Here is a 56,888-nt window from a genome sequence, read left to right as displayed (position 1 = left end):
CGCGGCGGGCAGCCGGGGCGAGAGGCGGCGCAGCGCCAGCATCGCGGCCAGGCTCAGGACGCCGGTCAGGGCCGCCGCGGGCGCGACCTGATCCAGGCTCCGCACGATGAACGCCAGCTTCTGGAAGGCGTCGCCCTGGACGCCGTGCAGCCCAAGCAGCGGCGCGACCTGGCCGATGATCGTGACGCAGATCAGCCCCTCGATGAATCCGCGCATCACCGGCGTGGCGATGAAGGCGGCGATCCAGCCCTGCCGCAGGAGGCCGAACAGCAGGAAGAACGCGCCGATCAGCACGGCCAGCGTGCCGGTCAGGGCTCCGAAGTCCGCCGAGCCGCGCGCCGCCAACGCCCCCACCGTCAAGGCCGAGATCACGCCGGTGGCGGTGTCCGGACCGACCACGAGAACACGCGAAGTCCCGAACAGCGCATAGGCGATCAGGGGCGGCGCCAAGGTGTAGAGGCCCATGATCGCCGGCACCCCGACGATCCCGGCATAGGCCATGCCCTCGGGGACCATGACCGCCCAGAGCGCCAGCCCCGCCAGGATGTCCGTGGACAGCCAGCCGCGCCGATAGCCCGGAAGCCAGCGGCCGATCGGGACGAACCGCGTCCAGGATCCGGCGACGTCGAACATGCCCAGCCTCTCATCGCCGTCCGCGACGCTCGCGGACCTGGAGCCCTACAGCCCCTGAGCCCGCAAAACGTCCGGATCGATCGCCAGACCGTAGAGGTAGCGATGCCGCGAGGTCGAGCCGCGTTTCAACTGCCTCAACTGGGTGTTCTGCTCGTCGGTCAGCTTGAACGGCCGGTAGCCGCGTGACCGCAGGCAGCCTTCCAGCGCCGGCTCCAGCTGATCGGCGACGTTGTTGAAGGTCCGGTACTGGCTGCGCTTGGCGCTTTCGATCACCTCGAACACGTCCTGGCCGTCCATCGAGAAGACCTGATCGACCATGGGCACGGAGACCGGCGTGGCGCTGCCCGCCAGCCAGGCGCATTCGACGGCGTCGGTGCGGTACTGCAGGTACGAAATACCGGGCTTGCCCCAGCTCTGCCGGCCCGGCGCGGGCTGGGCCTGGACGGCCCCGGCCAGCAGGCCCCCAGCGGCCGTAACGGCGAGGGCCAGGATCGCGAGCCGCAACGGGAAAGGACGCATCTTCAGCCTCCTCGTCTCGCCCCGACTATCGCAGGGCCGCCCATCCAAGCAAAGCCCTAGCGCCGCACGCCTTCCACCGGTCCCAGATAGCTGTCGGGCAGGTCGCCGCGCGAGATCACCAGCCGCTCGAACACCACGCCCGGGTCCACGCGCCACAGTCGGATGCGGTGGGCGCCGGCCTTGGCGGCGGTCAGGCGGATCGTCTGGACGCGGGCGTTGTCGGCCACGGCCTTCTCCCAGCTCTTCTGGCCTTCGCCCGTCTTGGTCTCGCCCTCGTGCAGATTGACGATCACCGGCGGGGCGTCGTCCAGCGAGACGGCGTAGCGCAGGCCGCCGCCGCCCCGGAAGTCGAGGCTGGGCGCGGTGAAGACCCGCAGGTCGAAGTCGCCGGCCTGCGCCAGGTCGACGGCGTAGTCGAGGAAAGCCCCCTGCCCCGGCGCGCTGGACGGCGCGGTCGAGGGAGAACTGGTCACGCCCGACAGGGTGCGGCCCAGGCCGGGGATCGTCGTCCACGACACCCCGCCCGCGCTTGCGGCCGCCGCATGATGCTCGGCCTCGATGGCCAGCGGACCGCCGGCCTCGACGAAGGCGCCCTTGGCCGCCTTGCGCGGCGCGCCGTCGACCACGGCCGTGACCGTCACGGTCCTGCCGTCGGCGCCGGTCAGGACGATCGGCACGCGACGGGCCGAGGTCGGAGCGGCCTTCCAGTCGACCGAGACCTCCAGCCGCGTGTCGCCGTTGGCGGCGGCCGGGCCGGGCGCGACCTTCAGCCAGGGTTCGCCGGCCTTGGCGGTGAAGGCCAGGGGCGCGGCGCCCCGGTTGAACACGTCGATCCAGCGGCCGGATGCGCCGTCACGAGCCAGGGGCGGCAGGTCGGCGGCCTCGGCCACCGCATCCGCCCGGCCCTCCACCGCCACGCCCCAGCCGGCGGCGGGCTTCACCGCCACGGTCGCCGGGATCACGTTGCTCGGGGGCTGCTGCCAGTAGGTGTAGCCGATGTGGGTCTGACTCATCATCCTGCGCCACTTGCCGCCGGCCAGGTCCTCGTCCCACTGGCGCACCAGCTCGGCGTCGCGGGCGAACAGGGCCTGGACCTTGGCCGCCTCGGCGTTGGCCGCCGTCCGCCCCTGCTTGGCGTAGAGAGCGTTGCGGCCGGCGGCGATATAGAGCCGGGTGTGGTTGGCGCTGGCCTGGATCGGGAACCAGACCAGCTGGAAGAAGGCGTCGTCCTGGTCCTTCGGCAGCGCGCGGCGCAGGGCGTCGGCGCGGCGCTCCAGGTCGCCCCACTCGGCCTCGACCCGTTCGGCCTCGCGGAAATTGACCAGGCTGAAGGTCGAGCCGTCGATCAGCTCGGGTTTGCGCCGAGCGTTCAGCCGGGTGTAGCCGTCCAGCAGGGCGGCGATCTCGTCGGCGTGCTGCGGACCGAACTGGGCGGCGGCCCAGTCGCGGGTGAAGCCCGCCATCTTGCCCACCGTCATGGCGTCCGGATCCCAGGCCATGTCGAGGAAGAACTCGGTCGGCAGCTCCATGGGCTTCAGGTCGCCCACATTGACGATCCACAGCCGGTCGGCGCCGTGATCGCGGGCCAGCTTCATCTGCTCCCAGGTGCGCGAGACCTGGTTGGTGTTCAGCCACTTGTAGTTCCGAGGCCCGCCCACATAGTCGAAGTGATAGTAGACGCCGTAGCCGCCCGGCCGGGTCTTGCCCGGCTCGGGAAGGCGGCGGATGTCGCCCCAGTTGTCGTCCGAGAACAGCAGGGTCACGTCGTCGGGCACGCGCATGCCCGCGTCGTAATAGTCCTGCACCTCCTTGTAGAGCGCCCAGACCTGCGGGGTGTTTTCCGGAGGCTTTCCCGTCACTTCGCCGATGATCTTGCGCTGGTCGGCGACGATGGTCTCCAGCAGCTTGGTGGCCGTGCCCTGGGTCATCGGCTCGTCGCCGTCGCCGCGCATGCCCACGGTCAGCACGCTCTCGTTGGCGCCCATCCGCTTGACGCCCTCGCGCCAGAAGTCGCGCAGCTTGTCGGGGTTCTTGGCGTAGTCCCACGGGCCCTGGCCGTAGCGCTCCCACTCGACGTGGGCCCGGCCCAGCGGCTCGTGGTGCGACGTGCCCAGCACCACGCCGTACTCGTCGGCCAGCGGCGCGCTCAAGGGGTCGTCGTCATAGATCGACTTGCCCCACATGGCCGGCCACAGGAAGTTGCCCTTCAGGCGCAGGGTCAGTTCGAAGACCTTGGCGTAGAACGCGTGGTTCACCCCGCCGAACCGCTGCTGGGCCCAGCCCGACAGCGCCGGGTCCTCGTCGTTGAGGAAGATGCCGCGATACTTCACCGCCGGCTTCTGCACGCGCCGGCCGCCGGCGACATAGACCTGGTCCTTCACGGGGATCGGCGCGTCGGCCCACCAACTCCACGGCGAGACGCCCGCGCGTTCGATCAGGTCGTAGGCGCCGAAGATCGTGCCCCGCTTGTCGGCCCCGGCGATGACCAGGGCGCGCGCCACGCCCGGGCGCGGGTTCTCGACCACCTGCTGGACGAAGGCTTCCCACTGGCCGTTGACGCCGGTCACATCGAGCTTCCCCGAAGCGACCAGGGCGTCGATGGCCGCGCTCTTGCCGATCGTGCCGATGATGACGACGGGGGCGTCCTTTGCCGGCAGGGCCTCGGCCGACAGCTTGGAGAGGTCGCCGCGCACGTCGTTCACCGCCCGCAGCACGCCCGGCCAGTCGGTGACGTCGGTCTCGATCCGCGCCGAGCGGCCCTGGGCGATCAGCGGGAAGGCGTCCGCCGCCGGCGTTGCCGAGATCGCCGCCGGCTCGGCGGCGCGGGCGGGCGCGGCGACGGCGACGCCCACGGCGAGGGCCGCCGCCAAAGCCAGGGCGGACACGGCGGTGCGGATCATGGGCTTTTCCATCGCGGGAACGGGGACAGGCGCCTGCGCCCGTCCCCAAGAGACACGCTAGGCGACCGTCAACGTCGCCGGCTTCAGCTGGGCCGAGTTCGGGCCCGACAGCAGGGTGAACTTGCCCGGCTCGACCACGCGCTTCATCTCCAGGTTCCACAGCGACAGGTCCAGCGGCGAGACCTCGAAGGTCACCGTCTGCTTGGCGCCGGGGGCCAGGGTCACGCGCTTGAAGTGCTTCAGCTCCAGCAGCGGACGGGTCACCGAGGCGGCCTCGTCGTGGATGTAGAGCTGGACCACCTCGTCGCCGGCGACCTTGCCGGTGTTGGTCACGTCGACCTCGACCTTGACGCTCTCGTTGGTCCCGATCTGGTCCTTGGCCGGACGCGGGGCCGAGATGTCGAAGGTCGTGTAGGACAGGCCGAAGCCGAACGGATAGAGCGGCGTCGTCTCGTCGAACAGATAGCCCCGGCGCGAGGTGGGCTTGCGGTTGTAATAGATCGGCAGCTGGCCCACGTCGCGAGCGATGCTGACCGGCAGCTTGCCGCCCGGATTGGCGCGGCCGAACAGGATGTCGGCGGCGGCGTTGCCGGTCTCCTGGCCCAGGTACCAGCCCTCGACCAGGGCGTCGGCGCGCTGCGCCAGCAGGTTCACCGACAGCGGACGGCCGTTCAGCAGGAACACGACCGTGGGCTTGCCCAGGTCGAAGATCGCCTTGGCCAGGTCGTTCTGCTGGCCGACCAGGTCCAGGCTGTCGCGGTCGCCCAGGTGGTTGTCGCCCCAGCCTTCGCGGCTGGTCTGTTCGTTGTCGCCCAGCACCATGACGACGACGTCGGCCTTCTTGGCCACCTCGACGGCTTCGGCGATCAGCTTGGCGTTGACGGCCGGGTCGACCAGCTTGACCTCGTCGGCGGCCCACACGCGGCTTTCGGTGATCCGCACGGCCTCGGCGTAGTCCAGGGCGAAGCCGCTCTTCTTGGCCTCGGCCTGCAGGCCGTCCAGGATCGAGACGACGTGGCGCGGGATGTCGCTGTAGCCGCCGATCGGGGTATCCTTGGCGTGGGTGCCCAGCAGGGCCATGCGCTTGAACTTGGAGGGGTCCAGCGGCAGCAGGCCCTTGTCGTTCTTCAGCAGCACGACGGCCTTGCGGGCGGCCTCGCGGGCCAGGGCGATGGCGTCCGGCGCGGCCGTCTTGGCGTCGGCCGTCTTCTCGTMGGCGAAGGGGTTCTCGAACAGCCCGCCCTCGAACTTCATGGCCAGGACGCGCTCGACGGCCTGGTCGACGGCGGCCTGCGGGACGCGGCCCGCCTTCACCAGCTCGGGCAGCAGGGCGTAGGCCTCGCCGTCCGGCAGCTCGACGTCGACGCCGGCGTTCATGGCCATCACGGCCGTCTCGCCCAGGTCGTCGGTCAGCTTGTGGCGGGCGATCAGTTCCTTGATGGCGAAATAGTCGCTCTGGACCGAGCCCTTGTAGCCCCACTCCTTGCGCAGGATGTCGGTCAGCAGCCAGCGGTTGGCGTGCGAGGGCACGCCGTCGATCTCGTTGTACGACGGCATGACCGAGCGGACCGGCAGCTCCTTCACCGCCCGTTCGAACGGCGGGAAGAAGTTCTCGCGCAGGGTGCGCTCGGCGATCTGGGCCGGGCCGACATTGGTGCCGTTCTCGGGCTGGCCGTGGCCGGTCATGTGCTTGAGGGTGACGAACACCTTGTCGGGGGCCAGCGGCAGGGTCTTGCCCTGGAAGCCGCGGATCGCCGCCAGGCCGATCTCGGCGCACAGGTGCGGGTCCTCGCCGTAGGTCTCCTCGATGCGGCCCCAGCGCGGGTCGCGGGCCACGTCGACCACGGGGGCCAGGGCCAGGTTGGAGCCGCGGGCCCGCATCTCGCGGGCGGCGACGGCGAAGACCTTTTCCGTCAGCTCGGTGTCGAAGGTCGAGGCCAGGGCGATGGCCTGCGGGAAGCTGGTGGCGTCGCGCGCCACATAGCCGTGCAGGGCCTCGTCGTGCATCAGCATCGGGATGCCTAGGCGCGTCTTCTCCGTCGCCCACTTCTGGGCGGCGTTGATGTAACGGGCGGTTTCCTTGGCGTTGCGGTTGACCGAGCCGTCGTCGGCGCCGGCCGCGGCGTCGACCACCGTGGCGGGCTTGAGGCCCTTGCGGTCGGTCGGGCGCGAGATCTGGCCCAGGCCGTTGGGGAAGTTCTTGCTGGCCTCTTCCGGCGAAAACTCGCCTTCCGGGGTCTGGATCTTGGCCTTGGTCAGCCAGATGCCGACCAGCTGGGCGGCCTTCTCTTCCAGCGTCATGCGCGAGAGCAGGTCGCGGACGCGCAGTTCGACCGACTGGGTCGGGTCCTTGTAGAGGGGCTTGTCGCCCTTCCCGGCCTTGGGCGCGGCGGCGCGGGCGAGGGTCGAGGTCGCGGCGGCCAGGGCGGCCAGGCTGACGCCGAGCGTACGGCGGGTGACGGTCTGGCTCATGATCTCTTTCGTTTCCCCACGATGGAACGGACCGTCGAACGGACGGTGGCGGCGTTGCTCGCCGACGTTGGCCCACAGTATGGAAGGAGAGGTCTGACCACTCAAGTTTTTTATGGTACCGGTCTCATTTCCTCGCCTAGAGTCGGGGCGAGCAGACAAAGACCCTTCGTCGGATGGGCTTGGAGGAAGCATGGATATCGGTAAACGCGCCCTGGTCGGGCTGGCGATCGCGCTTTCGATCGGCGTCAGCCCCATCTCGATCGCTCACGGCGCGCCCAAGCCGAAAGAGGCCGAGCACTGGGTGGCCTCGTGGGCCACGGCCCAGATGATTCCCGCCGCCAAGGACGCCCTGCCCGCCGCCGACGTCACCGACGGGACCCTGCGCCAGACGCTGCGGCTCAGCACCGGCGGCGGCAAGATCCGCATCAAGCTGTCCAACGCCTTCGGGACCGAGCCGCTGAAGCTGGCGGGCGTCCACGTGGCCCTGGCGGCCGCCCCCGGCTCGGCCCGCATCGACCCGGCAAGCGACCGCGCCCTGACCTTTTCGGGCCACCCGGAAACGACGATCCCGCCCGGCGCCGAGTATCTGTCCGACCCGATCGACTTCCCGGCCGCGCCCCTGGCCAACCTGGCGATCACCATCCGCTTCGACGGCGCCCCGCCGGCCCAGCAGACCAGCCATCCGGGCTCGCGCACCACCTCGTGGTTCGGACCGGGCGACCAGCTGACCGCCGCCGAACTGACGAACGCCAAGTCGCTGGACCGCTGGTTCGTGATCGCGGCCGTCGACGTCCAGCGCCCGGCCGGCGCCAGCCTGGTGACCTTCGGCGACTCGATCACCGACGGCTACGGCGTCACCACCAACGGCAACAACCGCTGGCCCGACATCCTGGCCGCCCGCCTGCAGGCCGATCCGCGCACGAAGGGCGTGGGCGTGCTGAACGCCGGCATCGGCGGCAACCGCCTGCTGCTGGACGGCCTGGGCCCCAACGCCCTGGCCCGTTTCGACCGCGACGTCCTGAACCAAGCCGGCGTGAAGTACGTGATCMTGCTGGAGGGCGTGAACGACCTGGGCGTCCTGACCCGCGACCAGCCCGCCACCCCGGAGGCCCACGCCGCCCTGGTGGCGCGGATGATCGCGTCGTACGACCAGATGATCCGCCGAGCCCGCGAGCGCGGGATCAAGGTCTACGGCGCCACGGTCATGCCGTTCGCCGGCTCGGGCTATTACCATCCCGACGCGCTCAACGAGCAGGACCGCCAGGCGGTGAACGCCTGGATCCGCACGCCCGGCCGCTTCGACGCGGTGATCGACTTCGACAAGCTGACGGCCGACCCGGCCCATCCCAGCAAGCTGTCGCCGGCCTTCGATTCCGGCGACGGCCTGCATCCCTCGCTGGCCGGCTACAAGGCCATGGCCGACGCGGTGCCGCTGGCGCTGTTCGCGCACTGAGCCGCTGCTCGCGCCCGATCTCGCGCCATGTCGGTTCGGCATGGCGCGAGATCGGTTCGGCATTGGCCAACACCCCCTGCCCGTTCCACCTTCCGCGTCAAAGACCTGGGAGGCGGTGAAATGGCGAGCATTCGAGGCCGGCGCGGCTTGGCGATCGTGGCGGCGCTGGGCTTCGCCGTCACGAGCCCGGCCCTGGCCGCCGCCCCGTCCAAGGTCGCCCCCGCGGGCATCGCCGACGTCGGGACCTTCTTCGTCGGCGGCCATTACGCCGAGGGCGGCAAGGTCATGACCGGCCAGGCCCACGTGCTGTACCTGACGCCCGCCAAGCGACGCCACAGGACGGCCCTGGTGTTCATCCCTGGCGCCGGCCAGACGATCACCAACTTCCTGTCGACGCCCGACGGCCGCCCGGGCTGGGCCAAACAGTTCGTCGAGCAAGGCTGGGCGGTCTATCTGATGGACCAGCCGGGACGCGGCGCCTCGGGCTATGACGACAAAGCCTACGGCCCCGCCAACCGCCAGCCGCCGGACTTCGTCGCCAAGCGCTTCACCGCCCCGCAGGACTTCGCGCCCATGGACGGCCAGTCCCAGGGCTGGCCCCAGGCCAAACTGCACGACCAGTGGCCCGGAACCACCGGCAAGCCGGGCGATCCGGTGTTCGACCAGTTCTACGCCTCGCAGGTCTCCAGCGCGTCCGGCGCCGTCTCGGCCAAGCTGGTCGCCGATGCGGGCGCGGCGCTGCTGGACAGGATCGGCCCGGCCGTGATCGTCACCCACTCCCAGTCCGGCGCGTTCGGCTGGGCGATCGGCGAGGCGCGGCCGGACCTGGTCAAGGCCATCGTCGCGGTCGAGCCCAGCGGCCCGCCGTTCTTCGGCGCCCCGCCGCCCTGGGGCGACAGCGACCCCGACAAGCTGAGCCGCCCCTGGGGCCTGACGACCACGCCCCTGACCTACGATCCGCCCCTGGCCGATCCCGCCGACCTGGCCAGGGTGCAGGAGGCCGCGCCCGAGGGCCCCGACCTGGTCCGCTGCTGGCGGCAGGCCGAGCCGGCGCGGAAACTGGCGAACCTGTCGCGCTTCCCGGTGATGATCCTGATGTCGGAGGCCTCGTACCATTCGGGCTACGACCACTGCACCGCGCGCTACCTGACCCAGGCCGGGGTGAAGACCGATCTCGTCCGCATGGCCGACCACGGCCTGCATGGCGACGGCCACATGCTGATGCTGGAGAAGCACAGCGCCGAGGCGGCCGCCCTGATCGAGACCTGGCTGGAAGGCCGCAAACTGGATTGAAGCCGCCATGCCCGTTCGGCATGACCTCGACCGTCATCGGCATGGGCGCTGGACCGCGACGCGCCATAGACTGCGCCGCCGCCAGCGACGCGCAGCCGTCGCGACGAACCTTAGGGATGACCGACCGATGAAGACCTCGACCGCGCGCCGCCTGATGCTCGCCTCCGCCGCGCTCGCCGCCCTGGCTTCCGGGACCGCCGTCCACGCCCAGTCGGTCAACCGCTTCCCGGACAAGGTCTGCGACGTGCGCGAGCACGGGGCCGGCGGCACGCGCATCTGGTTCGACACCGAGGCCTTCCAGTCCGCCATCGACGACTGCGCCAAGGCCGGCGGCGGCACGGTGCGGGTGGTGCGCGGCGAATATCTGATCGGCCCGATCTGGCTGAAGTCGAACATCCGCCTGGACATCCAGAAGGGCGCCGAGGTGCTGGCCGCCACCGACCCGGCCCTGTTCCCGCAGGGCGAACGGGCCGGTCTGATCAATGTCGACCGCGCCGACAACGTCGCCGTGGTCGGCGAAGGCCTGATCGACGGCCAGGGCGCGGTCTGGTGGGAGCGCATCCGCGCGACCTGGCGCGCCAGCCCCGACTTCGCCACCAACGGCCAGGCCCGCCAGCAGCAGAAGGACGATCGTCCGCGCCTGATCCTGGTCAGCCACAGCACCAATGTCCGCTTCGAGGGCGTGCGGATCGAGAATTCGCCGTCCTTCCACCTGGTGCTGAACGACAGCGACCACGTGACGATCGACCGTGTACGGATCACCGCCCCGTCCAGCGCGCCGAACACCGACGCCATCGACCCGATCAACAGCCGCCACGTGGTGATCACCAACAAYGTCATCAGCGTCGGCGACGACATCGTGGCGGTGAAGTCGAGCGGGCCGGACCCGCGCTATCCGGACGCGGTGTCGTCCGACATCCTGATCTCGGGCAACACCATCCTGGCCGGTCGCGGCATCTGCATCGGCAGCGGCACCAGCGGCGGCGTCGCCCGCGTGCGGGTCGAGAACAACAGCTTCGACGGTTCGATGTACGGCCTGCGGATCAAGACCATGCGCGGCAAGGGCGGCAAGGTCCGCGACGTGGTGTTCAAGGACAACCGCATGACCGACGTCGAGACCCCGCTGGTCTTCACCAGCTACTACGAATACCGCCCGCTCGACATCAAGGCCGCCACCGCCCAGCTGAAGCCGGGCGGCTTCATCCTGGGCAACCAGATCTGGCCCGGCCCGGACGACGCGGCCCAGCCGGTGGTCGCCGACAAGACGCCGGACATGGACGGGATCGTGGTCGACGGCCTGACCGCCACCGGCGCCGACCTGGCCGGCATCGCTGTGGGCCTGCCCGAGCGGCCGATCGCGGGCCTGACCCTGCGCAACGTGAAGATCGAGGCCAAGCGCGGCCTGCTGATCCGCAACGCCGCCGTCACGACGGCCAGGACCGTGGTGGCCGCGGCGGACGGAACGCCGTTTAAGATCGAGGCCGGCGGATCGGTGAAGTAATCCCCCCAACCCCGCTCATCCCCGCGAATGCCGGGATGAGCGGTTGAAGCTATGCCGATCGGGCATGACGCTAGGCCGGATCGGCATTGGCCGTCACGGCCCATATAACCCTAAGTTGCACACGTCGCCGTCAGGGGCGACCCACGTCCATCACTGTGACACCAGGGCGCCGATAGTCCCCCCCATCGGCGCCCTTTCTTTTATCGCGCCGCCAGCTCGCTCCAGAACGCCTCGGCGGCCGGGCTCTGGCGGGTGATCGGGCGGAAGACGCGGATGTCGACCGGGATCTCCAGGTCCGCGCCGCCGGCCCGCACCAGCCGCCCCAGGGCGACCTCGGCCTCGACCAGGCTGACCGGCAGCCAGGCCACGCCCCTGCCCTCGCGCGCCATGGTCATCAGGCTGGCCGCCAACCGCGCCGAGAACACCGTGCGCAGCCCCTGGATGCGGTCGGCGAAACGCTGGGCCTCGACGATCCGCCCCAGGCCCGACTCGTCGCTATAGGCCAGGTACGGGACCTCCTCGGCGCCGTCAGTCAGGCTCCAGCGCGGCTTGCCGTCGGCGTCCGGCGCGGCGAACGGCGCCAGGGCGTCCTGGCCGACCACCGCCGAGCGGAACTGGGCCCCGAACCGGCTGGGGGCGGCGGCGTGGTGATGACACAGCAGGAACTGCGCCTCGCCGTGCATCATCAGCTCCTCGCAGGCCTGCATGCTGTCGGAGATCAGCCGGATCGGACCCATGTTGGTCCCGGCCTCCAGGTCGCGCATCCACTGCGGAAAGAAGGTGAAGGACAGGGCGTGGGTGGCGGCGAAGCGCAGGGTGGCCGCCTCCTGCCCGCCCGCCTCGCGGCTCTCGCGGCGCAGCTGGATGATCCGGCGGATCAGTTCGTCGGCGCCGGTGCGGAACTGCTGGCCGGCGGCGGTCAGGGTGACGCCCGGCGTGGCCCGATCGAACAGCGGCGCGCCCACCCAGTCCTCCAGGGCCCGCACCCGGCGGCTAAAGGCGGGCTGGGTCACGTGCCGGTTCTCGGCCGCCCGCGAGAAGTTTCCCGTCTCGGCCAGGGCGACGAAATCTTCGAGCCAGATCAATTCCATAGGTGATGCCTGTTGCGCATAGCGATCGCCGAGAACGGCATTGGCTCGCGGTTTTCCGCTTGCCTAGGGTCCAGTCACCAACTGGAGAACACCGTGCGTATCCTCGACATCCGCGAGAAGACCGTTTCCATCGCCTCGCCGATCGCCAATGCCTATATCGACTTCTCGAAGATGACTTGCTCGATCGTCGCCGTCATCACCGATGTGGTGCGCGATGGCAAGCCGGTGATCGGCTACGGCTTCAATTCCAACGGCCGGTATGGCCAGGGCGCCCTGATGCGCGAGCGCTTCCTGCCGCGCCTGGCCGAGGCGGCGCCCGAAAGCCTGATCGACCAGGACAACGACAACCTCGACCCGTTCGCCATCTGGAAGACCCTGATGACGAACGAGAAGCCCGGCGGGCACGGCGAGCGCTCGGTGGCCGTCGGCACGCTGGACATGGCCGTCTGGGACGCCGTGGCCAAGATCGCCGGCAAGCCGCTCTACCGCCTGCTAGCCGACCGCTATCGCGGCGGCGTGGCCGACGACAAGGTCTGGGTCTACGCCGCCGGCGGCTACTATTATCCGGGCAAGGACGACGCCCAGCTGCAGGCCGAGATGCGCAGCTATCGCGACCGGGGCTACAAGGTCGTGAAGATGAAGATCGGCGGCGCGTCGCTGGACGTCGACCTGCGCCGCATCGAGTCGGTGCTGGAGATCGTCGGCGACGGCCGGAACCTGGCGGTCGACGCCAATGGCCGCTTCGACCTGGAGACGGGCCTGGCCTACGCCGAGGCCCTGAAGCCCTACAACCTGTTCTGGTACGAGGAGGTCGGCGACCCGCTGGACTACGCCCTGCAGGCCGAGCTTTCCAAGCACTACGACCTGCCCATGGCCACCGGCGAGAACCTGTTCTCGCACCAGGACGCCCGCAACCTGCTGCGCCACGGCGGCATGCGGCCCGACCGCGACTACCTGCAGTTCGACTGCGCGCTGTCATACGGCCTTGTCGAATATCTGCGAACGCTCGAGGTCCTCGACCAGAACGGCTGGTCGTCGCGTCGGATCGTGCCGCACGGGGGGCACCAGATGTCGCTGAACATCGCCGCCGGTCTGCACCTGGGCGGCAACGAGTCGTATCCGGACGTCTTCAAGCCGTTCGGCGGCTTCGCGGACGGCATATCGGTCGAGAACGGCTATGTGGGCCTGCCCGACGTCCCGGGCGTGGGTTTCGAGGCCAAGTCGAACCTGATCGCCCTGATGAGGACCCTGACCGAGGACGTCACCCTGGCCAGCATCAGGGCCGCCTAGAACGACCGGACGACCAGAAGACCCGGCGGCCAACGCCGGGCTTCCTTCAAGGGGAAACGACCATTCCGACGCTCAAGAGACTGCTCTCACAGATCTACGTGCAGGTGCTGATCGCCATCGTGATCGGCGCCCTGGTCGGTCTGTGGTTCCCCCATGTCGGGACGGCGCTGAAGCCCCTGGCCGACGGCTTCATCAAGCTGATCAAGATGCTGCTGGCGCCGATCATCTTCGGCACCGTGGTGGTCGGCATGGCCAAGATGGGCGACCTCAAGGAGGTGGGCCGGATCGGCGTCAAGGCGCTGGTCTATTTCGAGGTGCTGTCGACCATCGCCCTGGTCATCGGCCTGATCGTGGTCAATGTGCTCAAGCCGGGCGCGGGCATGAACATCGACGCCTCGAACCTGGACGGCCACGCCCTGGCCGGCTTCACCGAGGCGGCCAAGGAACAAGGCGTCGTGCCGTTCCTGATGGACATCATCCCCACCACCCTGGTCGACGCCTTCGCCAAGGGTGCGATGCTGCAGGTCATCCTGCTGTCGGTCCTGATCGGGGCCGGCGTCAGCCAGATGGGAGCGCGCGCCAAGCCGCTGGTGGAGATGCTGGACCTGTTCCTGGAGGCGATCTTCAAGGTCGTGGGCATGGTCATGCGCTTGGCCCCGTTGGGCGCCGGCGCGGGCGTGGCCTTCACGATCGGCAAGTACGGGATCGGCACCCTGTGGTCGCTGGCCCATCTGCTGATCGCCCTCTACGTCACCAGCCTGTTCTTCGTGGTCGTGGTGCTGGGCGGGGTGATGCGGGCCGCGGGCCTGCCGTTCTGGGCCTTCCTGCGCTTCATCCGCGAGGAGATCTTCGTGGTGCTGGGCACCTGCTCGACCGAGGCCGTGCTGCCCCGGCTGATGCAGAAGCTGGAGGACCTGGGCTGCGCCAAGCCGGTGGTCGGGCTGGTCCTGCCGACCGGCTACACCTTCAACGCCGACGGCACCTGCATCTACCTGACCCTGGCCACGGTGTTCGTCGCCCAGGCCACCAACACCCACCTGGGCCTGATGGACCAGTTGGTGATCCTGGCCGTGCTGCTGCTGACCTCGAAGGGTTCGGCGGGCGTCGCCGGCGCCGGCTTCATCACCCTGGCCGCCACCTTGTCGACCCTGCACGCCGTGCCGGTCAGCGGCCTGGTCCTGCTGCTGGGCGTCGACCGCTTCCTGAACGAGGCGCGCGCCGTCACCAACCTGATCGGCAACAGCGTCGCCACCGTGGCGATCGCCAAGTGGGACGGCGCCCTGGACATGGACAAGGCCCGCGAAACCCTCGCCGGCCGAAACAAACCTGCAACGTCTTGAAATTAGCGTGGCCCTGAATGACACCGGTTTCCAAAACAAGACTCGATACGAGCGTTTCCAGGGAGGGGCGAGTGGCCCGCGTAAGACAGACCCTTCGGGCCGCCCTGTTGCTGTCGGCCGCGCTGACGGCCGTGCCGGCCTTCGCCCACGCCGCCCCTGAGTCGAAAGACGAGAGCGGCCTGCTGTTCCACCTGACCGGCGACAAGGGCCTGACCGCCGACGTCGCGGGCGGCGTGGCCGTCCCCAACTTCGCCGACAAGGTCAAGATCCAGAAGGACCCAGTCCACGGCCCCTATATCGAGGCGTCCGGCGACGAGACGCTCAGCTGGATGGCCCCGGGCAACATCTACGCCCAGCGCGGCACGCTCAGCTTCTGGTGGCGGGCCCGCGAGCCGGTCGGGACCACGCCCTTCCCGCTGTTCCGCGTCGGCTACGCCGACCACACCAGCTGGGACATGGCCTGGCTGCGCATCGATTGGAACGGCAAGGGCTTCGACGCCTTCGTCACCGACGACAACCTCTCGCGAGTGCGGGTCAGCACCACCGCGCAGGCGCCCAAGCCCGACCAGTGGATCCTGGTCACCTTCACCTGGGACGAGGCCAAGGGCATCGCCCTCTACGTCGACGGCAAGCCGGCGGCCTCCAAGGCCCAGGCCGCCGCCCTCGACGCGGGCCTGGACCAGTTCGGCCCGCACAGCCGGGTGATCTCGCCCCACCAGGTGCAGAGCGCCTACCAGTTCATCCGCGGCGGCGACGTCGACGATATCCGCGTCTACGACCGCGCCCTGGACGACGCGGCCGTCGCCGGCCTGGCCGCCGGCAAGGAGCCCGGCGCCTCGGCCTCGGTCGTCACCGACGCCAAGACCTGGGCCTATCGCTACGGCTGGAACCGCCCGGCCGATCCGCCGCCCTATCTGGCCGACGCCAGGACCACGATCCGCAAGGTCGAGTTCACCGACCAGTACGACATCAAGGAGCGCATGAGCCTGGGCTCGGACGGCATCCCCGAGACCACCTGGCCCGGCGTCTACAACCGCTCCAAGCTGCCCGGCCGCCACGACTATTTCGAGTTGCCGGACTGGAACGTCTATGTGGAGGGCGGCAAGGCCGTCACCTTCACCCTGCCCGACGAGCCCTACAACCGCCTGGAGTTCCAGGGCGCGGCCTACGGGTCGCTGACCACCATCGACGCGGCCGGCAATCAGACTCTTTTGGCCAAGCGGCCCAAGGGCGAGCTGCGCACCTTCAACCAGTTCGCGGCCCTGAAGGGCGGCAAGCTGCGGTTCGACAATGTGGTGCAGGAAACCCCGATCCAGGAGCTGGGGGCCTACAACGTCACCGCCGCCGCCGAGCCGGACGAGTTCACCCTGAGCTACGTCGTGCGCCCCGGCGCCGACCCGGCGACCTATCCGTCGCTGGACGACCTCTCGACCTTCGTGAAGGGCCGGTATCCGGCCGGCGAGCGGACCATCGTCGCCGCCCTGCCCGCCGCCGCGCCCAGCAAGCCGCGCGTGTCGGCCGCGCGCGAGGGTCAGCCCATCGTCCACATCCTGATCCCGGCCGACTTCCGCCTGGGCCGCCCCGGCGGTCCGGTGGGCAAGTTCGAATACGGCTGGCAAGGCGCCGACGTCGGCCTGGACGGCGTGGCGATCGACATCCCCGCCCTGAAGGTCAAGCCGACCCACGGCGAACTCTATCCGCTGAACATCAAGGTCAAGGACCCGCTGTGGCCGGGCCGCGACCTGCTGGACGTCAACGTCTCGGTCAAGCCGGGCGAGGCCCGCACGGTGTTCCTCGACACCCGCGACCGCATCCTGCCCGCCGGCAAGAGCCTCTACCTCAGCATCGCCGGCGCGGGTCCCGACTTCGACGCCGCGCAGCTGGACGGCATGGCCGTGCGCCTGAAGTTCAAGCCGGCCGACGACGCCAAGGCCGAGCACGTCGCCGACCGCCTGGCCCAGGCTCGCGACAACCTGGCCTTCCTGGTCGAGGAGCACGACGTCTCCAAGCGCCTGGCCCGCTACGCCCGCCTGGATCTGGAACTGTCGGACCTCTTGAAGGTCGATCCCAAGAACCAGCACGGCCGCGAGATGTGGTTCGAGCTCAATCCCGAGCAGCCCGGCCCGGCCGTCACCCTGCCGACCGCCCCGGMCGGCGTTCCGAAGTGGGCGTTCCTGCAGGTCGAGGACCTCAAGCGGGTCCGCAAGTTCATCGAGTGGTGGATCGACAATCGCCAGTCGGCCTACGGCGACTTCGGCGGCGGCATCTCGGACGACAACGACCTGACCCACCAGTGGCCGCCCCTGGCCCTGATGGGCGACATCCCGGACAAGGCCACCGCCTCGGTGAACGCCCTGCTCGACGCGGCCTACAAGAACGACATGATGCCCCTGGGCCTGGGCAAGATCAAAACCGACGAGCTGCACTCGTACGAGGAGGCGATCAACCTCAAGGCCGAGGCCATGTACACCAGCTTCGGCGATCCCAAGATCGTCGAGCGGCTGATGGAGACGGCCCGCGCCTATCCCACCGTGATGCACAAGGCCGAGGACGGCCACGTCCACGCCGTCAGCCGGTTCTTCTCGGCCACCGACGTTTCGCGCGACGGCCCATGGGGCTGGTCGCATCCGTACTCCTACCTGATCCTGCATCCCGGCATCGTGCTGGCCGACTTCAACGGCGACCCCACGATCAAGAAGCTGATCGTCGACCTGGCCGACGGCCACCTGGCGCACGGCAAGCAGGACCCGGACGGGACCTGGCGCTTCCCCGAGGACATCCACGCCGCCACCGGCCAGTCGCGCGGCGAGTTGGTCGGCAAGGGCCGCGGCAACGTCTCGGCCATGCAGCTGTTCTGGGCCGCCTGGCGCTGGACCGGCGACGACAAGTACCTGCGTCCGCTGCAGGGCGAGATGGCGCGCACCGGCCTGAAGGGCGTCGACGAGCTGAACAGCGACGTGATCGACATGCTGGGCCTGCGCGACGCCCAGACCCCGGGCCTGAAGGCCGCGATCGCCAAGGGCGCCGACGATCCGTTCCTGCTGTACGAGGCCTGGCGCTCGACCGGCGACGCCGCCTATCTCGAAAAGGCCTATGGCGACGAGATCGTCACCGCCGAACAGCGGATGTGGATGGTCACCGAGGCCCACTGGTGGTCGGACCGGGTGGAGCTGTCCAGCGCCATCCTGCAGCGCTCGCGCCTGGGGGCCATGGCCCTGGCCCGCAACCAGATGTTCCCCGGCGCCCTGGTCAGCTGGCGGTTCGACACCCCGACCGCGGCCGAGGACGTCGGCATCCTGGTCACCGGCGGACAGAAAACCTTCAAGGTAACGGGCTACAACCTCACCGGTCAGCCGATTCACGCGGTGATGACGGGGTGGGACGTCGCGGCCGGCCAGTGGTCGGTGACGCGGGCCGTGGAAGGCGCGAACGAGCCGGCCTCTTCGGCGGCCCTCGAACGCACTGTCGGCCTCGACATGACCTTCGCGCCCGGCAAGACCACGACCTGGGAGTTCACGCTGCAGACCCCCGCCGCCACGCCCGTCACCGACCGTCCCGACCTCGGGATCGGCCGCGACGACGTCAAGGCCGGCAAGTCGGGCCTGACCGTCACGGTCCACAGCCTGGGCGCCAAGCCGGCCCCGGCTTCGATGGTCGTGGTGGAGGACGCCTCGGGCAAGGAGCTGGCCCGGACGACCACCCCGGTCCTGCCCGCCCCGCTMGACCTGAAGCCCAAGACCGTCCAGGTCTCGCTCAAGGCCGKCTGGAAGGCCGGCTACCGGGTCCGCATCCTCACCCCGGCGGGCTCGCCGGAGATCACCCAGCTCAACAACACCGTCATCGCCAACTGACCTGAACCGGAGACCCCGGAGCGGACGCGCTCCGGGGGCGTTACCCTGCCCATGGCCGAAACCCTCACCGTACCCCGCGACCTCGTCCAGCGCCTGCGCGCGCGGCTGCCCGCCGTGACGCGCGAGCACCTGTTCGACTGCTATGCGATCAGCGAAACCACCTGGACCAAGCTGCGCGACGGCAAGCCGATCAAGCGCTCGACGCTAGAGCGTATCCTCCAGCGCTACGAACGGTTGATGTCGCTGGCGGCGTGATGCCGGACCGGCATCACGACGTTCCGGAACGGCATTGGCGGCGCGCCGCCGGGGGCTCCTAGTCTCCTGGCGGGATGAGGTTCCGCCGCCGCTCCGAATGACCGGACCGCGCCGCCGCCCCTTCCCGAAAACAGGACCGAACACGGTCCGGACAAGTCCCGTCGGGAGGGAAAATACATGTCTACAGTTCAACGCCGCGTGTGGTTGGCGAGCGCGTCCATGGCCGCCGTCTGCTTCGGCCTCGCCGCAACCCCCGCCGCCGCGCGGCAGACCGCGCCGGCAGCCGCCGACGAGCAGACGTCGGTGGAAGAAGTGGTCGTCACCGGCTTCCGCTCCAGCCTGGCCAAGGCGCTGAACGTCAAGCGCGAGGAGTCGGCCGCCGTCGACTCCATCCTGGCCGAGGACATCGGCAAGTTCCCCGACCTGAACCTCTCTGAATCCATCCAGCGCATCCCCGGCGTCGCCCTGGCGCGCGACGGCGGCGAGGGCCGCCAGATCTCGGTGCGGGGCCTGGGTCCCCAGTTCACCCGCGTGCGCATCAACGGCATGGAAGCCCTGACCACCGCCGGGGGTTCGGACGCCGGCGGCGGCACCAACCGCGGCCGCTCGTTCGACTTCAACGTCTTCGCCTCGGACCTCTTCAGCGCCATCACCGTGCGCAAGACCGCCGAAGCGGCCATCGAGGAAGGCTCGCTKGGGGCCACGGTCGACCTGCGCACCGCCCGCCCCTTCGACTACCACGGCTTCAAGATGGCCGGCTCGGTGCAGGGCAGCTACAACGACCTGGCCAAGTCGACCAATCCGCGCGGCGCCTTCATGATCTCCAACACGTGGAAGGACGACACCTTCGGCGCGTTGCTGTCGGTGGCCTACACCAAGCGCCAGCTGGACGATCAGGGCTCCTCGACCGTCCGCTGGGCTACCGGCAACGCCTTCGGGCCCGGCTTCGACGCCCTGCCCAACGGCACGGGCCTGCCAACCACGGTCAACCCGGCGGCCGCCACCAACAACGCCGCCTTCCACCCGCGCTTCCCGCGCTACGACAACTACACCGACGACCAGAAGCGCCTGGGCGGCACCCTGTCGCTGCAGTGGCGGCCCAGCGACAAGACCCTGCTGAGCTTCGACGCCCTCTACGCCGACTTCAAGGGCACGCGCGAGGAGCAGTACCTGGAGGCGCCGTCGTTCAGCGTCGGCGGGGCCTGCACGGCCGCCAACGTCGCCACCTCGTGCGGCATCGCCCAGACCCACGTCGTCTCGTCGACGATCGACAGCAGCAACACCATGATCGCCGGCAAGTTCGACAACGTCGACCTGCGGGTCGAGAACCGCTTCGACGAGCTGGACACCAAGTTCACCCAGTTCGGCGTGAACCTCGAACAGAACCTCACCGACGACATCAAGATCACCGGCCTGCTCGGCCATTCGAAGTCCGACCACCAGAACCCGATCCAGACCACGGTCCAGTTCGACCAGTTCAACGTCCAGGGCTATTCCTACGACTATCGCGACGGCAACCTGCCCAAGATCGACTACGGCAGCGCGGCCCTGACCGACCCCAGCAAGTGGGTGCTGACCCAGATCCGCGAGCGCCCGCAGTCGGCGGTCAACACCTATGACGTCGCCCAGCTGGACGGCGAATGGGCCAATCTCGGCATCTTCAAGCTGAGCGCCGGCGGCGCGTACAAGGAATACAAGTTCAACACCACCGAGGTGCGCCGCTCGAACGGCACCAGCACCAATATCGAGCCCACCGTGCCGGCCGCCCTAGCCGCCATCGACCGCGCGACGTACGGCAAGATCGCCAACTTCGCCGGCGTCGACGTGCTGATCCCCGACGTCCAGACGGCCGCCTCGGTGCTCAGCCTCTACGACCAGACCGCCTATGGCGGCACGTTCAAGCTGGGCAAGGAGCCGGCGCTGGGCAACAACCGCGGCGTCGAGGAGAAGGACCTGGGCGGCTACGTCCAGGCCGACTTCAACACCGAGGTCGCCGGCCATCCCCTGCGCGGCAATTTCGGCGTCCGCTACGTCAAGACCAAACAGAACTCGAACGGCTACACCTATGTCAGCGGCGCGCCGGTGGCGATCGAGGCGTCGCGCGAATACAGCGACACCCTGCCGTCGATGAACGTGGTCTACGAGCCGATGGACAACTTCCTGATCCGCTTCGGCGCGGCCAAGGTGATGTCGCGGCCGGACCTGGGCAGCCTGACGCCGGGCGCGACGATCAGCGTCTCGGGCGCGGGCCGCAGCGTCAGCGCCGGCAACCCCAACCTCGACCCGTTCCGGGCCAAGGCCTACGACCTGTCGTTCGAGTGGTACTTCCAGCAGTCGGGCCTGCTGTCGCTGGCGCTGTTCAAGAAGGAGATCGGCAGCTTCGTCCAGACGCTGCAGACCAACTCGACCTTCACCGGCAACCCGTTCGGTCTGCCCGACAGCGTGGCCATCGCCGCCTGCGGCACCACCAACGGCTGCAGCGTGGACGCCCAGTGGCAGTTCACCGCCCCCAGCAACACGCCCGGCGGCGACCTGACCGGCTACGAGATCAACTACCAGCAGCCGCTGACCTTCCTGCCGGGCTTCCTCAGCCACACCGGCGTGCTGCTGAACTACACGCACGTCAAATCGTCGATCAACTACCTGAACGGCGCCGGCGCGGTGGTGGCCACGGCCAACCTGACGGGCCTGTCGCCCAGCTCGTACAACGCCACGATCTACTACGAGGACAGCAAGTGGAGCGCCCGGGCCTCGGTCGCCTATCGTGACAGCTACCTGACCCGCGTCCCGGGTTCGGAAGCCGGCACCAACGCCGACGGCACCAACGAGACGCTGAACGTCGACGCCTCGCTGCAGTACACGATCAACGACCACTTCAAGCTCACCTTCGAGGGGGTGAACCTGACCGACGAGTACCAGGACCAGTTCAACGACTCCGTCGCCGACCGGTCCTCGTTCTACCACCACACGGGTCGCGAGTTCATTCTGGGCGTCCGCTACACGTACTAGCTCCGGATGAAGCGGTCGCGCGGCGGATTTGTCCCCGCCGCGCCGCCGACAGCAGAGGTGCGCGGACGTCCCTCCCGGCGTCCGCGCGCTTTGCGTTTCACGACACCCCCTGGCGCGTCGCGCGCCGCACGGTCAGGATCGCCGCATGCTCACCCGCCCCCTCCTCGCCGCCGCCTTCGCCCTGGGTCTGGCGGGCGTCGGCCACGCCCAGATCGCGGTCTCGGCCAATGACGGCAAGCAGGTGCTGGACGACGGCGCACAGGTGGTTCCGGCCCATCCGCGCCCGGACTCGGTGTCGCTGATCGACCTGTCGGCTTCGCCGCCCCGGATCGTCGGCGAGGTCGCCGCCCCCACCAGCGTCATCGGCCCGCCGTCCAGCGTCGCGGTGGCCCCGGACGGGTCGTTCGCCCTGGTCACCTCGGCCCGCAGGGTCGACCCGGCCGACCCGACCCGGATCGTCCCCGACGACGTGGTCAGCGTGATCGACCTGAAGACCCGCAAGGTCACCGCCACCCTGCACGCCGGGGCCGGGGCCTCGGGGGTGTCGATCAACCGCGCCGCGACCCTGGCCCTGGTCGCCAACCGGGCCGAGGGCACGGTCAGCGTCTTCACCCTGGCGGGCGGCGTCGCCACGCCGGCCGGCAAGATCAAGGTAGGCGACCCGGACTCCTCGCCGGCCATGGTCATCTTCTTCGACGGCGACCGCCGGGCGCTGGTCTCGCGCGACCACGACCACAGGATCGTCCAGCTGACCGTCGACGGCGCGACCGTCACCCTGACGCCCGTGAGCCTGGCGGCGGGTCTGCGCCCCTACCAGATCGACACCGACGGGCCGCGCCGCTTCGCCGTGTCGGGCAACATCGGCGGCGGCGGTCGCGACGTCGACACCGTCAGCCTGATCGACCTGGCCCCGCCCGTCCCCGTCGTCGTCGACACCGTCGCCGTCGGCCTCACCCCCGAAGGGCTGAAGATGTCGCCCGACGGCCGTTACGTGGCCGTCAACGTCAACGAGGGCTCGAACCTGTCGACCAAGGCGCCGGGCTATCACGCCCAGGGCCTGGTCCAGGTCTGGCGGATCGACGGCCGACGGCTGGTCAAGGTGACCGAGGCCCCGGTCGGCGCCTGGGGCCAGGGCATCGCCTGGTCGCGCGATTCCCGGCGGCTGCTGGTCCAGTGCATGGTCGGCCAGACGGTCGAATCCTTCGCCTTCGACGGCCGGAAACTGCGTCACGAAGCGACCCTGGCCCTGCCCGCCGGCCCCGCCGCGATCCGCACCGCCGAACCCTAGCCGACCGATCCAACGGGCGATTCTCGCGGATTCGCCCGTCGCCTTCGCAACCGCACAATCGGCTGATCCTCTCGCCGACCCACAGATTTCCACAGCGATCAGCGTCGCCGAGCGCCTTTAAGGGGTTGATAGGGCGAGGATTTTCCGCAAGCTGACGGCCGCCCGCCTCCGTCGGATCGGCGCGTTAACCCTTGTTCTCAACATGAGGTGACAAAGCGCGTTTGGCCCGGCAGGGTTGGGTCTCTTTTGATTCCCAGCAGATGAGCTGATTTATGAACGTTTCGGATCTGGTCGACGCCGCCGTGGCCGCCGACGACAAGCTGACCAAGGCTCAAGCCAAGGCCATCATCGACGGCGTCTTCAAGTCGCTGACGACCGCCGCCGTGAAGGGCGAAGAAGTCTCGATCCCGGGCTTCGGCAAGTTCAAGGTCCAGGCCAAGCCGGCCCGCACCGGCCGCAACCCGTCGACGGGCGCCGCGATCGAAATCGCCGCCAGCAAGAAGGTCGCCTTCACGCCGGCCAAGCAACTGAAGGACGCCGTCAACGGCTAATCCCTCGGCGAGCGGCCGGCCTCACCGCCGGCCGCTCATCCCGGCCTTCAAGCGATTGAGCTGAAGCGCCCCCCCGCCGGTTCGCCCCACCTGGTCGAACGACGCGGCTCTTCCGGACAGCCCCTGGCGTCCGACGCGGCGGCTCCGCCCCGCACACGCACTCTCTCCAAGACATCGAACCTAGGACGGCTCGGACATCCGCGTCCGGCCCGACGAACGCCGGAACAGCCGCCGCACCGCCGCCGCGTGGCTGCGGCCCACCGCCGGCCGGGCGCCGGTCGACAGCACCGCCGTCAGCCCGCCTCCGGGGCGCGGCGCCAGCTGGGCCACCCGGTCGCGCTGGACCACCGCCGAGCGGTGGATGCGCACGAAGGCCTCGGGGTCCAGCCGTTCGACCAGGTTGCGGATCGAGTCCCGGACCAGATAGCTGCGCGTCCCCACGTGCAGGCGGACATAGTCGCGCTCGGCCTCGATCCAGTCGAGGTCGCGCACCAGCACCCGCTGGGCCCCGCCCCGGCCGTCGATCCACAGCTCGGTCTCGAAGCGGCTGTCGGCGGCGCGCCCGCCTTCCCGGAGGTCCTGGACGATGGCCCGCAGCTCGCCGATCCGCTGCTCGGCCTCGCGCGCCCGGATCTGGGCCCGGGCTCGGCCCAGGGCCTCGGCCACCCGCGCCCCGTCGAAAGGCTTGAGCAGATAGTCCACCGCCGCCAGGTCGAAGGCCTGGATGGCGTAGCGGTCGAAGGCGGTGGCGAAGATCACCACGGGGCCTTCCGGACCCGCCAGGGCGCGGGCCACGCTGACGCCGTCGCGGCCGGGCATCTTGATGTCGATGATCACCACCTGGGCGGCGGTCTCGCGCGCCAGGGCCAGGGCCTGGTCGCCGTCGCTGGCGGTCGCCACGATCCGCACGCCCTCGACCTCGCCCGTCAGGCGGCGCAGGCGGCGCAGCGCCAGCGGCTCGTCGTCGGCCAACAGGACGGTCAGGGCCTCGTCGCTCATGCCCGCKGCCCCCTCACGCCCGTTCCAGAGGCAGGTCCAGGCGCACCTGGAAGCCCCTGGGCTCGCGCGAGCCGCAGGTCAGCGTGGCCTCGTCGCCATAGCGGGTCTCCAGGCGGCGGCGGACGTTCTCCAGGCCCACGCCCAGGCCCGGGGGCCCGCCGACCGCCCCGACCCCGTCGTCGGTGACGGTGATCGACATCCGGCCGTCCTGATGGGCCGCGACCACCTCGATGACCAGCGGTTCGCTGCTGCGCGCCAGGCCGTGCTTGACCGCGTTCTCGATGATCGGCTGCAGGATCAGGTTGGGGACCAGGGCGTCGGTCAGGGCCTTGGGCGCGCGTTCGACATAGCGCAGCCGGTCGCCGAAGCGGATCTGCTCGATGGCCACGTACTGCCGCTCGCCGTCCAGTTCCTCGGCCAGGGTGACCATCTCGCGCACGTCGCGCTCCAGCGAGCGGCGCAGGAAGCCCGACAGGCCCAGGATCATCTGCTCGGCCCGGTCGTTCTGGCGCTCCATCACCAAGGTCGCCAGGGCATTGAGGGTGTTGAACAGGAAGTGCGGGCTGATCTGGTAGCGCAGCATGCGGTTCTGGGTCTCGGTGGCCAGCACCCGCGCCGCCTCCAGCTTGAACCGCGCCTCGCGCGCCGCCAGGTCGGCGTGGACGGCCGTGAAGATCGCCGCCCAGGCCGCGAAGAACCAGAACACCGTCCGGCCGATCAGCATCACGCCCCAGAAGGTCGACTCCGGCCAGCGCGGCAGGATCTCGCAATAGATCACGTAGTCGACCACGCCGAACACCAGCGCGCCGATCAGCGACAGCCCCGCGATCAGCGCCAGGCGCAGGCTGAACGGCCAGGGCGTCGAGCGCAGAAGCAGCGGCCGCATGGCCAGGCACAGCAGGGCGCCGAACACGCAGATGATGGCCCGGCGCACCGAGCCGTCCCAGAAATGCGGGGCCTTGGCGGTGACCCAGCTGAGGGTCAGGGCGGCGTAGGCCAGCAGCCAGACCCCCGCCGTGGCGATCAGGATGGTCCGGGACTGCTGCTGCGCGGCCGGCGTCGACGTCATGGGCCATTGTCGCCGCTGGCGGCCCGCGCGCAAAGCGCCGTTCGCAGACGGAGCGGCGCCGTTGGCAGACGATCCCGCCGCTCGCAGCAGGACGCCGACCGTTGGTCTCCCGACGCCTGACACCGCGCCCTCGGCTGGCAAGATCGACGGGCAAGAGTCGATGCTCACGGAGAGGGCCCAGATGACCGCGCGCGCCAAGGACATCCCGATGCTGACCCTGCGGGCGCAGATCACCATCGAGGTCTCCGCCCTGGACTATGTCGAGGCGGCCGAGCACCAGAGGCGGGCGCAGGCCCTGCTCGAGGTCGTCCGCGCCGAATACGCCACCGCCGCCTTCACCTTCCACCACCTGCGGCCCCGGCTGAACGGCGAGGCGAAGGCGGGCGAAGCCGCCCCGCGCCGCTACAAGACCCGTCCCAGCCTGCTGGCGGTCTATCATGACGGCTGAGGTCGTCCGCATCCGCCGCCGCGACGCCGTGCTGGCGGCGCTGGAGACCTTCCGGCGGATCCATCCCGCCATCAGCCTGACCAGCGTACGGGCCTTCCTCTATGTCGCCGAGAACCCCGGCATCAACGTCACCGAGCTGGGCCTGGCCTGCGGCCTGACCGACGCCGGAGCCTCGCGCGTGGCGCGCGCCCTGGCGGGGCCCGGGATCGACCGGCCCCTGCCGCCGTCCCTGGACCTGCTGGACTGCGTGGTCGGCGTCGAGGACCCGCGCGAGCGCCGGCTGTGGCTGTCGCCGCGCGGCCAGGCCCTGGCCGCCCGCATCGAACAGCTGATCGCCGCCCAAACCCCGATCCAGACCCCGATCGCCGCCGCGCCGGACCCCGCTCCGGTCGACGCCCGCGCGACGCCCGACACCGCCCTTCATCGCGCCACGCGCCCCAACTGAGATCGACCATGGCCCTGCCCTTTTCCCCGTCCCGTTCCGCGCGCGAGATCAGCCCCGCCCTGGCCGTCGTGGCCGGTGGCGTGACAGCCGCGCTGCTGGACATCACCTACGCCTTCAGCTTCTTCGGCCTGACGCGCGGGACCAGCCCMGAAAAGATCCTGCACTCGATCGCCAGCGGCGTGCTGGGCAAGGCCGCCTATGMGGGCGGCGCGGCCGCCGCGGCCCTGGGCGGCGCCCTGCACGTCGGCATCGCCCTGGTCATGGCCCTGGTCTACGTCACCGCCAGCCGCGCCCTGCCCGCCCTTAACCGCCGCCCCTGGCTGTGGGGACCGCTGTACGGGATCGGCTGCTACGTCGTGATGAACTACGTGGTCCTGCTGCTGCGGTTCGGTCCCCGCCCCCCGCCGCACCTGGACGTCCTGATCGGCGGACTGGCCATCCACATGTTCGGCGTGGGCCTGCCCATCGCCCTGTTCGCGGCCCGCGCGGCCTGGCGCGGCCCCTCGATCTCGACCCCCGCCCAAGCCTCCGCCGGCTGAGCGACGACGGCTTCCCGGACCACACCCGCGTCGACGATATCGGCGCGGGCTTTCGCACGTGAGTAATAGATTTTACAAAATACAGAACACGATAAATACACTTACGACCCTGTACACAAATTTAACCGTGTCAGTATCGCGACAACATTTCAGTATTTTAATAATCAACCCGCGATCTATTGACCACGACGACCGTAATTCGCTGTCTGAGACAACGCGAAATCTCTTCGCGCTCACACACAGGGGGTTACATGTCCACCCATTCGAGTTCGCAACATCGACGATCCGCCTCGCGCCGCGGACGGCTGCTGGCCACGACCATGGCGGCCGGCCTGGCCTCGGCCGCGCCGCCCGCCTCCCTCCTGGGGCTGGCGCTCCTGGCCGGCCTGGCGCCGCACCAGGCCCAGGCCCAGGACTACAGCTCCGGCGCTCTGGCCGGCACGGTGACCGACGCTTCCGGGACGCCGGTGGCCGGCGCCGCGGTCAAGGTCAAGTCTCTGGCCCAGGGCTTCGAACGCGACCTGGTCACCGACGCCGACGGCCGGTTCCGCATCGCCCTGATCCCGTCGGGCGGCTATGCGGTGTCGATCAGCAAGGCCGGGTACCAGCCGGTCGACAACTCCAACGTCCGCGTCACCGTCGGCTCGACGGCCAATTTCGGCTTCACGATCAACGAGGAAGGCGCGAGCGTCTCCGAGGTGGTGGTCACGGGCACGGCCAATCCGCAGCTGGACTTCGCGGGCACCACGACCGGCCTCGTGGTCGACGTCGAGACCCTGAGCAAGCAGGTGCCCATCGCCCGCAACGTCACCGCGCTGGTGTTGCTGGCCCCGTCGGCCGTGCCCGCCGACTCCGCCACCAACTTCGTCGTCCAGGGCCAGTCCCAGCCGGCGGTGGGCGGCGCCTCGGTCGGTGAAAACGTCTTCTACATCAACGGCCTGAACATCACCAACTTCGTCAACGGCATCGGCGCGGCCGTGGTGCCGTTCGAGTTCTACAAGTCGGTCGAGGTCAAGACCGGCGGCTATCCCGCCGAGTTCGGCCGCGGCACCGGCGCGATGGTCAACGCCGTGACCAAGTCGGGCTCCAACGACTTCACCTTCGCCCTGCACGGCAGCTACGAGCCCGACAAGTGGCGCGAGCAGATGCCCAACACCACCATCTCGCGGAACTCGCTGGCCCGCCGCACCGACAACAGCCTGACGGTCGAGGCCGGCGGCCCGATCATCCGTGACCGGCTGTTCTTCTACGGCCTGGCCACGTTCCAGGACCTGAGGGTGGAGAACGGGACCAACAACCCCAACCCCGCGCCCGGCGTCACGCGCGCCAGCGTCACCAAGGATCGCACCGCCGATCCGTTCTACGCCTTCAAGCTGGACGCCTACGTCACCGACCGCCAGCACCTGGAGCTGACCTATTTCGACACCAGCCGGAAGCGCAAGCGCGACACCTACCAGTACCTGCTGGCCAATGATCAGATCCTGCCCGACCGCTCCAGCGCCGACAGCCTGTACCAAGGCGGCGAGAACTACGTGGCGCGCTACACCGGGACCTTCACCGACTGGCTGACCCTGTCGGCCGCCTACGGCCGCAGCGAGGTCGACAACAAGTCGATCAGCAACCTGCTGACCGAGCCGCTGATCCAGGACAACCGCTCGGGCACGGCCACCACCGTCAGCCGCCAGACCGCCAGCTCGTCGACCGTGCCGTCCCTGGCCAACCGCGAATTCTACCGGGCCGACGCCGACCTCTATTTCAAGTTCTTCGGCGACCACCACATCCGCGGCGGCTTCGACGAGGAGAAGACACTGCTGACCCAGTTCACCGTCCGCAACGGCACGCGCAACTGGATCTACCGCAAGGCCGGGGCCAGCGGGGCCCAGGGCGGCGCGATCGGGCCGAACCAGGAATATGTCGAGATGCGCCGCTTCGAGTCCGGTGGCGGCTACACCGGCAAGAACAAGGCCTACTACATCCAGGACGCCTGGGACGTGACCGGCGACCTGACCCTGAACCTCGGCGTCCGCAAGGACCAGTTCAAGGTGATGAACCCGCTGGGCCAGGCCTTCTCGCAGTTCGACGACGAGATCGCCCTGCGCCTGGGCTTCGCCTACGACCTGTTCGGGAACCGCACCGACAAGCTGTACGGCTCGTACGGACGCACCTACCTGCCGGTGGCCTCGAACACGGCGTTCCGCGCCGCCTCGCCGGCCATCGACGCCTCGGAGTTCTTCTTCCCGATCGGCGGGCCGGGCTCGACCTTCACCCTCGACCCCGCGACCGGCAAGCCGATCGGCGGGGTGGGCGTCCAGGCCACGGGCGGCAGCCTGGTGCCCTGCGTGGCCACGGTGAAGAGCATCGCGCCGGTCAACACCCAGGCCTGCGTGATCCGCAACAACGGCCTGGCGCCGGCGCCCGACACCGTCTCGGCCCTGAACCTGAAGTCGACCTACCAGGACGAGTACATCATCGGCTACGAGCACCGGATCGACGCCCTGTGGAAGGTCGGCGTGAACCTGACCTACCGCAACCTGGGCCGGGTCAGCGAGGACACGGTGATGGACCAGGCGATCCGGGTCTGGTGCTCGGCCAACGGCTACGCCCAGACCAACGCCGCCAAGACCGGCTGCACCGACGTCTGGAACGGCTCGCACCAGTTCCTGATCATCAATCCGGGCAGCGACGTGGTGGTCAAGCTGTCCAATCCCCTGCCCGGCGAGACCACCGCCAAGACGATCACCATCAGCGCCCAGCAGATGGCCTTCCCCAAGGCCAAGCGTGAATATCTGGGGCTGGAGCTGAACTTCGACCGCGAGTTCGACGGCAAGTGGGGCCTGCGCGGCTCTTACGTGCTGTCGGAGTCGAAGGGCAACTTCGAAGGGGCGGCCCGCTCCGACAACGGCCAGACCGACGCCGGCATCACCGTCGACTTCGACCGCCTGGCCTATGTCCCCGGCACCTACGGCCTGCTGCCCAACCACCGCGGGCACCAGATCAAGCTGTTCGGCTCGTACGCCGTGCTCGACGACCTGCTGCTGGGCGGCAACCTGTMGGTGCTGTCGCCGCGCAAGTACGGCTGCATCGGCCTGGCCCCGCCCAACTCGGCGCCGGACTGGCAGGAGGCCAACGGCGACGGGGCCAACGCCCGCTTCTGCGGCGGCAAGATCGTCAACCGCGGGACCTCGTTCGAGAGCGACTGGATCACCCGGTTCGACGTCTCGCTGCGCTACACGGTGCCCGCCCGGTTCGTGCCGGTCGTGCCGGTGGTGGGCAGCAAGACCGACAGCAACCTCGTGCTGCGGGCCGACATCTTCAACCTGTTCAACCTGCAGGGCGGCACCGACTACGACGAGTTCGGCGAGACCGCCGGGGGTCTGGCCAGCCTGACCTACGGCCAGGTCCGCGCCTACCAGACGCCCCGCTCGGTGCGCCTGGGCTTCGACTGGCAGTTCTAGCCCGGCGAAGACTTGACCCGAAATCGGGAGGCCGTTTCCGATCCGTMGGAAGCGGCCTCTTGATCTCGCCCATCGTTTGGCTGACACCGGTTTCCAGAACAGCTCCACACGAGCGATCCGGGAAGGAAACCATGGCTGTCGCCGCGTACAGGACCCTGACCCTCGCCACCGCCGCCCTGCTGCTGGCCGCCGGCCCGGCCCTGGCCGCCGAAGCCACGCGCGCGCCCTACGGCGTCACCGCCGCCGGCGCGCCGGTCGAGGTCTTCACGCTGAAGAACGACCACGGCATGAGCGTGAAGGTGCTGTCGTACGGCGGCGTCATCACCCAGGTGAACGTCCCCGACCGCCAGGGCCGGGTCCAGAACGTGGTCCTGGAGCTGGCCGACCTGAAGGCCTACGAGGCCCGGGCCAATTTCAGCTCGCTGCTGGGCCGCTACGCCAACCGCATCTCGAACGGCGGCTTCACGATCGACGGGACCCGATACGACCTGCCCAGCGGCGCCGAGGGCGTCTCCTCGCACGGCGGTCCCACCGGCTTCGCCACGCGGCTGTGGACGGGGACGACCTTCCAGCGCCACGGCGCGGCGGGCGTGACCCTGGCCTACACCGCCGTCGACGGCGAAGGCGGCTATCCCGGGACCCTGAAGGCGACCGTGACCTATACGGTCACCCGCAAGAACGCCCTGCGCATCGACTACCAGGCCGTCACCGACAAGCCGACGGTGATCAACCTCAGCCACCACGTCTATTTCAACCTGGCGGGCGGCGGGACCGTCTACGACCAGACCGCCCAGGTGCTGGCCCAGACCTTCACCCCGATCAACGCCCGCAAGCTGCCGACCGGCGAGATCGCCCCGGTGGCCGGCACGGCCCTGGACCTGCGCAAGCCCACGCGGCTGGGCGACCGGGTCACGGCCGACGATCCGCAGATCAAGTTCGCCAACGGCTTCGACCACAACTTCGTCGTCGACGGCGGCGGGCGCGGCCGGCTGGTCCCGGCCGTGCGGGTGGTCGACGCCGCCAGCGGCCGCACCCTGGAGGCGGCCACCACCCAGCCGGGCGTCCAGCTGTTCACCGCCAACAGCTTCAATGGAACGCTGAAGCGACCCGACGGGACCGGCCTCGAGAAGGGCGCGGGCCTGGCGATCGAGACCCAGCACTTCGCCGACAGCCCCAACCACCCGAACTTCCCGTCCACCATCCTGCGGCCGGGCCAGGTGTTCAAGCAGACGACCGAGTTCCGCTTCGGGATCGCGAAGTAGCGGCAACCCATCGCCGGGTCGGACGCTGACTCCTGCTCGACAGGAGATCGCCATGACCGACCGAAAGAGCGAAGAAGACCTGGAAGACGCGCTGAAAAAGCAGCCTCGGCCCGACCTCGAGGACCAGGGCGACATCGCCGCCGACGACGCCGGCGCGACGGCCCTGGCCGAACGGGTCAGCAAGGCCGCTGGGGTCCAGGGCGAGCCCGAGGACTAGGCCGCCACGCCCAGGCGGGCCAGGTCCTCCAGGTCGTTGGCGCCCAGGGTCGCCCGCACCGCGTGCTCGAACACCGCCGCGAAGGCCTCCGGCGGCGCGCCGGCCTTCATGCCGCCCAGCATGCCTGCCCGCTCGTCGCGGTTCATCGCCGGGATCATGATGCGCATGAAGGCGATCGTGTCCTCGGGCGTCAGGCTGGAGATGATGGCCATCTCCATCCCGATCAGCTCCTCATCGGTGAACAGGGCGCACAGGCGCGGCCAGGTCGTGGTCTCCTCCTCGTGCATGTGGGCCAGGTCCTCCGACACCAGCTGGGCGAACTCCAGATAGAGGGCGCGGCCGGCCTCGGGACCGCCGCCGGCCTCGACGGCGCGGAGGCGGTGCTCGACCTCGGCGAAGCGCGCGCGATGGTGGCCGTGCTGGTGATCCAGCCGCGCGGCGGCCTGGGGCGCGCGGGCGTCCAGCGCCGGATGGATGTGGGCCTCCTCGTGCGCCAGGTGCTTGGCGCCCAGGCGCAGGTGCTCGCGCAGGTCGGCCAGCAGCGGCGCCTGGTCCGCGCGCCAGTCGGCCCAGCCCAGCCGGCCCATCAGCTCGGCGTGGGCCCGGCGCAGGCCCTTGTGGATCGGCCCATAGATGTCGTGACGCGGCGTGGGCGCCGGTGCGGTTTGCATGTCGATCGTTCCCGGAATGGAGGCGCCCGCCGGCGGGGGCCGTGGGCGAAGGCCGGGACCTCTAGCGATCGTCGTTCTCCCACTCATCCTAAATGGTTCCTAAGCGCCGCCGCCCTTTCCTAAGATCGTCCTATCCGCCTAGACTTCCCGGACTTCTGCAGGGGCGAGGCGTGCTGAATCGCGAGCTGATCGGGTTCGTCCACGAGCCGGTGATGATGATCCTGGCGGTGCGGGACCTGGAGGGCCGCCCGGCGATCGCGCGCGGCCTGGGCGCCCGGGCCTCGGACGACGGGACGCGCCTGGACGTCTTCTTCTCGCGCGCCCAGTGGCCGGAGGTCGCGGGCGGCTGCACGAGCGGCGCCGGCCTGGCCGTCACCTTCTGCCGGCCGGCCACCTACCGGACCTACCAGGTCAAGGGATGCGTGCTGGACGCCGGCCCTCTCGACGCCGCCGACCTGGCCCTGGCGCGGCGGTACGTGGCGGACACGCGGGCCGTCCTGAACGGCCTGGGCGTCGCCGACGGCCTGATCGACCACTGGCTGGTCGACCGCGAGCTGGTCCGCGTGGGCATGAGCCCCCTGTCGGTCTACGACCAGACCCCCGGCCCCCAGGCGGGCCGGGCCCTGCAGGACGCCTGACCATGCGGCTGTCCGACCTGAGCGACTGTTTCGAAGGCGTGATCCCGTCGGTGATCGCCACGCTGGACGCCGACGGCCTGCCGAACGCCTCGTACCTGTCGCAAGTGTTCCTGGTCGACGACGCGCGCCTGGCCGTGTCGAACCAGTTCTTCTCCAAGACGGCGGCCAATGTCCGCCAGACCGGGCGGGCGGCCTTGCTGATGGTCGACGGCCGCAGTGGCCGGCAATACGTCGCGGACCTGGCCTTCGACCGCTCGGTCGAGGCGGGCGAACTGTTCGAGCGGATGGACGCCCATCTCAAGGCCCTGTCCATGCGCCACGGCGCCATGGCCGAGGTGATGCGGCTGCGCGGCGCGGACGTCTATCGCGTGGAGGGCCTGCGGCCGACGCCGAGCTTCGCGGAGACGCCCGCCGCCGCCGTCGCGCCGCCCGACCGGCGCCTGGCCGCCGTCGGCCGGGTGGCCGACGCCCTGGCGGCCCAGTCCGATCCCGACGCCGCCCTGGACGTGGCGCTGGAGCGGCTGGACGCCGAGCTCGGCTTCCCCCACGCCATGATCCTGGCCCTGGATGAGGCCGAGGCCAGCCTGGCGCTGCTGGCCAGCCGGGGCTATCCCGCCGGCKGCGTCGGGTCCGAGGTCCCKATGGGGGCCGGGGCGATCGGCATCGCCGCCCAGACCGGCCGGCCCGTCCGCATCGCCGACCTCAGCCGAGGCCAGCGCCTGGCCGGCGCGGCCCTGTCGCAGGCCGAGCTGGACGTCCTGCGGGTGATCCCCCTGCCCGGCCTGCCCGACCCGCTCAGCCAGCTGGCCGCGCCGATGATCGCCGGCGGCAAGGTCCGGGGCGTGATCTTCGTCGAGGCCGCGACCCGTTTCGCCTTCGCGCCGGAGGACGAACAGGCCCTGGCCCTGGTCGCCGCCTTACTCGCCGCGCAATTGGCCGCCGGCGCGGACCGCCAGCCGGAGCCGCCCCAGGTCATCGCGGCGCGCGGGGACCGCCCCTTCAGGGTGCGCTACTACCCGTTCGACGACAGCGTGTTCGTCGACGACGCCTATCTGATCAAGGGCGTGCCGGGGCGGCTGCTGCACCACTTCCTGCGCCTCTGGCTGGACGAAGGGCGCGGCGACTTCAGCAATCGCGAGCTGCGGCTGGACGCGCGCCTGCGCCTGCCCGACCTGAAGGACAATCTGGAAACCCGGCTGATCCTTCTCAAGCGCCGGCTGGACGAGAAGGCCGCGCCGATCCGCCTGTCCCGGCCGGGCCGCGGCCTGATCCGGCTGGAGGTGGCGGGAACGCCGACGATCGAGGTCGTGGAGTCCTAGCGGCTCGCCGTCCTGATCCACACCACGTCGCCGCGATCCTCGTCATGCGGCCAGGCCGCGTGGCGCAGGCTGCTCCAGGCGGCGGTCATGGCGGCGCAGGCGATCAGGCAGGCGAAGGCCATGCTGCGCAGGGCGGCGAAGGCGGTCATGGGGAAAGTCCTCTACGCTTACTGGCGCGAAGGATCGCCCGGCGGGGTTGCCGCTTGGTTGACTTGACCGCACGGACCGCCGCGACCGTCTGACGCGTCCGGCCTTTACACGGCTCGCGGCGGCTGGTTCACCGGGGCCATGAGCGACTTTCCCATCACCATCTTCCACAACCCGAACTGCGGGACCTCGCGCAACGTCCTCCAGATGATCCGCGACGCCGGCCACGAGCCGTCGATCATCGAGTACCTGAAGCGCCCCTGGACCCGCCAGCAGCTGGCCGAGCTGATGGCCCAGGCGGGCGTGCGTCCGCATGAGTGGCTGCGGGTGCGCGGCACGCCGGCCGAGGCCCTAGGCCTGACCGCGCCGGGCGTCACCGACGACCAGATTCTGGACGCCATGGTCGCCGAGCCGATCCTGGTCGAGCGTCCGATCGTCGTCACCCCCAAGGGCGTGGCCCTGTGCCGACCCAAGGAGCGGGTGCTGGACCTGCTGTAGGGCGGGAGGGATCGTCCGTGAACGGACGCTGTCGCAAATCTGTCGCCAAACTGTGACAAATGACGGCGGCACAGGACGTACAGTTTGTCCGTTCCCTCCTTCTCGCCCCCTCGAAAGTAGGAATGTCCCCTATGAAGACCCTGCTCGGAGCCACCGCCGCGCTCGGCCTGCTGGCCGGCGCCTCCAGCGCCCACGCCGCCCGCGACTATGTCTGGGCCGCCGGTTCGTCGACCGTGTTCCCCTTCGCCACCCGCACCGCCGAGAACTTCGCCAAGAAGACCGGCAAGAAGTCGCCCAAGGTCGAGAGCCTGGGCACCGGCGGCGGCATCAAGATGTTCTGCGGCGGCATGGGCGAGAAGTTCCCCGACATCGCCAACGCCTCGCGGCCGATGAAGAAGTCCGAGTTCGAGGCCTGCAAGGCCAAGGGCGTCAACAACATCGTCGAGCTGAAGATCGGCTTCGACGGCATCGTCGTGGCCATGGACAAGTCCTCGCCCGACTACAGCTTCAAGGTCGAGCACCTGTTCCTGGGCCTGGGCCAGAACGTGCTGCGCGGCGGCCAGTTCGTGGCCAACCCGTACAAGAGCTGGAAAGACGTCGGCGCCGGGCTGCCGGCCAACCGCATCCTGGTCTACGGCCCGCCGCCCACCTCGGGCACCCGCGACGCCTTCGTCGAGCTGGCCATCGAGAACGGCGCCAAGAAGTTCCCGACCGCCAAGTCGCTGGCCGAAAGCGACGAGAAGGCCTTCAAGGCCAAGGTCGATCCGCTGCGCACGGACGGCGCCTGGGTCGACGCCGGCGAGAACGACAACGCCATCGTCGGCACCATCGAGAAGACCCCGGGCGCCCTGGGCGTGTTCGGCTACAGCTTCCTCGAAGAGAACGCCAACCGCATCAAGGGCGCGGCCGTCAACGGCGTGAAGCCCTCGGCCCAGACGATCGCCAGCGGCCAGTACCCGCTGTCGCGCTCGCTCTACATCTACGTCAAGAAGGACCAGGTCGGGGTGACCCCGGGCCTGAAGGAATTCATCGCCGAGTTCGTGTCCGACTCCGCGACCGGTCGTGGCGGCTACCTGCAAGGCCGCGGCCTGATCCCCCTGCCCCCCGCCCAGCACGAGGCCATGAAGGCCGCCGCCGGCAAGCTGCCGCCGATGGTCGCGCCGAAGTCGTAAGGCTTCCGGCCCGCGCGAAAGGAAAGGCCCCGGAGCGATCCGGGGCCTTTTCTCTTCGTGTGCAAACGCACCGGTCTTGACCTCTCCTCGCGCCGGGCGCTCGATGGCCCCGGAACGCGGAGGACATCATGCGAGAGCCGATCATCCGAGACCCTATCGAGGAGCGCCTGCAGGACCTGGAGCGGCTGGTCCTGAAGCAGGCCGAGCGCATCGATGCGCTGGAGGACGCCCTGGCGGTGATGCACCGGACGGCGGCGCGGAATTTCCTGACGACCGTGAAGAAGCCCGAGAGCGACGCGGCCTAGTTCGTCGCCCGCTAGTTCGTGGGCTGGGCGGCGCGCGAGGTCATGCCCGCGGCGGCGGCGTCGTCGGCCATCTGGGCGTCGACCGACGGCTGTTCGGTCGGGGCCGGGGCGACGGCGACCGGGGCCGGCTGTTCGGGCTTAGGGGCGGTGGCCACCGGGGTCGGCCGGGCCGCGGCCGCGGCGGCCGCGTCGTCGGCGGCGGTGCGGATCTCGGTCGGGCCCTCTTCGTAGCCGCGATTGAGATTCATGGTGGAGGCCATCAGCAGCACGCCGGCGGTGGCGATGGCGCCGACCAGGGCTCCCAGGAGAATCCATCCGAACGGGTTGCTGTGACGTTCGGCCTTGGCCATCCGGGCTTTCCTCTGGTGTGCGGCCCTCTTAGGAGCCGACCCAACGCCGGACGGGTCCGACGTCGACGTGGACGAAATTGCTGACGGGGTAATAACCCACTCCACCGCGTCCGAGATCCAAGGCGGCGGCCCGCAGACGATCCAGAGCGACGTCCTCCAGATAGACATCCATGGCCTTGCCGTCCATGTGCAAGCTGCGCTTGGCGACCTGACCGCTGCGTTCATGCAACATGGCGTTGGTCCTGGGCGAGCGGTAACCCGAGATCACCTGGAAGTGCGACGAAGATCCGGTCTTCTGGTGCAGGTCCGCCAAGGTGTCGAACAGCTCCGGATGCATCGAATAGACGTCGCCGGTGCGGTAGTCGCGCAGCACCTTGTCGAGCGCCTGGACGGCGTCGGGCACGTATTCGCCCTTCTCGAAATAGACCGCCTCGATCTTTTCCTGGGTGTGGATGTTGTGCAGCTTCAGCCAGCGGGGCGCGCGCGAGGCGGCGCGGGACTGGATCGCCGGGGCCGCGACCGGCGCGGCGGCGGCGGCCGGAAGGGCGTCGTCGGCCATGCCCTCGGGCAGGTCCTGCTGACGCTGGAGAAGATCGGCGATCGGATCGGAGATCCCCAGTTTCGACTGGGCGAAGGCCGCCATCGGCCCCACCGCGCTCGCCCCGAGCACGCCGAGGCCGAGCCCCAACAGCTTGCGTCGTTCGATCATGGTACGCTTCCCCGGACTGACCTCGCGAGCGCCGGAAGGCCGGGCCGCCGCACTTGGCGACCCTCACGCGAGCACTAAAGCCGACTGAGTCTTTCCAAATTGAAAAGCCCAACGCCGGGGAAGAGGCCTCAGGAGAGCCCGGGGGTCAAGCTGAGCCGGGGCGTGATGCGGCAATACGCTGCACCAGCACGGTGTCCCAGCCGTACGGGTCGTCGCGGAAGTTCATCTGCCCGTCCGGGGTCATGTAGGCCGTCCAGTACAGCAGGAAGACCGCGATGGGTTGACCCAGCTGGGCGCGCACCGTCTTGCCCGAGGCGATGGTGGCGTCGACCACGTCCGGCTGCCAGTCGGGATTGGTGGCCAGCAGCTGCTTGGCCAGCGGGATCGGCTTTTCCAGGCGCACGCAGCCGTGGCTGGCCAGGCGGCTGAAGCTGGAGAACTTCGAACGGCTGGGCGTGTCGTGGAGATAGACGCCGTAGGGGTTGTCGAAGTCGAACTTCACCAGGCCCAGGGCGGCCTTGGGGCCGGCCTTCTGTTGCAGGCGCGAGGTCCCCTCGCCCGTCGAGATGACGATGAAGTCGTTGCGGGCCAGATAGCCGGGATTGGCCCGCTCCTTGGGCCACAGCTCCTTGCTGGCGATCGACGACGGCACGTTCCACGGCGGATTGAGCACGATCGAGTGGATCGTCGACTGCAGCATCGGCGTCTCGTCGCCCGGACGGCCGGTCACCGCCCGCATGGTCAGGTTGGGGGCGTCGTCATGGAAGACGCTCATCACCGCGGCGGCGATGTTGACCTGGATGCGGTCGGCCGGCAGCTGCTGGGGCAGCCAGCGCCAGCGCTCCATATTGGCCAGGATCTGGTCGATCCGGCGCTCGACGGGGACGTTCAGGGCCGCCAGGGTGGCCGGACCCAGCCCGCCGTCGGGATTGAGGCCGAAGCGCTTCTGGGCGCGCATCAGCGCTTGCTGCAGGGCCTCGTCGAACACCGGGGCCTTGTCGACGGCCACCGTCGCGTCCTCGACCGCCAGCCGGGCCTCCAGGGCGACGATGCGCGGATCGTCCTTGGCGCCCAGCTTCAGCGGCTCGCCCGACGCCAGCGGCTTCCAGCCGCCCTTGGCGGCGATGTCGCGATAGGTCGCCAGGCCCTTCCGCAGGGTCTGGTAGCCGGTATAGGGCGGCGGCAGGCTGTCCAGCCACGGGCCCAGGCGGTCCTGCTGGACGGCCAGCACGAAGTCGGGGCCCGGATCGTAGGGCATGGGACGCAGGCCCCAGTCCTCGAGGAAGGCCTCCGGCGCCAGGCGGCCGGTGCGCACGGCCCGGGCGTAGCGCAGGGTCAGGTCGATCAGCTGGGCCTGGGCGCCCTGGCGGGTCAGGGCGTCGCGGGCGCTCAGCAGCGGCAGCAGCGGATCGGGCGCGAAGGCGCTGGGCTCGAAGCCGTGGGTGTGGGCCTGGCCCAGGGTGCGGATCAGCAGGTCGATCTGGTCGGGCCGCAGCGCGACGCTGGTCGGCGGGGTCGGCGCGGGGACCGGCTGCTGCGGGGCCCGCTGCGGGGCCTTCACCAGGGGCGGGTTCTGGATCTGCGCGGCCGCCGACGACAGGGTGAAAAGGGAAAGCGCGCCGCCAAGCAGTGCGTCACGTTTGGTCCAGGACTTGATCACCGTCGAAAGGTCTCGCCGCACGCTCGTGCGCGGCCAGTCCGCGCACTCTCAGATGGCCGTCACGACCCCGGCGCGTCAACGCCCGTATCGTGTTAGGCGAACGGTTCAGACCGCTTATGGTTCTTTATTTTCCATGCGGAACCTTAACGCCACACCAGCGGTTTGATCCGACGTCGGGGCGCATCGGAGCGCCCTTCCCGCGTCAGGATTTCGTCGATGAGAATCGCCCAGGTTCCGCCCCTGTACGAAGCTGTGCCCCCGCGTTTCTATGGAGGTACCGAAAGGGTCGTGGCCCACCTCACCGACGCCCTCGTCGACCTGGGTCACGAGGTGACTCTGTTCGCCTCCGGCGACGCCCGCACCAAGGCCGAGCTGGTGGTCGTGCGCGACCAGGCCATCCGCCTGGACCCCGCGCCGCTGAAGTCGGACCTGGCCGCCCACATGGCCATGCTGGCCGAGGTCCGACGCCAGGCCCACCGCTTCGACGTGATCCACTTCCACACCGACATGATCCAGTTCCCGATGTTCGAGGACATGGCGGGCAAGACCCTGACCACCTTGCACGGGCGCCTGGACCTGAAGGACTTGCCGGGCGTCTATCGCCGCTGGCCGCAGTTCCCGCTGGTCTCGATCTCGGACGACCAGCGCCAGCCCCTGCCCTTCGCCAACTGGGCCGGCACCGTCCTGCACGGCATGGCCGAAGAGATCTATGATTTCCGCGAGAAATCCGAAGGTTACCTGGCTTTCCTCGGTCGCATCTCGCCCGAGAAGGGCCCCGACCGGGCAATCGCCATCGCCAAGCGCCTGGGCAAGAAGCTGAAGATCGCCGCCAAGATCGACGCGGCCGACCGCGCCTATTTCCACGACGAGATCGAGCATCTGATGGACCATCCGCTGATCGAGTTCGTCGGCGAGATCGGCGACCATCAGAAGTCCGACTTCCTGGGCGGCGCCGAGGCCCTGGTGTTCCCCATCGCCTGGCCCGAGCCGTTCGGCCTGGTGATGATCGAGGCCATGGCCTGCGGCACGCCGGTGATCGCCTACAACTGCGGTTCGGTGCCCGAGGTGATCGAGGACGGCCTGACCGGTTTCATCGTCAGCGACGAGGACGGCGCCGTCGCGGCGGCCCAACGCCTGGGCGAGATCAACCGCTTCGAGGTCCGTCGGCGGTTCGAGACCCGGTTCTCGGCCACGGCCATGGCCCGCCGGTACCTGGACCTCTATGATCGCCTGGAAGAAGCGTCCGCGCCGCCGCGCCTGACGCTGGCCCAAAGCGCCTGACCCTGCCCCGCGCGGTCGCCCCGTCCGAGACATGATCAGGTTTTAGGAATCTGGAACCCGCCCGCCGCGGAGACGCGGCGCGGCGGGCTTTCGAGGACCTCAGCGCAAGAGGCCAAAAGATATGGACGATCTGACACCAGGCCCCACGCCGGGCGGCGCCGTCGAGCAGGGCGAAACGGGCGAACCGCGCGTCCCCTACCGGCTGTTCGCGCTGAAGGACAAGGACACCTTCCTGGTGGCCGACGCCTTCGGCGACGTGTTGGGCGCGGCCGACGGCCTGTTCCACGACGACACCCGCCTGCTGTCGCGCCTGCGCCTGTTGCTGGGCGGCCGCTCGCCGGCCTTGCTGAGCGCGGMGGTGTCGCAGGACAACGTGTTCTTCACCTCGCACTCGACCAACGAGCCGCTGCCGGCCCTGGGCGGCGCGGCCGCGCCCCACGGCGCCATCCACGTCGAGCGCAAGCGGTTCCTGTGGGACCAGCGGCTGTACGAGCGCCTGCGCTTCGTGAACTACAGCCGCGACATGGTGATCCTGCCGGTCAGCCTGGAATACGACGCCGACTTCCACGACATGTTCGAGGTGCGCGGCTCCAAGCGCCAGGCCCGCGGCCGGGTCCTGCCCGCCCAGATGAACGGCCGCAGCGTTTCCTACGCCTATGACGGCCTGGACGGCGTGCGGCGCACCAGCGTCGTGTCGTTCTCCGAGCCGCCCGGGCGCCTGGGTCCCCAGCGCGCCGACTTCATGTTCATGCTGACGCCCGAAACCCATTTCGACCTCTATATCGAGGTCGGAGTCGAAAACGCCCATCCGCCCACGCGCGAGCGCTGGCGGGCCGCCGCGGCGCGGGCCCGCATCGACATGCGCAAGCGGCGGCGGCACGGCGCGCGGCTGCACAGCTCCGGCCGGCTTTTCAACGACTGGCTGGAGAAGTCGCGGGCGGACCTGGCCCTGCTGACCACCCAGTTCGCCACCGGCCCCTATCCCTATGCCGGCATCCCCTGGTTCTCGACCCCGTTCGGCCGCGACGCGATCATCACCGCCTGGCAGGTGCTGTGGATCGAGCCCGGCCTGGCCAAGGGCGTGCTGGGCTATCTGGCCGAGCACCAGGCCGAGGAGGTCAGCGCCTTCCGCGACAGCGCCCCCGGCAAGATCATGCACGAGACCCGCAAGGGCGAGATGACCGCCCTGGGCGAGCTGCCGTTCGGCCGCTACTACGGCGGGGTCGACACCACGCCGCTGTTCGTGGCCCTGGCCTGCGCCTACGCCGAACGCACCGGGGATCTGGATTTCATCGAGGGCCTGTGGGAGCCGCTGCTGGCGGCCATCGCCTGGATCGAGCATTTCGGCGACAGCGACGGCGACGGCCTGATCGACTATGCCCGGGGCCTGGACTCCGGCCTGTCGAACCAGAACTGGAAGGACAGCGAGGACAGCGTCTTCCACGAGGACGGCAAGTTCCCCGACGGCCCCATCGCCGTGGTCGAGGTCCAGGGCTACGCCTTCGCCGCCTTCAAGGGCATGGCCGACCTGGCCGAGCGGCGCGGCGACCCCKACAACGCCAGGCGCTGGCGGGCCAAGGCCGAACACCTGCGCCAGGAGGTGGAGACCCGGTTCTGGATGGAGGACAAGGGCTTCTACGCCATGGCCGTCGACGGCCACGGCAAGCCCTGCCGCGTGCGCGGCTCCAATCCCGGCCACCTGCTGTTCTGCGGCCTGCCCTCGCCGGACCGCGCCAAGAAGGTCGCCGACGCCCTGCTGTCGGCGGCGTTCCACAACGGCTTCGGCGTGCGGACCCTGGCCCAGGGCGAGCCGCGCTTCAATCCGATGAGCTATCACAACGGCTCGGTCTGGCCGCACGACACCGCCATCTGCGCCATGGGCCTGTCCCGTTACGGTCACCGCGACGGGGTGGTCGAGATGACCTCCGGCCTGTTCGAGACGGCCGCCCACTACGAGATGCGCCTGCCCGAGCTGTTCTGCGGCTTCCCGCGCCAGCCGGGCGAACCGCCGGTGGCCTATCCGGTGGCCTGCCTGCCCCAGGCCTGGGCCGCCGGCTCGGCCTTCATGATGCTGCAGGCCTGCCTGGGCATCACCATCGACGGCTGGCGGGGCGAGGTGCACCTGACCGATCCGCGCCTGCCGATCGGCATCGACAACCTGCAGATCGACGGCCTGAGGATCGGCGCGGCCTCGACCGACATCACCTTCGAACACATCGGCGCCCACGTCGCGGCCCACACCAGCAAGCAGTCGACCATCCCGATCCTGATCAGACGGTGACGTCGCCCGCCCCGCCCGGCAGTTCGAACTGAAATCCAAGATGAGCTGGACCCAACCATGCCCCAGACCCTCGACCTCTTCCCGATCGGCAATTGCGCGGTCAGCGCCCTGATCGACCGCTGCGGGCGCTTCGTCTGGGCCTGCGCCCCGCGCATCGATTCCGATCCGGTGTTCAGCTCGCTGCTGGGCGGGCTGGAGCCCGGCGATCCGGCCGCCAAGGGGACCTGGGAAGTGGCGGTGGACGGCGCCCAGACCGTCGAGCAGGAATACCTGCGCAACACCCCGATCCTGCGCACCGTGATCACCGACGCCGACGGGGCCAGCGTCGAGATCATCGACTTCGCGCCCCGCTACCAGCAGTACGGCCGCAGCTTCCGACCCACCGCCTTTATCCGCCTGGTCCGCCCGCTGACCAGCGTGGCGCGCATCACCATCCGCCTGCGTCCCACCGCCAGCTGGGGCGCGCGCCTGGCTGAGACCACCCACGGCTCCAACCACATCCGCTACCTGTGCTCGGACATGACGCTGCGCCTGTCCACCGACGGGCCGGTGTCGCACGTTCTGGAGGAGCGCACCTTCCGGCTGGAAAAGCCCATCGCCATGTTCCTGGGCGCCGACGAGGGCTTCAACGCCGACATCGGGGCCACCTGCAACCGCATGCTGCAGCAGACCCAGGAATACTGGATGGACTGGGTGCGCGGCCTGGCCGTGCCGCTGGACTACCAGAGCGCCGTGATCCGCGCGGCCATCACCCTGAAGCTCTGCATGCACGAGGAGACCGGGGCGATCGTGGCGGCCATGACCACCTCGATCCCCGAGCACGCCGACAGCGGCCGCAACTGGGACTACCGCTWCTGCTGGCTGCGCGACGCCTATTACGTGGTCCAGGCCCTGAACCGGCTGGGCGCGGTCGACATCCTGGAGAACTACCTCGGCTACCTGCGCAACATCGTCGACCGGGCGGCGGGCGGCCACATCCAGCCGCTGTTCGGCGTGGGGTTCGAGCCGCAGCTGACCGAGCGCTTCGCCCCCGACCTGCCCGGCTATCGCGGCATGGGGCCGGTGCGGATCGGCAACCAGGCCTTCGAGCACCAGCAGCACGACGTCTACGGCCAGGTCATCCTGTCCACCGTCCAGGCCTTCTTTGACGAGCGCCTGTTGCGCCCCGGCACGGTCGAGGATTTCCAGAACCTGGAGCCCGTCGGCGAGCGGGCCTTCCAGCTGCACGACCAGCCCGACGCCAGCCTGTGGGAGTTCCGCGGCCGGGCCAATGTCCACACCTATTCGGCGGTGATGTGCTGGGCGGCCTGCGACCGCCTGGGCAACGCCGCCGCCCAGCTGGGCCTCGACGACCGCGCCGCGTTCTGGAACGACCGCGCGGCCAAGGTGCGCGGGACCATCGACCAGCGCGCCTGGAACGCGGACCTGGGCCGCTTCGCCGCCACCTTCGAGGGCGACGAGCTGGACGCCAGCCTGCTGCAGCTGGTCGACCTGCGCTTCATCGAGGCCCGGGACCCGCGCAACGTCGCCACCGTCGCGGCCATCGAGGCGGGCCTGCGCAAGGGCTCGTACCTGCTGCGCTACGCCATCCCCGACGATTTCGGCGCCCCGCAGACGGCGTTCAACATCTGCACCTTCTGGCTGGTCGAGGCCCTGTACCTGGCCGGGCGCATCGACGAGGCGCGCGAGCTGTTCGAGGAGATGCTGGCCCGCCGCACCACCGCCGGCCTGCTGTCCGAGGACATCGGCTTCGCCGACGGCGAGCTGTGGGGCAACTATCCGCAGACCTATTCCCTGGTGGGCCTGATCAACTGCGCGGTGCTGCTCAGCCGGCCGTGGACGTCGGTCAGATAACCCTCTCCCAGAGGGAGAGGGCGGGGCCCGCGACGAAGTCCGTGGGAGGGTGAGGGGTTACACCTTTGCCGATGTCACGCGAACGCCCTGCCGGCACGCCGTMAACCGTCCCTAACCCCTCACCCTCCCACCGCTACGCGGCGGGTCCCTCCCTCTCCCTCTGGGAGAGGGGTTTTCCGTAGGCGTGGCCCCAGTCCTCCATCGCCTCCAGCAGCGGTCCTAGCGTCAGCCCCCGCTCGGTGAAGGCGTATTCGACCCACGGCGGCACCACCTCGTGGACGGTGCGCGAGACGATCCCGTCCTCCTCCAGCGACCTCAGCTGCAGGGTCAGCATCCGCTGGGTGATGTCGGGCATCAGCCGGCGCAGTTCGTTGAAGCGGCGCGGCTGGTCCTTCAGGTGGAACAGAATGGTCGGCTTCCACTTGCCGCCGATCACGTCGACCGTGGCCGCGACCGGGCACCAGGGGGCGAGCTGCTTGGACATCAAGGCGCTCCAAACGATCGTTCGAGGAAAGCGGACGGTATAAAAATAGTGCGTACTTATGCCCCGGAAACCACCGGTTTACGACGGCCCCATCCTTGAGATGGAGGCTGACATGTACGCGATCATGGGCGCCACCGGGCAGACCGGCGGCGCGGCTTTGCGGGAACTTCGGCGGCTGGGCGCGGGCGTGCGCGCCCTCACCCGCGACCCGGCCAAGGCCGCCGCGCTGACGGCCGAAGGGGTCGAGACGATGGTCGTCGATCCCGACGACGCCGACGCCCTGACCCGCGCCTTCACGGGCGTCGAGGGCGCCTATGTGATGCTGCCGCCGCACCTCCAGGCCGACGACGCTGTGAAAGCCGGCCTTCGCACTTCGCGAGCGATCGCCGAAGCGATCGACCGGGCCGGCCTGCAGCATGTGGTGGCCCTGTCGTCGGGCGGCGCGCACCTGGCCGAGGGCACGGGGGTGATCCGCACCCTGCACGATTTCGAGGCCGAGCTGCGCCGGACCCGGGCCGAGGTCACCTACATCCGCGCCTCGGACTTCATGGAGAACTGGGCCTTCGCCGTGCCCGCCGTGCTGGAGGCCGGCGTCCTGCCCAGCGGCAGGGTCCCGTTCGACAGGTCGATGCAGACCGTCTCGGCCCTCGACATCGGCCGGCTGGCCGCCCGCCGCCTGCTGGACCCCGGCGACGACTGGATCCTGAACCTGACCGGTCCGGCCGACTATTCGCCGATCGACCTGGCCGAGGCCTTCGCCACGGTGGCCGGCCGTCCGGTCCAGATCGTCCCCCTGCCCCGCGAGGCCCTGCTGCCGGCCTTCCTCGAGGCGGGGATCGGCCCCGACTACGCCCAGGGCCTGGTCGAGGTCTATGACGGGTTGAATTCCGGCCTGATCGACTTCGAGCCCGGCGCGGGCGTGCTGGTGCGCGGCGAGGTCACGCTGGTCGAGGCGGTCCGCGCGATGGTGGGCGGACAATGAGGGCCGTCCTCCTCGCCGCCGCGTTGCTGGCTGCCGCCGGACCCGCCCTCGCCGCGCCCTTGGCCGGCGACGTCGCCCGCGGCGAACGGCTCTACGGGAGCCGCTGCGGCTTCTGCCACAGCCTGGACGGCAACCGCTTCGGGCCGCGCCATCGCGGGGTCTATGGCCGCCACGTCGCCGCCGTGCCGGACTTTCGCTACAGCAAGGCCCTGGCGGCCCGGACCTTCACCTGGAACGACCAGACGCTGGACGCCTGGCTGGCCGATCCCAAGCGGTTCGTGCCGGGAACCTCGATGGGCGCCCGCACCGCCTCCCCCCAGGACCGGGCCGACCTGATCGCCTATCTGCGGGCCCATCCGTGACCCCGTCCTCAGGCTGGCGCACATGACGAGGCTTTAAGTCGCCGAACGCGGTTTTGCCGCTAAGCTGCGGATCATGACCGCCCTCCGCTCGCGCCTCGTCCCCGGCGAGACCATCGCCCGCCACATCCACGACGAGGCCTACGCCGCCGTCGTGCTGGACGGCGGGTACGAGGAAGCCGGCGAGCGGGGGCGCTGGCGGGTGCGGGCCGGCGACGTGCTGCTGCACGGCCGCTTCTCGGGCCACTGGAACCGCCGCCCCGGCAAGGCCCTGGTGCTGAACCTGCCACTGAGCTGCGACCTGACCGGTCCCGCCATGGCGCGGGCGCGCGATCCCGACCTGCTGGCCCGGCTGGCCGAGCGCGACCCGCTGGAGGCCGCCGCCGCCCTGCTGGAGGGCCTGACACAAGGTGCGCCGGCCCTGGCCGATCCCTCCGATCGGCTGGCCCAGGCGCTGTCGGGCGACGACGCCCCGTCCGTCGAGGCCTGGGCCCGCGACCAGGGCGTGGCCCGCGAGACCGCCTTCCGCTGGTTCCGCGACGCCTATGGTGTGGGGCCCGCCCGCTTCCGCGTCGAGGCCCGGGCCCGTCGCGCCTGGCGCGCGGTCGTGGAGGGCGACGCCTCGCTGGCCGACATCGCCGCCGAGGCCGGCTTCGCCGACCAGGCCCATATGAGCCGCGACGTGAAGGACCTGACCGGCCGCTCGCCGGGCGCCTGGCGAACCTTGAGCCTGCAACATAGCTTCAAGACCCGCGCGGCCTGAGGCTGGCATCAGGTCGGCATGACCGACCTCGCCCTGCCCCCGTCACCTCGTCCGTTCGTGGAAGTCACCGGCTTCCGGTTCCGCCTCTGGTCGACCCTGTGGCCGATCGTGCTGGCCGCCGTGCTGATGCAGACCCTGCTGGTCCCCGGCCGCGAGGCGGCCCGCTGGGTGTTCAAGCACAACCTGGATTTCTTCCATCGCGAGGTCTGGATCTTCGTGGCCCTGGCCACCCTGTTCCAGATCGTCACCGGCCTGGTCGCCCTGGCCGTGATGCGCAAGGTCCTGCCCCAGGCTGACAACAATCTGCGCTGGCCGCCGGGCAAGACCTACGCCGGCCTGGCGGTCGCCGTCGGCGTCGCCATGGGCCTGGTCATGCTGGTCGCCGACTACTGGCCCCAGCTTCTGGCCCACACCGCGCCGGACGGCGGCTACGACATCTCATCGCTCGGCGCGATCGCCGGCTGGCTGGGGGTGATGATGGCGGCGGGGCCGAACGAGGAGATCATCTTCCGCGGCCTGCTGGTGGGCATGCTGGCCGTGCTGGTTCCCGGACGCCTGCGGATCGGGCGGCTGGACCTGCCGGTGGCGGCCTATGTCGTGGCCGTGCTGTTCGGCCTGGCCCACTACGACAGCTTCCTGCACAACCCGCTGCACCTGGCCTTGGCCCAGCAGGTCTACGCCTTCGCCTGGGGGCTGACCTATGTCTGGCTGATGGAGCGCTCGCGCAGCCTGCTGGCCCCGATGATCGCCCACGGCTTCAGCGACGCGGTCGAGGTGGGCGCGGTGATGCTGCTGATGGCGACGTGGGGCTAGCCGCCGCCGACAGCGCGCCGACGGCGACCGGCCGGAACGGCGTCAGACGTATTGGTAGCCGACCTTGATCAGGTCGTTGGACGGATCGCCGAGCGTGTAGACGATGGCGTCCCATTCGTTGACCGCGATCGTGTTGGGACCCGGATTGATCGGCGTGGTCGAGCCGCCCTGGTGCCAGACATAGATGGCCGCGGCGGGAGCGTTCGACCACTCGTAGTAGATCCACAGATTGCCCGACTGCGGCAGGCTGATCCAGTTCGTGCCCGGATCGATGTTGGTCAGCGTGATCCAATAGTTCGGCGGGAAGGTCGTGTCGGCCTTGTCGCCGGCCTTGGCGATCGAGTCCTTGAACTGCTGAGCTTGGGAAGCATCCATCTCGGCGCCCTCATGGCGTGCGCATGGCGGGATTGCCACCAGCACGACAATAGGATGAGGAGGCCATAAATACAACCTATGGATTCATACACTCTCGGCGCAGCCCTCTTGCCTTTCGCAGCGCGATCCTGAGAAAACCGGCGCGTGAGGAAACACAGGACACAACGCCTCGCGGCCCTGGACGGGCTGAGGGCCGTGGCGGCGCTGGGGGTGCTGCTCTACCACGCCGCCGACTGGTCGGGTCGGCCGGGCCGGTTCGCCCACGGCTATCTGGCGGTKGACTTCTTCTTCTGCCTCAGCGGCTACGTCCTGGCCCACGCGTTCGTGCGGCGCGACATCGGCTGGCTCGCCTACCTGCGCATCCGCATCGTGCGGATCTGGCCCCTGCTGGTGCTGTCGACCTTGATCGGCGCGGTGCTGACCCATCGCCACAGCCCGCCGTTCTGGCCGAACCTGGCCCGGGGGCTGCTGCTGATCCCCCGGATGGGCCATCCGGCCGAGTACACCTTCCCCAGCCTCTTCCCGTTCAACCCGCCGGCCTGGTCGCTGTGCCTGGAGGTCATCGTCAGCGCCCTGTGGTTCCCGCTGCGCCGCGCGCCCGACATGGTGCTGGCGGCCATCGTGCTGTTGAGCGGCGGCGTCATGCTGTGGGTGGCCCTGGGGCTGAACGGGGTCGAGACCGGCTGGGACCAGGCGACCTTCTGGCTGGGCGTGGTGCGGGCGACCTTCAGCTTCAGCCTGGGCTGGGCCTGCTGGCGCTATCGCGAACTGGCGCCCCGGCCGCGCCTGTGGCTGCCGGCGATCGTCCTGTTCGCGGTGCTGGTGATCCCGATCTTCCCGCGCGGCCTGACGTCGTGGAACGGCCTTTACGACTATGGCTGCGTAGCCGTGCTGTTCCCGCTGCTGGTGACGCTCGGCGCCCACGACCCGCAAGGCGCGGCCGGCGCGATCTGCCGGGCGACGGGCGACGTCTCCTACCCGCTGTACGCGATGCACTGGGCGACCTGGGCGGTGATGCTGCGGCTCTATCCGGGCGGCTGGCGGACGGACCTGCCGCTGTGGTTCCCCGTCCTTGCGGTGGTGGTCGCGCCGGTCGTGGCCTGGATCGCGCTGCGGTTCTACGACGCGCCGCTGCGCAAGCGGCTCCTTGAACTCCGCTCATCCCGGCATTCGCCGGGATGAGCGGTTTATGGAGCGCTCAGCACCGCGTGACGCCCGCCCAGGGCTGCGCCCCGTCCAGCCAGGCCACCGCGTCGACCACATAGTCGCGCTGGGCGTCGAGGATCGAGGTGTGGCTGGCGAAGGCGTCGATCACCACCGCCCGGCAGGCGCGGCTCGCGGGAGTGACTTCTGCGGCGCGCCAGTCGCGGTCGAGCGGCGCGGTCGGCGACCGGCTGGCGACGATCACCGCCACGGGGATGGTCGGCCGCAGCGGCGGCAGGGCGTCGACGGCGGCCAGGCCCGGCAGGAAGGCCCGCACCTCCTCCAGCCCCGCCTGGATGCTGGTCCGCCCCGTCCAGGTCGAGCGCCGCCGGGCCGCGGCCTCGGCCGCCGGCGAGATGTCGTCCATCAGCGGCACCAGCCGGGTCAGGCCCAGGGCGCGAGCGGTCGGGGTCAGGGCGGACAGGCGCGCCTCGTGCTCCAGGTCGGCCAGGGCCAGCGGGTGCTCCCGGACCTCGGTCCCCACGGCGTCGACCAGCACCAACCCGGCCGTCCGCTCCGGCCATTTGCGGGCGAAGGCCTCGACATACAGCCCGCCGTTCGAATGCCCGGCCAGGATCACCGGGGCGGTCACGCCGTTGCGGTCCAGCAGGTCGTGCAGGCGGCCCGCGACGGCCGTGGGCGAGCGGTCGAGGTCGTGCATGGTGGACAGGCCCAGGCCGTCGCGATCGTAGGCGCAGGCCCGGTAGCCCTTCCGGGCCAGGCTCTCGGCGACCAGCGACCAGTCCGCCGCCCCGCCGAACGCCCCGGCCTCCAGGACCACGGTCGGGCGGGCGCCGGCCGCGCCCAGGCACTCCAGGTCGCCGGTGGGGGGCGATGGCGGACGCACGAAGCTGGCGCAGCCCAGCAGGGTCAGGCAGGCGAGCGCGACGAAGAAACGTTTCATGCTGGTCCGGCGACTGTACCCGCCGGCATGTCGCCGATCGCTCCGTCGCCTGACAAGCGAAATTGGCGGGAGAGCCGCCTTGCGGGGTGCGGCTTTTTGGCCAGCGCGTGACGCGCGGCGCCGATGATGCTTTCCTGCCCGCCGACACGTCGCGAGGTTCCATGCCGACAAGCCTTCTGATCGCCGGCCTGATGGCCGCCGCCTCGCCCGACTCCGCCGCTCCCGACCCGCTGGCCTATTTCGAGGGCGCCTGGACGTGCGCCGGCCATTTCGAGCCGTCGAAGAAGCCCCTGGCCTCGGCGATGGCCTTCACGCGCGACCCCGACACCGGCGCCCTGCTCAAGCAGCACCGCGACCAAGCGCCGGGGACCTACAAGGCCAACGAGACCTGGGGCGTCGCCAAGGTCGCCGGCGGCTTCCGCGCCACGATCGCCGACGGCTTCAGCGGCCTGCGCTGGTACGCCTCGCCCGGCTGGGAGGGCGACCGCTGGACCTGGACCCGCCAGGGCGCGGGCGAACCGGGCGAACAGTTCGTCTATACGCGCACCGGCCCGGCGGCGATGACGGTGGACTGGATGATCTCGCGGGGCGGCGCGCCGCTAAGCCTGGGCGACACCCTGGCCTGCACGAAGGCCTAGGAGGCCTTCTTGCGCGCCGCCGGCTTCTTGGCCGGCGCCTTGTGGGCCGGCGCCTTCTTGGCGGCGGGCTTGGCTCCGGCCGCGCCCGGCTTCTGGCCCAGGCTCTTGCGCAGGGCCTCCATCAGGTCGACGACGTTGGTGTTCTCGGGTTCCGGGGCCGTCACCTTGGCCTTGCCGCCCTTTTCCTTCTGCCTGATCAGGGCCCGCAGGGCGTCTTCGTAGCGGTCCTTGAACTGGCTGGGATCGAACGGGCCTTCCTGCTGCTCGATGATCTTCTCGGCGATGGCCACCATCTGCGGGTCGGCCTTGCGGTCGGGGATGTCGTCGAACAGCTCGCCCGCGTCGCGCACCTCGTCGTGGCTGCGCAGGCTGTAGGCGACCAGGCCGTTGTCGCGCGGCTCGATGGCCAGCAGCCGCTCGCGGGTGTGCATGACCACCCGGCCCAGCGCGATCTTGCCGGCCCCGGCCATGGCGTCGCGGATCACGGTGTAGGCGTCGACCGCCAGCTTGCCGTCCGGGACCAGGAAGTACGGATTGTCCCAGTACAGCCGGTCGATGGCGTCGGCGTCGACGAAGCGCTCGATGTCGATGGTGCGGGTGCTCTCCAGCCGCACGCTCTCGATCTCCTCGGGCGTCAGGATCACATAGTGGTCCTTCTCGTACTCGTAGCCCTTGACCAGGTCGGCCCGGTCCACCGGCCCCAGGTCGGGATCGGTGGCGACCATCTTGATACGGTTGTGGGTCTTGGGGTGCAGCAGGTTGAACCGCACCTCGCCGCCGGGGCTGACGGCCGTGTACATCGCCACCGGACAGGTGACGAGCGACAGCCTCAGATGGCCCTGCCAGGTGGGTCGCGCGGCCATGGGATCACCTTTCGTCGAGAAGGTCCCGACCACCGCCGGGCAACGATCCAGGACAGAGAATCCCGGACCGGTCTTGAACGCCTACGCCCTGCCTCCGATCCGCACGGCCAGGGACGGCGCGGCGGCGGCCGGCGCGGTCAGGGCGAACTTGGCGCCGTCCGTCTTGATCTGGGCCGGGTCCGGATCGCGCAGCTGGGCCACGAAGTCGTCGCGCCAGGCGGTGACGTCCTGGCGGGTGACGTTGTCGATCAGGCTCTCGAACCGCCGCTTGCGCTCGTCGAGGTCCATGTTCAGCGCCCGGGTCAGGGCGTCCGAGATCTCCTCGGGACTGTTGGGATTGATGATCAGCGCGTCCTTCAGCTGCCGGGCGGCGCCGGCGAAGCGCGACAGGATCAGCACGCCCGGGTCTTCGGGCGTCTGGGAGGCCACGTACTCCTTGGCCACTAGGTTCATGCCGTCGCGCAGCGGCGTGACCAGGGCCGCCTTGGAGGCGCGGTACACCCCGGCCAGCTCGTCGCGGCGATAGCTGCGGTTCAGGTAGCGGATCGGGTTGTAGTCCATGTCGGCATAGGCGCCGTTGATCCGGCCGATCAGGCCGTCCAGCCGCCCGCGCAGGTCCTGGTAGGCCTCGACCTCGTCGCGCGAGATCGGGGCGATCTGCAGCAGCATCACCTCGCGGCGCGCCTGCGGATTGTCGTGCAGGAACTTCTCGAAGCCGATCAGCCGCTCCTCCAGCCCCTTGGAATAGTCCAGGCGGTCCACGCCCACGACCATCTTGCGGAACACGCTGTGGGCCATCAGCCGGTCGTAGACGCGCAGGGCGCGCGGGCTGTCCTTGATGCGGGCGAAGTCCTCGGCGTCGATGCCGATCGGGAACGCGCCGGCCCGGGTGGTCTGGCCGAAGGCGGTCAGGCGCCCGTCCTCGGTGCGCTCGCCGCCCACCTCGTTGAACACGTAACCCTCGAAGGCCTGGACGCTCTCCTCGGTCTGGAAGCCGATCAGGTCGTAGTGGAACATCGCCTCCACCAGCGGCCGGTGGCGCGGCAGGGTCACCACCAGCTGGTGGGCCGGCCAGGGGATGTGCAGGAAGAAGCCGATCCGGTTGGTCACGCCCAGCCGCCGCAGCTCCCGGGCCATCGGGATCAGGTGGTAGTCGTGCACCCAGATCACGTCGTCAGGCTCGATCAGCGGCAGCAGGGTCTCGGCGAACCGCTTGTTGACTCGGTCATAGCCCTCGCCGAACGAGCGGTCGTAGGCGGTCAGGTCGACGCGGAAGTGGAACAGCGGCCACAGCGTCTTGTTGGCGTAGCCGTTGTAGTACTCCTGGTAGTCGCCCTCCTCGAGGTCGACGGTCGCGACGGTGACGCCGTCGGCCTTCTGCATGTTCAGCTGGCCGGTGAACTTGTCGGTGGTCTTGCCGCTCCAGCCGAACCAGATGCCGGAATATTCGCGCAGGGCCGCGGCCAGGGCCATGGCCAGGCCGCCGACGCTCTCGTCGCCCTTGCCGGTGGGCGGATTGACGCGATTGGACACGACGATCAGGCGGCTCATGCGGCGCTCCTCCCCAAGGCGTCCAGGCCCGCGCCCAGCCAGTCGAACACGGCGGCGCAGTCGTCCAGGCGGTACGAGGCCTGGGTGGGCCGTTCCGGGCCGACCAGCACGCCGTAACCGCCCAGGCGGGCGGCGGCGGCGAAGCCGTCCTCGTCGGTCAGGTCGTCGCCGACGAACACCGGCGTCGCGCCGTCGAACGGCGTCTCGCGCAGGAAGGCGGCGACCGACTTGCCCTTGTCCTGGCCCGGCGTGCGCAGCTCGGCGACCATGTCGCCCAGCTGCAGGACCAGTTCCGAACCCTGGGCCAGGCGCTCGGCCGCCTCGATCACCGCGTCGGCGGCCGAGGGGACGTTGCGATAGTGCAAGGCGACGCTCAGGTCCTTGTCCTCGAACAGCAGGCCCCGATCGCTGCGCGCCAGATCGCGCAGCACGTCGCGGGCGTGGTCGAGGTCGGGATGGGGCTTGGCGCGGTCGACGCCGTGGACGCCCCGGCGCACCAGGCCGTGGACCGCGGCGACAGAGGTGACGCGGCCTTCCAGGATGCGGTCCAGGTCTTCCAGCGCGCGGCCGCTGACCACCGCCAGACGGCCCTCGAGGGCGCGCGTCAGGTCGGTCAGCAGCGCCGCGCGGCGTGCGTCGGGCCCGACCTGTTCGGGTCGGGGCATGATCGGGGCCAGGGTTCCGTCAAGATCGAGAAACAACGCCGCGTGAAGCGGCAAGGCGACTGGTGGTGGCGGCAGTTCGCTCGGCGCATGCCGAACGACTGACCCGAACGCGGTCATGGCGAGTAAGGCCCTCTCCGATGTGTACAGGCCTTCAAAACGCGCGCCGCCGGGGTTTTGATCCCCTCGTCCCGAGTCACGATGCGCTCACGCCAATGTGCGCGGGCGCCGGTTACCCTTGTGACGCTAGAGCGAAGCGGCCTTCACGACGGCCTGGCCCAGGCCGTCGTAGTCGCCGTTGAAGTGGTGGCCGCCGCGCAGCTTCACCTGGCGGATCGGCAGGCTGGGGCAGATGTCCAGCCGCTCCTTGTCGCCGTAGATGCAGGTCATCGGCAGGCCCTTCAGCGCCTCGACCGCGGGCGCCACTTCGAACGAGTGGGCCGTGGGACGGTTCAGCCAGCTGGCGGGCCGGAAGGTCAGGTCGCCATGGGGACCGGTCCCGATCAGCACCACGCTCTGGATCTGCCCCTGCAGGTCGGCCGGCAGCAACGGCACGATGGCCGGCAGGGCGTCGGCGCCGAACGAATAGCCGACCAGCACGATCTTCTGGCGGCCCCACTTGGCCTGGTGCGTCCGCAGCTGGTCGGCCAGGTCGTCGGCCACGGCCTGGGCCGGGCGCTTGTCCAGGAAGTAGCGCAGCGAATTGACGCCCAGCACCGGGACGCCGTCCTTGGCCAGCACCTTGGCGACGCCGCGGTCCAGCGGGCCCCAGCCGCCGTCGCCCGAATAGAGCACGGCCATGGCCTCGCCCGGCGCGGTGGCGGGGGTCTCGACCAGTTTCGGCGCGACCGAGGCCTCGGCGACGCCGGCGAAGGCCAGGCCGAGGACGGCGGCGAGGGTCAGGAGGCGCGCGCGCGGGGTCATGATCCCTCTATCGCCCTCAATCTTGACCATGAGGGGGCGAAGGCGGGGCGGCGCGAGGGCTTTCGAGGGTCTCGGCGCGGATTACGACGAATTCACTTCGCCCGCCCCGCTACACGTGTAACGCTACATTTGTAGCGCCAACCATTGCGAGCCCGCCGTGATCGAATCCCTGCCCCGACGCGAACGTGAGGTCTTCGAGACCCTGTGCCGGCTGGAAGGCGGTACCGCGGCTGGCGTCCGCGCCGCCCTGTCCGACCCGCTCAGCGACTCCGCCGTGCGCACCCTGCTCTCGCGCCTGGAGTCCAAGGGCCTGGTGGAGCGGACCAGCGGCCCCGACGGTTTCCTCTACAGCCCCGTCCAGCGCACCGAGGCCGTCGCGGCCGGGGCCCTGCGGCGGATGATCGACACCTTCTTCGCCGGCTCGGCCGCCAGCGCCGCCACCGCCCTGCTGGGCCTGGGCCAGCGCCTGACGCCCGAAGAGGCCGCCGCCCTGGAAGAGGCCATCGACAAGGCGGTGAACGGCGGGGAGGAGCGCAAGCCATGAGCTGGATCCTGCTCGCCTCCCTGCTGGTCAAGTCCAGTCTGGTCGCGGCCGCCGGCCTGGCGTGCGCCCGGTTCCTGACCCAGCGCGCCGTCGAGCGCGTGGACATCCTGCGCGCCACGGTCTGCCTGCTGCTGGCCCTGCCGGTGATCATGAACCTACTGCCCGCGATGAGCCTGCCCCTGCTCCCGGCCGCGCCGCCTCTGGCCCTGCCGTCGGCCGTCCCGCTGGCGGCGCCCGCCGCGACGGGCGACCTGGTCGCGTCGAGCGCGCCGGCCTGGTCCTGGCCCCGCCTCAGCCCCGACCTGATCGGCGGCCTGTGGCTGCTGGGCTTCGCCGCCGTCGTCGGTCGGCTGCTGCTGGGCCTGCACACCCTGAACCGCTGGACCCGCCGGGGTCGCGCCGTGACCTGCCCCGACTGGCTGGCGCCGCTAGAGCGCCTGTCGCCGGAGGACCGCCCGGGCCTGGTGTCCAGCGACCGGATCGCCGGACCGCTCAGCTGGGGCGTCGCGCCGGGCTTCGTGCTGGTGGACCCGACCAGCCTGGCCGAGCGCCGCGCCGCCCCCGCCATCCTGGCCCACGAGCTGGCTCACCTGCGCCGTCATGACTGGATCTTCCTGGTCCTGTCGCGCCTGGCCGTGGCGATGTTCTGGTTCAACCCGCTGGTCTGGCGGCTGCACGCCGTCCTGATCGAACGCTCGGAAGAAGCCGCCGACGCCGTGGCGTTGGAGACCGTCGACCGCGCCCTCTACGCCCGGGCCCTGATCGGCCTGGCCGCCAGCCCCGTCCCGTCCGCCCACCCCGCCCGCATCGCCGCGACCGCCATGGCCGCCGACGCCCGCACGCTGAAGACAAGGATCGCCTGCATCATGACGAACACTTCCGCTCGCCGCCGGCCGCTCACCGTGGTCCTGGCCGTCGCCGTGATGGCCGCCGTCGCCACGCCGCTGGCCGCCCTGGCCGTCACCCGCCAGGACTGGGTCTCGCCGCCTCCTCCTCCGGCCCCGCCCGCGCCTCCGGCCGCCGAGGCCCCGCCGGCTCCGCCCGCCCCGCCGGCGCCC

General features: G+C 70.0%; 51 protein-coding genes (1 of these 51 running past the window's edge). 32 read left to right on the top strand and 19 right to left on the bottom strand.

Annotation, left to right across the window (positions count from 1 at the left end; translation table 11 throughout):
* The 4 genes in view from AC1U89_RS14900 to AC1U89_RS14885 are tightly spaced (at most 57 nt apart) and all read right to left on the bottom strand, a layout consistent with a single transcriptional unit that may run on beyond the window.
* Positions 1-633, bottom strand: the beginning of a protein-coding gene (locus tag AC1U89_RS14900) for a SulP family inorganic anion transporter (protein ID WP_479900471.1). Its footprint begins 1,056 nt before the window's first position; 633 of the gene's 1,689 nt are visible here — the first part of the coding sequence; its start codon is at positions 631-633; the stop codon falls past the left edge of the window.
* Positions 634-678: 45 nt separating this feature from the next.
* Positions 679-1,152, bottom strand: a complete 474-nt coding sequence (locus tag AC1U89_RS14895) for a hypothetical protein (protein ID WP_479900470.1) — start codon at positions 1,150-1,152, stop codon at positions 679-681.
* Between the two features lie 56 nt (positions 1,153-1,208).
* On the bottom strand, positions 1,209-4,052 hold the full coding sequence (locus AC1U89_RS14890) for a glycosyl hydrolase 115 family protein (protein ID WP_479900469.1): 2,844 nt from the start codon (positions 4,050-4,052) through the stop codon (positions 1,209-1,211).
* Positions 4,053-4,109: 57 nt separating this feature from the next.
* The gene (locus AC1U89_RS14885) at positions 4,110-6,524 is read right to left on the bottom strand and encodes a glycoside hydrolase family 3 N-terminal domain-containing protein (RefSeq protein ID WP_479900468.1); all 2,415 of its coding nucleotides are present in this window, start codon (positions 6,522-6,524) and stop codon (positions 4,110-4,112) included.
* A gap of 190 nt (positions 6,525-6,714) precedes the next feature.
* Here AC1U89_RS14885 and AC1U89_RS14880 point away from each other — a divergent pair, with 190 nt between their 5' ends.
* The 3 genes from AC1U89_RS14880 to AC1U89_RS14870 all read left to right on the top strand — a co-directional run bounded on the left by AC1U89_RS14880 (position 6,715) and on the right by AC1U89_RS14870 (position 10,771).
* Complete coding sequence (locus AC1U89_RS14880; protein ID WP_479900467.1) at positions 6,715-7,977, top strand: SGNH/GDSL hydrolase family protein; 1,263 nt, start codon at positions 6,715-6,717, stop codon at positions 7,975-7,977.
* Positions 7,978-8,097: 120 nt separating this feature from the next.
* Positions 8,098-9,270: an alpha/beta hydrolase gene (locus tag AC1U89_RS14875; protein ID WP_479900466.1), complete on the top strand. Its 1,173-nt coding sequence runs from the start codon at positions 8,098-8,100 to the stop codon at positions 9,268-9,270.
* Between the two features lie 127 nt (positions 9,271-9,397).
* The gene (locus AC1U89_RS14870) at positions 9,398-10,771 is read left to right on the top strand and encodes a glycoside hydrolase family 28 protein (protein WP_479900465.1); all 1,374 of its coding nucleotides are present in this window, start codon (positions 9,398-9,400) and stop codon (positions 10,769-10,771) included.
* A 200-nt stretch (positions 10,772-10,971) separates the two neighbouring features.
* Here the strand turns inward: AC1U89_RS14870 and AC1U89_RS14865 are convergent, their stop codons facing one another.
* The gene (locus AC1U89_RS14865) at positions 10,972-11,862 is read right to left on the bottom strand and encodes a LysR family transcriptional regulator (RefSeq protein ID WP_479900464.1); all 891 of its coding nucleotides are present in this window, start codon (positions 11,860-11,862) and stop codon (positions 10,972-10,974) included.
* Positions 11,863-11,955: 93 nt separating this feature from the next.
* On the opposite strand from AC1U89_RS14865, the gene AC1U89_RS14860 reads away from it, so the two are divergent.
* The 7 genes from AC1U89_RS14860 to AC1U89_RS14830 all read left to right on the top strand — a co-directional run bounded on the left by AC1U89_RS14860 (position 11,956) and on the right by AC1U89_RS14830 (position 23,446).
* Positions 11,956-13,152 carry a mandelate racemase/muconate lactonizing enzyme family protein gene (locus tag AC1U89_RS14860; RefSeq protein WP_479900463.1) on the top strand — a complete coding sequence of 399 codons (1,197 nt, stop codon included), beginning with the start codon at positions 11,956-11,958 and terminating at the stop codon, positions 13,150-13,152.
* Positions 13,153-13,214: 62 nt separating this feature from the next.
* Positions 13,215-14,492 (top strand): C4-dicarboxylate transporter DctA, encoded by a 1,278-nt coding sequence (dctA, locus tag AC1U89_RS14855; protein ID WP_479900535.1) that lies wholly within the window; start codon positions 13,215-13,217, stop codon positions 14,490-14,492.
* Positions 14,493-14,563: 71 nt separating this feature from the next.
* The gene (locus AC1U89_RS14850; RefSeq protein ID WP_479900462.1) at positions 14,564-18,343 is read left to right on the top strand and encodes a LamG-like jellyroll fold domain-containing protein; all 3,780 of its coding nucleotides are present in this window, start codon (positions 14,564-14,566) and stop codon (positions 18,341-18,343) included.
* Positions 18,344-18,394: 51 nt separating this feature from the next.
* The gene (locus AC1U89_RS14845; RefSeq protein ID WP_479900461.1) at positions 18,395-18,598 is read left to right on the top strand and encodes a hypothetical protein; all 204 of its coding nucleotides are present in this window, start codon (positions 18,395-18,397) and stop codon (positions 18,596-18,598) included.
* Between the two features lie 219 nt (positions 18,599-18,817).
* A complete protein-coding gene (locus tag AC1U89_RS14840; RefSeq protein ID WP_479900460.1) occupies positions 18,818-21,607 on the top strand; it encodes a TonB-dependent receptor in 2,790 nt (929 codons plus the stop codon).
* 145 nt (positions 21,608-21,752) lie between these two features.
* A complete protein-coding gene (locus AC1U89_RS14835) occupies positions 21,753-22,895 on the top strand; it encodes a YncE family protein (RefSeq protein ID WP_479900459.1) in 1,143 nt (380 codons plus the stop codon).
* 272 nt (positions 22,896-23,167) lie between these two features.
* A complete protein-coding gene (locus AC1U89_RS14830; protein ID WP_029912708.1) occupies positions 23,168-23,446 on the top strand; it encodes an HU family DNA-binding protein in 279 nt (92 codons plus the stop codon).
* Between the two features lie 180 nt (positions 23,447-23,626).
* Here AC1U89_RS14830 and AC1U89_RS14825 read toward each other — a convergent pair whose 3' ends face one another.
* On the bottom strand, positions 23,627-24,445 hold the full coding sequence (locus tag AC1U89_RS14825) for a LytR/AlgR family response regulator transcription factor (RefSeq protein WP_479900458.1): 819 nt from the start codon (positions 24,443-24,445) through the stop codon (positions 23,627-23,629).
* A gap of 13 nt (positions 24,446-24,458) precedes the next feature.
* Entirely contained in the window at positions 24,459-25,514 is a 1,056-nt protein-coding gene (locus tag AC1U89_RS14820; protein ID WP_479900457.1) for a sensor histidine kinase, read from the bottom strand.
* Between the two features lie 181 nt (positions 25,515-25,695).
* On the opposite strand from AC1U89_RS14820, the gene AC1U89_RS14815 reads away from it, so the two are divergent.
* From AC1U89_RS14815 to AC1U89_RS14790, 6 genes are all read left to right on the top strand, one after another.
* Complete coding sequence (locus AC1U89_RS14815) at positions 25,696-25,962, top strand: hypothetical protein (RefSeq protein WP_479900456.1); 267 nt, start codon at positions 25,696-25,698, stop codon at positions 25,960-25,962.
* The gene (locus AC1U89_RS14810) at positions 25,952-26,407 is read left to right on the top strand and encodes a MarR family transcriptional regulator (RefSeq protein WP_479900455.1); all 456 of its coding nucleotides are present in this window, start codon (positions 25,952-25,954) and stop codon (positions 26,405-26,407) included. Before AC1U89_RS14815 ends, AC1U89_RS14810 begins: the two co-directional genes overlap by 11 nt.
* Positions 26,408-26,415: 8 nt before the next feature.
* Complete coding sequence (locus AC1U89_RS14805) at positions 26,416-26,946, top strand: hypothetical protein (protein ID WP_479900454.1); 531 nt, start codon at positions 26,416-26,418, stop codon at positions 26,944-26,946.
* A gap of 251 nt (positions 26,947-27,197) precedes the next feature.
* Positions 27,198-30,401: a TonB-dependent receptor gene (locus tag AC1U89_RS14800; protein WP_479900453.1), complete on the top strand. Its 3,204-nt coding sequence runs from the start codon at positions 27,198-27,200 to the stop codon at positions 30,399-30,401.
* Between the two features lie 131 nt (positions 30,402-30,532).
* A complete protein-coding gene (locus AC1U89_RS14795) occupies positions 30,533-31,663 on the top strand; it encodes an aldose epimerase family protein (RefSeq protein ID WP_479900452.1) in 1,131 nt (376 codons plus the stop codon).
* Between the two features lie 52 nt (positions 31,664-31,715).
* Positions 31,716-31,880: a hypothetical protein gene (locus AC1U89_RS14790; RefSeq protein WP_479900451.1), complete on the top strand. Its 165-nt coding sequence runs from the start codon at positions 31,716-31,718 to the stop codon at positions 31,878-31,880.
* On the opposite strand, the gene AC1U89_RS14785 is transcribed toward AC1U89_RS14790, so the two are convergent.
* On the bottom strand, positions 31,877-32,551 hold the full coding sequence (locus AC1U89_RS14785) for a hemerythrin domain-containing protein (RefSeq protein ID WP_479900450.1): 675 nt from the start codon (positions 32,549-32,551) through the stop codon (positions 31,877-31,879). The genes AC1U89_RS14790 and AC1U89_RS14785 overlap by 4 nt on opposite strands.
* Before the next feature lie 170 nt (positions 32,552-32,721).
* On the opposite strand from AC1U89_RS14785, the gene AC1U89_RS14780 reads away from it, so the two are divergent.
* Entirely contained in the window at positions 32,722-33,189 is a 468-nt protein-coding gene (locus tag AC1U89_RS14780) for a hypothetical protein (RefSeq protein WP_479900449.1), read from the top strand.
* A 2-nt stretch (positions 33,190-33,191) separates the two neighbouring features.
* A complete protein-coding gene (locus AC1U89_RS14775) occupies positions 33,192-34,508 on the top strand; it encodes a GAF domain-containing protein (protein WP_479900448.1) in 1,317 nt (438 codons plus the stop codon).
* Here the strand turns inward: AC1U89_RS14775 and AC1U89_RS14770 are convergent.
* Complete coding sequence (locus AC1U89_RS14770; RefSeq protein WP_479900447.1) at positions 34,505-34,657, bottom strand: hypothetical protein; 153 nt, start codon at positions 34,655-34,657, stop codon at positions 34,505-34,507. The two genes, AC1U89_RS14775 and AC1U89_RS14770, sit on opposite strands and share 4 nt — an antisense overlap.
* Positions 34,658-34,796: 139 nt before the next feature.
* Between AC1U89_RS14770 and arsC the strand changes: the two genes are divergently transcribed.
* The 3 genes from arsC to AC1U89_RS14755 all read left to right on the top strand — a co-directional run bounded on the left by arsC (position 34,797) and on the right by AC1U89_RS14755 (position 36,630).
* A complete protein-coding gene (gene arsC / locus AC1U89_RS14765; RefSeq protein WP_479900446.1) occupies positions 34,797-35,153 on the top strand; it encodes an arsenate reductase (glutaredoxin) in 357 nt (118 codons plus the stop codon).
* Positions 35,154-35,284: 131 nt separating this feature from the next.
* Positions 35,285-36,325, top strand: coding sequence for a substrate-binding domain-containing protein (locus AC1U89_RS14760; RefSeq protein WP_479900445.1), 1,041 nt, complete (start codon positions 35,285-35,287; stop codon positions 36,323-36,325).
* 128 nt (positions 36,326-36,453) lie between these two features.
* Positions 36,454-36,630 (top strand): hypothetical protein, encoded by a 177-nt coding sequence (locus tag AC1U89_RS14755; RefSeq protein WP_479900444.1) that lies wholly within the window; start codon positions 36,454-36,456, stop codon positions 36,628-36,630.
* An 11-nt stretch (positions 36,631-36,641) separates the two neighbouring features.
* Here the strand turns inward: AC1U89_RS14755 and AC1U89_RS14750 are convergent, their stop codons facing one another.
* From AC1U89_RS14750 to AC1U89_RS14740, 3 genes are all read right to left on the bottom strand, one after another.
* Positions 36,642-36,980 carry a hypothetical protein gene (locus AC1U89_RS14750; RefSeq protein WP_479900443.1) on the bottom strand — a complete coding sequence of 113 codons (339 nt, stop codon included), beginning with the start codon at positions 36,978-36,980 and terminating at the stop codon, positions 36,642-36,644.
* A 28-nt stretch (positions 36,981-37,008) separates the two neighbouring features.
* Positions 37,009-37,689 (bottom strand): peptidoglycan L,D-endopeptidase MepK, encoded by a 681-nt coding sequence (gene mepK, locus AC1U89_RS14745; protein WP_479900442.1) that lies wholly within the window; start codon positions 37,687-37,689, stop codon positions 37,009-37,011.
* Between the two features lie 145 nt (positions 37,690-37,834).
* On the bottom strand, positions 37,835-39,370 hold the full coding sequence (locus tag AC1U89_RS14740; protein ID WP_479900441.1) for a L,D-transpeptidase family protein: 1,536 nt from the start codon (positions 39,368-39,370) through the stop codon (positions 37,835-37,837).
* A 195-nt stretch (positions 39,371-39,565) separates the two neighbouring features.
* On the opposite strand from AC1U89_RS14740, the gene AC1U89_RS14735 reads away from it, so the two are divergent.
* The 3 genes from AC1U89_RS14735 (at position 39,566) to AC1U89_RS14725 (ending at position 44,765) form a co-directional block, all read left to right on the top strand.
* On the top strand, positions 39,566-40,630 hold the full coding sequence (locus tag AC1U89_RS14735) for a glycosyltransferase family 4 protein (RefSeq protein ID WP_479900440.1): 1,065 nt from the start codon (positions 39,566-39,568) through the stop codon (positions 40,628-40,630).
* A gap of 121 nt (positions 40,631-40,751) precedes the next feature.
* Entirely contained in the window at positions 40,752-42,911 is a 2,160-nt protein-coding gene (locus tag AC1U89_RS14730) for an amylo-alpha-1,6-glucosidase (RefSeq protein ID WP_479900439.1), read from the top strand.
* A 57-nt stretch (positions 42,912-42,968) separates the two neighbouring features.
* Positions 42,969-44,765, top strand: a complete 1,797-nt coding sequence (locus tag AC1U89_RS14725; protein ID WP_479900438.1) for a glycoside hydrolase family 15 protein — start codon at positions 42,969-42,971, stop codon at positions 44,763-44,765.
* A gap of 133 nt (positions 44,766-44,898) precedes the next feature.
* On the opposite strand, the gene AC1U89_RS14720 is transcribed toward AC1U89_RS14725, so the two are convergent.
* On the bottom strand, positions 44,899-45,249 hold the full coding sequence (locus tag AC1U89_RS14720) for a winged helix-turn-helix transcriptional regulator (RefSeq protein WP_479900437.1): 351 nt from the start codon (positions 45,247-45,249) through the stop codon (positions 44,899-44,901).
* A 112-nt stretch (positions 45,250-45,361) separates the two neighbouring features.
* Here AC1U89_RS14720 and AC1U89_RS14715 point away from each other — a divergent pair, with 112 nt between their 5' ends.
* The 4 genes from AC1U89_RS14715 to AC1U89_RS14700 all read left to right on the top strand — a co-directional run bounded on the left by AC1U89_RS14715 (position 45,362) and on the right by AC1U89_RS14700 (position 48,166).
* Positions 45,362-46,231 (top strand): NmrA family NAD(P)-binding protein, encoded by an 870-nt coding sequence (locus AC1U89_RS14715; RefSeq protein WP_479900436.1) that lies wholly within the window; start codon positions 45,362-45,364, stop codon positions 46,229-46,231.
* Positions 46,228-46,593: a c-type cytochrome gene (locus AC1U89_RS14710; protein WP_479900435.1), complete on the top strand. Its 366-nt coding sequence runs from the start codon at positions 46,228-46,230 to the stop codon at positions 46,591-46,593. The genes AC1U89_RS14715 and AC1U89_RS14710 overlap by 4 nt, the downstream gene beginning before the upstream one ends.
* A 73-nt stretch (positions 46,594-46,666) precedes the next feature.
* On the top strand, positions 46,667-47,353 hold the full coding sequence (locus tag AC1U89_RS14705; protein ID WP_479900434.1) for a helix-turn-helix domain-containing protein: 687 nt from the start codon (positions 46,667-46,669) through the stop codon (positions 47,351-47,353).
* Positions 47,354-47,371: 18 nt separating this feature from the next.
* Positions 47,372-48,166 (top strand): CPBP family intramembrane glutamic endopeptidase, encoded by a 795-nt coding sequence (locus AC1U89_RS14700; protein ID WP_479900433.1) that lies wholly within the window; start codon positions 47,372-47,374, stop codon positions 48,164-48,166.
* 42 nt (positions 48,167-48,208) lie between these two features.
* Here AC1U89_RS14700 and AC1U89_RS14695 read toward each other — a convergent pair whose 3' ends face one another.
* On the bottom strand, positions 48,209-48,541 hold the full coding sequence (locus AC1U89_RS14695; protein ID WP_479900432.1) for a hypothetical protein: 333 nt from the start codon (positions 48,539-48,541) through the stop codon (positions 48,209-48,211).
* Between the two features lie 144 nt (positions 48,542-48,685).
* Here AC1U89_RS14695 and AC1U89_RS14690 point away from each other — a divergent pair, with 144 nt between their 5' ends.
* Positions 48,686-49,723, top strand: a complete 1,038-nt coding sequence (locus AC1U89_RS14690) for an acyltransferase family protein (protein WP_479900431.1) — start codon at positions 48,686-48,688, stop codon at positions 49,721-49,723.
* 16 nt (positions 49,724-49,739) lie between these two features.
* On the opposite strand, the gene AC1U89_RS14685 is transcribed toward AC1U89_RS14690, so the two are convergent.
* A complete protein-coding gene (locus tag AC1U89_RS14685) occupies positions 49,740-50,648 on the bottom strand; it encodes an alpha/beta fold hydrolase (protein WP_479900430.1) in 909 nt (302 codons plus the stop codon).
* Positions 50,649-50,809: 161 nt separating this feature from the next.
* Here AC1U89_RS14685 and AC1U89_RS14680 point away from each other — a divergent pair, with 161 nt between their 5' ends.
* On the top strand, positions 50,810-51,286 hold the full coding sequence (locus tag AC1U89_RS14680; protein ID WP_479900429.1) for a hypothetical protein: 477 nt from the start codon (positions 50,810-50,812) through the stop codon (positions 51,284-51,286).
* Here AC1U89_RS14680 and ku read toward each other — a convergent pair.
* The 4 genes from ku to AC1U89_RS14660 form a co-directional block, all read right to left on the bottom strand.
* Positions 51,283-52,149: a non-homologous end joining protein Ku gene (ku, locus tag AC1U89_RS14675; protein ID WP_479900428.1), complete on the bottom strand. Its 867-nt coding sequence runs from the start codon at positions 52,147-52,149 to the stop codon at positions 51,283-51,285. The two genes, AC1U89_RS14680 and ku, sit on opposite strands and share 4 nt — an antisense overlap.
* A gap of 81 nt (positions 52,150-52,230) precedes the next feature.
* Entirely contained in the window at positions 52,231-53,700 is a 1,470-nt protein-coding gene (locus AC1U89_RS14670) for an alpha,alpha-trehalose-phosphate synthase (UDP-forming) (protein WP_479900427.1), read from the bottom strand.
* Positions 53,697-54,482, bottom strand: a complete 786-nt coding sequence (otsB, locus tag AC1U89_RS14665) for a trehalose-phosphatase (protein WP_479900426.1) — start codon at positions 54,480-54,482, stop codon at positions 53,697-53,699. The genes AC1U89_RS14670 and otsB overlap by 4 nt, the downstream gene beginning before the upstream one ends.
* 126 nt (positions 54,483-54,608) lie before the next feature.
* The gene (locus AC1U89_RS14660; protein ID WP_479900425.1) at positions 54,609-55,286 is read right to left on the bottom strand and encodes an AcvB/VirJ family lysyl-phosphatidylglycerol hydrolase; all 678 of its coding nucleotides are present in this window, start codon (positions 55,284-55,286) and stop codon (positions 54,609-54,611) included.
* 157 nt (positions 55,287-55,443) lie between these two features.
* Between AC1U89_RS14660 and AC1U89_RS14655 the strand changes: the two genes are divergently transcribed.
* Both AC1U89_RS14655 and AC1U89_RS14650 read left to right on the top strand, forming a co-directional pair.
* Complete coding sequence (locus tag AC1U89_RS14655; protein ID WP_479900424.1) at positions 55,444-55,830, top strand: BlaI/MecI/CopY family transcriptional regulator; 387 nt, start codon at positions 55,444-55,446, stop codon at positions 55,828-55,830.
* On the top strand, positions 55,827-56,888 hold a 1,062-nt coding region (locus AC1U89_RS14650), incomplete at its 3' end, for a M56 family metallopeptidase (protein WP_479900423.1). The genes AC1U89_RS14655 and AC1U89_RS14650, both read left to right, overlap by 4 nt.

Source organism: Caulobacter sp. 05T431 (assembly GCF_056665975.1).
Note: the sequence above shows the minus strand (reverse complement) of the source record. Positions and strands in the feature narration are given on the sequence as shown.

Excerpts from the sequence above, each read along its gene's own strand:
- AC1U89_RS14895 (WP_479900470.1), bottom strand. The coding sequence starts at position 1,152 with ATGCGTCCTTTCCCGTTGCGGCTCGCGATCCTGGCCCTCGCCGTTACG.
- AC1U89_RS14890 (WP_479900469.1), bottom strand. The coding sequence starts at position 4,052 with ATGATCCGCACCGCCGTGTCCGCCCTGGCTTTGGCGGCGGCCCTCGCC.
- AC1U89_RS14875 (WP_479900466.1), top strand. The coding sequence starts at position 8,098 with ATGGCGAGCATTCGAGGCCGGCGCGGCTTGGCGATCGTGGCGGCGCTG.
- AC1U89_RS14865 (WP_479900464.1), bottom strand. The coding sequence starts at position 11,862 with ATGGAATTGATCTGGCTCGAAGATTTCGTCGCCCTGGCCGAGACGGGA.
- AC1U89_RS14845 (WP_479900461.1), top strand. The coding sequence starts at position 18,395 with ATGGCCGAAACCCTCACCGTACCCCGCGACCTCGTCCAGCGCCTGCGC.
- AC1U89_RS14835 (WP_479900459.1), top strand. The coding sequence starts at position 21,753 with ATGCTCACCCGCCCCCTCCTCGCCGCCGCCTTCGCCCTGGGTCTGGCG.
- AC1U89_RS14830 (WP_029912708.1), top strand. The coding sequence starts at position 23,168 with ATGAACGTTTCGGATCTGGTCGACGCCGCCGTGGCCGCCGACGACAAG.
- AC1U89_RS14825 (WP_479900458.1), bottom strand. The coding sequence starts at position 24,445 with ATGAGCGACGAGGCCCTGACCGTCCTGTTGGCCGACGACGAGCCGCTG.
- AC1U89_RS14820 (WP_479900457.1), bottom strand. The coding sequence starts at position 25,514 with ATGACGTCGACGCCGGCCGCGCAGCAGCAGTCCCGGACCATCCTGATC.
- AC1U89_RS14815 (WP_479900456.1), top strand. The coding sequence starts at position 25,696 with ATGACCGCGCGCGCCAAGGACATCCCGATGCTGACCCTGCGGGCGCAG.
- AC1U89_RS14810 (WP_479900455.1), top strand. The coding sequence starts at position 25,952 with ATGACGGCTGAGGTCGTCCGCATCCGCCGCCGCGACGCCGTGCTGGCG.
- AC1U89_RS14795 (WP_479900452.1), top strand. The coding sequence starts at position 30,533 with ATGGCTGTCGCCGCGTACAGGACCCTGACCCTCGCCACCGCCGCCCTG.
- AC1U89_RS14790 (WP_479900451.1), top strand. The coding sequence starts at position 31,716 with ATGACCGACCGAAAGAGCGAAGAAGACCTGGAAGACGCGCTGAAAAAG.
- AC1U89_RS14785 (WP_479900450.1), bottom strand. The coding sequence starts at position 32,551 with ATGCAAACCGCACCGGCGCCCACGCCGCGTCACGACATCTATGGGCCG.
- AC1U89_RS14770 (WP_479900447.1), bottom strand. The coding sequence starts at position 34,657 with ATGACCGCCTTCGCCGCCCTGCGCAGCATGGCCTTCGCCTGCCTGATC.
- arsC (WP_479900446.1), top strand. The coding sequence starts at position 34,797 with ATGAGCGACTTTCCCATCACCATCTTCCACAACCCGAACTGCGGGACC.
- AC1U89_RS14760 (WP_479900445.1), top strand. The coding sequence starts at position 35,285 with ATGAAGACCCTGCTCGGAGCCACCGCCGCGCTCGGCCTGCTGGCCGGC.
- AC1U89_RS14755 (WP_479900444.1), top strand. The coding sequence starts at position 36,454 with ATGCGAGAGCCGATCATCCGAGACCCTATCGAGGAGCGCCTGCAGGAC.
- AC1U89_RS14750 (WP_479900443.1), bottom strand. The coding sequence starts at position 36,980 with ATGGCCAAGGCCGAACGTCACAGCAACCCGTTCGGATGGATTCTCCTG.
- mepK (WP_479900442.1), bottom strand. The coding sequence starts at position 37,689 with ATGATCGAACGACGCAAGCTGTTGGGGCTCGGCCTCGGCGTGCTCGGG.
- AC1U89_RS14735 (WP_479900440.1), top strand. The coding sequence starts at position 39,566 with ATGAGAATCGCCCAGGTTCCGCCCCTGTACGAAGCTGTGCCCCCGCGT.
- AC1U89_RS14720 (WP_479900437.1), bottom strand. The coding sequence starts at position 45,249 with ATGTCCAAGCAGCTCGCCCCCTGGTGCCCGGTCGCGGCCACGGTCGAC.
- AC1U89_RS14715 (WP_479900436.1), top strand. The coding sequence starts at position 45,362 with ATGTACGCGATCATGGGCGCCACCGGGCAGACCGGCGGCGCGGCTTTG.
- AC1U89_RS14710 (WP_479900435.1), top strand. The coding sequence starts at position 46,228 with ATGAGGGCCGTCCTCCTCGCCGCCGCGTTGCTGGCTGCCGCCGGACCC.
- AC1U89_RS14705 (WP_479900434.1), top strand. The coding sequence starts at position 46,667 with ATGACCGCCCTCCGCTCGCGCCTCGTCCCCGGCGAGACCATCGCCCGC.
- AC1U89_RS14700 (WP_479900433.1), top strand. The coding sequence starts at position 47,372 with ATGACCGACCTCGCCCTGCCCCCGTCACCTCGTCCGTTCGTGGAAGTC.
- AC1U89_RS14695 (WP_479900432.1), bottom strand. The coding sequence starts at position 48,541 with ATGGATGCTTCCCAAGCTCAGCAGTTCAAGGACTCGATCGCCAAGGCC.
- AC1U89_RS14685 (WP_479900430.1), bottom strand. The coding sequence starts at position 50,648 with ATGAAACGTTTCTTCGTCGCGCTCGCCTGCCTGACCCTGCTGGGCTGC.
- AC1U89_RS14680 (WP_479900429.1), top strand. The coding sequence starts at position 50,810 with ATGCCGACAAGCCTTCTGATCGCCGGCCTGATGGCCGCCGCCTCGCCC.
- ku (WP_479900428.1), bottom strand. The coding sequence starts at position 52,149 with ATGGCCGCGCGACCCACCTGGCAGGGCCATCTGAGGCTGTCGCTCGTC.
- AC1U89_RS14670 (WP_479900427.1), bottom strand. The coding sequence starts at position 53,700 with ATGAGCCGCCTGATCGTCGTGTCCAATCGCGTCAATCCGCCCACCGGC.
- otsB (WP_479900426.1), bottom strand. The coding sequence starts at position 54,482 with ATGACCGCGTTCGGGTCAGTCGTTCGGCATGCGCCGAGCGAACTGCCG.
- AC1U89_RS14660 (WP_479900425.1), bottom strand. The coding sequence starts at position 55,286 with ATGACCCCGCGCGCGCGCCTCCTGACCCTCGCCGCCGTCCTCGGCCTG.